The following is a 57,671-nucleotide window of genomic DNA, read 5'->3' as shown; positions in this document are numbered from 1 at the left end:
TTAATTTTTTTGTGTCCACAATGAGTTCTGTTTTGTAGTTTGTCGGAATAATTCTAGAAGTATCAGGATATGTCCCGTCCAAAATTCGGGAGTAGAAGAGAACGCGGTCTATTTTGAATAGAACCTGATTATCCGCTACGACGATTTCAACACGTGAATTTTGGTCAGGAATAATTTTGCTAAGCTCGTTGAGGGTCTTACCAGAGATAACGACATTGCTGAACCGAATTCCATCAGCATTGTCTAACTGAGCAATCCGGCTTGCGAGACGATGGCGGTCAGTAGCTACAAATTTGAACTCATTATCTGTTAAATTCCAAAGAACACCTGTCAAAATTGGAGTCGTTTCCTGTGTAGAAATGGAGAAAACAGTTTGTTTTATCATTGTTTTCAGCAAATCACCAGGTATGGAGATGACTTGGTCTTCCTCAATGCTAGGAAGTACAGGATATTCCTCTGGATCGAGCCCTACCATCTGAATATCTGTGGAGCCTGAACGAATAAAGGTCTGAAACCCTTCCTTCACTTCCATCTCAATTTCGTCAGATGGCAATTTTTTAATAATTTCAACGAAAAATTTCGCCGGCAGCACAACACTTCCTGGTTGTTCGATCTGTACGACAGTTCTATCGCTATCTTCCGCAGGAATAAAAGATTGAATCGATATGTCGGTATCGCTCGCTGTTAGAGTTACGCCTTGAAACGAAACGTCCAGTTTAATACCTGTCAAAATGGGAATCGTTGTTCGGCTGGATATTGCCTTGGATACATGTTGAATCGATTCATTAAGATAGCTTTTTAAAATGCTGATTTTCATAATTTCACTCCTAGCACAGATTTTGCGGCACAACGTCAGGAATGCTATTCGAGATTCGGCCGTTTATATGATGAAGTATTAATATATAAGTTAAAGTAGTAGTAGGGGCACTGAATATGTGGATAACCCCTATTAAACGACATAAAATTAAGCCTATCCACATGTGTATAGATTGTGCATAGGCTTTTAACTTGTTCAGGATGGATTTTTAATTTTCTCCGTAATGCTGTTAATAATTTTAAATAGTTCTTGATCCGATTTCATTTGCTCGGAAATTTTCTCGTGCGCATGGATTACCGTGGTATGGTCACGGCCCCCGAATGCCTCACCAATTTTGGGAAGGGAGAAATCGGTTAGCTCACGCGATAAATACATCGCGATTTGCCTTGGAAAAGCTACAGCTTTCGTTCGCTTGCGCGCTTTGAAATCTTCTAGCTTCAAATTGTAGTATTCCCCTACTTTTTGCTGGATATCTTGAATCGTAATCATTCGCGGACGACTGGATGGAATAATATCTTTAAGCGCTTCGGCAGCCAAATGAGTTGTAACATCTTGATTGATGAGCGAGGAGTATGCTACTACGCGGATCAGCGCCCCTTCGAGCTCGCGGATATTCGTATCAATTTGATTCGCAATATATACCATCGCTTCATTCGGAATATCTAAATTTTCTGCCTTCGCCTTCTTGCGTAAAATCGCAATCCGCGTCTCTAGATCAGGCGGCTGAATATCGGTAATAAGTCCCCATTCAAAGCGCGATCTGAGCCGTTCCTCCAGCGTTGGAATTTCTTTTGGCGGACGGTCACTTGAGATAATAATTTGCTTTCGCTCTTCATGCAGTGCATTAAAAGTATGGAAAAATTCCTCTTGGGTTGATTCTTTCCCAGCCAAAAATTGAATATCGTCAATAAGCAAAATATCAATGTTTCGGTATTTGTTACGGAAGCTTTCCCCGCGATTATCACGAATCGCATTAATAAATTCGTTCGTAAATTTCTCGGAGGAAATATAGGCCACTTTACTGTTCGGATTATGTTCCAAAATATAATGACCAATCGCATGCATCAAGTGCGTCTTGCCAAGTCCTACTCCTCCATACAAAAAGAGCGGATTATATGCCCTTGCAGGTGCTTCTGCGACAGCGAGTGAAGCAGCGTGGGCGAAACGATTTCCGGATCCGATCACGAATGTATCAAACGTATATTTCGGATTCAGCATATTAGAGACAGGTTCCTCAAGCTGTACCGGCGGAGCGGCCTGCGGCTGAGTGGGTGCCTGTTCTGCTTGCTTAGACTCTTCAATAATAAATTTTACATCTACTTGTTTATTTAAAAATTCGTAAATGGTAGAAGAAACAAGCTTCGTGTATCGGCTTTCGAGCCATTCCACAGCAAACGTAGTCGGCGCAGAAATCGTAATTGTATTGTCTGTTAACGATACGGCCTTCGTTGCTTTAAACCAAGTGTCGAAACTCGGCTTACTCAGCTTGGTCTGAATTATAGATAAAATTTGCTGCCATATTTCAGAAGTATGGCTGTCCACAGACTTTCACTCCTTTAAAATGTTCCAAGTGTGGCTTGAGCCATGCGCGGAAATGTCGAGAAAAACAGAATAGTGTAGAAATTTATCCACAAAAACCCCAAGTTGGTGAAAAGAAAAAAAGATGGATAAATTGAATTGTTCACAACTTTATCCACAGGCTGTTGATAATTTCGAGGGTTTTAATATATATTCACATCCAAAAACAATATAATAATAGCAAAAGAAACCCTTTATTTCAATGTAAAACTGCTAATTATCCACAAATTCAATAAGTTGTGTATAATTTTTATTCACACCACTACATATTGTTAATAATTTGTTTAAGTTCGACAGGATTCCTCTCATTTGTTCCCAAAAATATTCACAGGTTATGAAGAATGGTTGTTTATTGTCTCGTTTTTTGTAAACATGTGTATAAATGAAGGCATTTTAGGTGAAGTAAAATAGATTCGAATGAATGGGGTGGCATATATAATAAGAAGTGACTTGTGTGAATTGGAGAAAAGAGGGACATGATTGACTTTTAAGTAGGTTCATGATTAAATGTAAAAAGGCATTTTCTGTGGAAAATGAAACAGATGAGAGAATATGATAGTAATCCTTCAAGGGGGTGCAAATAAATGAGACCAACGTTCAAACCGAATGTGAGCAAACGTAAAAAAGTTCATGGTTTCCGTAAAAGAATGAGCACGAAAAACGGCCGTAAGGTGCTAGCTGCTCGTCGTCAAAAAGGCAGAAAAGTTCTAAGTGCGTAATGTGCGTGCATAAAGACCACTACGGTGGTCTTTTTTTCTTGGAGCGATGATTATAGATCTATGATGAAGCAAGCCGCGCCAAGAGCGGCTTTTTCATTAGTTGTTATGTTTATCCTGATGCCAGGATGTTCATAATACAATAAAGAAGCTAAATCTCAGGTTCTCTATTTATATGAGTATGAGGTTTACAAGCAAGGGGATTATCGTGCAAAAAAAGCTGCGTTTACGAAATCGGGCCGATTTTACTCGTGTGTATCGCCACGGAAAATCTTTTGCCAACCATCAGTTCGTTGTTTATTGGTTTCATAAGAGAGATATTGAACGTTTTCGGCTTGGCGTTTCCGCTAGCAAAAAGATAGGCAATGCCGTAGTTCGCAACCGAATGCGTCGTTTGGTAAAAGAAATCGTGCGCCATCATGGAGATGAGCTCATCGATCACGTGGATATCATTTTTATTGTAAGAAAAGGTGCAGTTTCTATGAGTTATAAGGAGCTTGAGAAAAGTGTGCTTCATGTGCTGCGTAAAGCGTCACTGACAAAGCGTTCAGGGCGCTAACGGAGCTATTTTCTTTGTCCATCAAAATATGGTATGATCATCGTGGAATGGAATGGTTAAGAGAGGGGTTATGAAGTGTCGCAAAAGAAGACTCGAGGAAAGTGGATCCTCCTCATCGCAGTAATGGCACTGGTCATGATTTTGGCCGGATGTACAAATGCAAATTCGCATGCAATGATGTCAACAGAAGACCTCAGAAATAGCGGGAGCTTCTGGAAGAGCAATGTTGTATACTGGTTCTCAGTAGCACTGGACACATTCGCTCAATGGTTTAATGGTGAATATGGACTAGCCGTACTCGTGATGGTTATTATTGTACGTACACTTATTTTGCCGTTAACATTAAAACAAGTAAAAAGTTCAAGAGAAATGCAAGCGATTCAACCAGAATTGCAAAAAATTCGTGAGAAATATAAAGATAATCCTGAGAAGCAACAGCAGGAGACGATGAAGCTGTTTCAAGAGCATCAAATCAATCCGATGGCTGGATGTTTCCCGCTTATTATTCAGATGCCGATTTATATCGCGCTGTATAACTCGATTTATTATAATCCTGATATTAGAACGCACTCTTTCTTATGGATGGAGCTTGGACAACCGGATAAATTATTTATTTTACCGATCCTCGCTGCGCTGACTACATTCTTGCAAACAAGAATGATGATGAACATGAATCCAAGTCAGCAAATTGGACCGATGAAGTTCATGATGTTCGTATATCCGGTACTGATCTTTGTGATGTCTTACCAGTTCCCAGCTGCATTGCCGCTGTACTGGGTATATAGTAATATCTATACGATTGTTCAGAACTATTTCCTTTACCGGAACAAAGACCAAGCTGCGGTTGCTAATGTGAGTGGTGATAAAGGCAAAAGCAAGCAAGGTAAAGGAGGCAAGCAAGGTAAGGGCGCGAAGGAGGCTAAAAAGTCGAGATGAGTAAAGTCGTTGCGTCAGGAAAAACCATTGAACAAGCTGTAAAACAAGGACTTGCCCAACTGGGTACAACTGAGGACCGGGTTACGGTTAAAGTGTTAGAACAGCCATCAAAAGGATTCCTGGGACTCATCGGTGCCAAGGATGCCAAAGTGGAAATTGCTCTGCTTCCGGATCCTGCACCTGAACTTCTAAGTACAGACGACGATCAAGTTGTTGCTCGTTCACATGAACATGAGCGCGATCCATATGAAGAAGCGGCTTCATTTATTAAAGAAGTAGCTGCTTCGATGGGACTTACCGTCGATGTAGAAGTGGTTCAAGGCAAAGACAGCACGAATCTTAACATTTCAGGGCCTGATTTGGGACTCATTATTGGTAGAAGAGGACAGACGCTAGATGCGCTGCAGTATTTAGTGAACATTGTCGCCAATCGTTACTCAGACGGATATCTCCGAATTACTTTAGATGCTGAACAATTCCGAGAGCGGCGTAAGAAGACGCTTGAGGATTTGGCAGATCGGCTCGCTGGACGTGTCATACGGACACATAAGGAAGTCGTTCTAGAGCCGATGGCTCCGCAGGAGCGCAAAGTAATACACGCTAGACTGCAGAATCATTCGAAAGTAAAGACATATAGTAAAGGTGAGGAACCGAACCGGCGTGTAGTCATTACGCTGAAGTAGGATGCGAGACGCAATGACTTTGCCCATGGCAATTGTCATTGCTTTTTTCTTTAATTATGTATAGATCTTAATACGGTAATGATAGGTGTAAAGAGGTGAAAACAGTGATTAGTGATACAATTGCCGCTATTTCCACTTCCGTAGGTGAAGCGGGGATTGCTGTTATTAGGGTAAGCGGACCTGAAGCGATATCGGAAGTTGAGCGGATATTTAAGAGTAAAACCAAGTTGTCGGAGGCTTCAAGCCATACGATTCACTATGGCCATATATATAATCCAGAGAGCGGAGAAAAGATCGAAGAGGTGCTCGTGTCAGTCATGCGTGCGCCGCGTTCTTTTACGACAGAAGATGTTGTAGAAATTAATACTCATGGCGGGGTTATTTCGGTTAAACGCGTCATGGACTTATTGCTATTGCAAAATATTAGGCTGGCTGAGCCCGGGGAATTTACGAAGCGCGCATTTCTTAATGGGCGTATTGACTTGTCGCAGGCCGAAGCGGTTATCGATCTTATTCGGTCGAAGTCGGACCGTGCTTTCTCACTTGCTTTGAAGCAGGTAGATGGGGCACTGTCTCGTAAAATTGCGGAACTTCGTCAAATATTGCTTGAGACACTTGCTCATATTGAAGTGAACATCGACTATCCAGAGCATGATGTTGAAACGTTGACGGCTGAATTTATTAAGCAGAAGAGCAGTTTCGTCATGGAAGAGATCACAAAGCTGTTAAAAACAGCAAACGAAGGCAAAATATTAAGAGAAGGGATTACGACAGCCATTGTTGGTCGGCCGAATGTAGGTAAATCGTCTCTTCTGAATACCCTCGCACGTGAGAATAAGGCGATTGTAACGGACATTCCTGGAACAACGCGTGATGTCATCGAAGAGTACGTTACGATTAACAATATTCCGCTTAAACTTCTTGATACTGCAGGCATAAGAGAGACGATGGATGTCGTTGAACGGATCGGCGTTGAGCGTTCTAAAACTGCCGTGGATGAAGCTGATTTGCTGCTGCTTGTCTTGAACGCAAGCGAGCCTCTTCACGATGATGAGATTAAGCTGCTTGAACAAATCCGTGGTAGACAAGCGATTATTATTATGAATAAAATGGACTTACCTCGAAAATTGGATATGGATGTGCTTCGTCAGTACGTCGATGAACAATCGATTGTACCGATGTCCGTGAAGGAACAGTCCGGTATCGACCTGTTGGAAGAACGCATTTCAAATTTATTTTTCGGCGGGAAATTAGAAACACAGGATTTGACTTACGTCACAAATGTGCGGCATATTGCACTCCTTAATAAGGCTAAAAAATCTTTGCAAGATGCATATAATGCTGCAGATCAGCTTATTCCGATTGATATGATCCAAATCGATGTTCGGCTTGCTTGGGAACAGCTTGGTGAAATTGTGGGGGATACCGCTCCTGATTCACTGCTTGATCAAATCTTTTCGCAATTCTGCTTAGGAAAATAAGCTATATATATGAATATAATCGATTCATTTCATGAGAAATGGACGATGAAAGGGGAGATACTCACGAAATGAGTTATGTTGCTGGAAATTATGACGTCATCGTCGTCGGCGCGGGACATGCGGGTGTTGAAGCTGCGCTTGCAGCTGCACGTATGGGTTCAAATACGCTCATGATCACGATTAACTTGGATATGGTTGCGTTCATGCCTTGCAACCCATCAATTGGTGGTCCAGCTAAGGGACACGTTGTACGGGAAATTGACGCTCTTGGCGGTGAAATGGGACGCAATATCGACAAGACGTTTATTCAAATGCGTATGCTGAATACAGGTAAAGGACCGGCGGTGCATGCACTTCGTGCTCAAGCGGATAAATTTTTGTATCAACATACGATGAAAGAAACGATGGAGAAGGAACCAAACCTAACGATGCGTCAAGGTATGGTTGAAGAATTGATCGTTGAAGATGGCAAGTGCGTTGGTGTCGTTACGAAGACAGGCGCTGCTTATCGTGCTAAAGCGGTTGTACTGACAACAGGTACTTATTTGCGCGGGAAAGTGATCATGGGTGAGCTTACTTATGAGAGCGGCCCGAACAATCAACAGCCTTCCGTCAACTTAGCTAAAAACTTAAAAGATCTTGGATTTGAGCTTGTTCGTTTCAAAACAGGTACGCCGCCGCGTGTACACAAGGATACCATTGATTTCTCGAAGACTGAAATTCAACCAGGGGATGAGAATCCGAAGTTCTTCTCTTATGAGACGGAATCTTCTGATAATGAACAATTGCCTTGCTGGTTAACTTATACTTCCGAGACAACCCACGAAATTATTAACAGCAACCTGCACCGCGCACCGATGTTCTCCGGCATTATTGAAGGAACAGGTCCGCGCTATTGTCCTTCGATTGAAGATAAAATTGTTCGTTTTGCAGATAAACCGAAGCATCAAATTTTCTTGGAACCAGAAGGAAAGAATACTTCCGAATATTACGTACAAGGCTTGTCCACGAGCTTGCCTGAAGATGTTCAGCTTGAAGTATTGCGTTCTATTCCAGGACTCGAGAAAGTAGAAATGATGCGTACAGGTTACGCTATTGAATATGATGCCATTGTGCCAACGCAGCTGTGGCCTTCACTCGAAACGAAGAAACTGCCTGGTCTGTTTACAGCAGGTCAAATCAATGGTACTTCCGGCTATGAAGAAGCAGCGGGTCAAGGAATTATGGCTGGTATTAACGCAGCTCGCAAAGTACAAGGGAAAGAACCCGTTATTCTTGATCGCTCTCAAGGCTATATCGGCGTATTGATCGATGACCTTGTTACGAAAGGAACGAATGAACCTTATCGCCTGCTAACTTCGCGTGCTGAATATCGTTTGCTGCTTCGTCATGATAATGCGGATTTACGACTTACTCCAATCGGTTACGAAATTGGACTGATTTCAGAAGAAAGATATGCTAAATTTTTAAAGAAAAAAGCATTGGTTGAACAAGAAATTGAACGTCTCAGCACGACAAAAGTGAAACCAAGCGATGTTAATCCAATCTTCGAAGAAATTGGTTCAACACCAATTCAAGACGGAACCAACTTGCTTGCAATTTTGCGTCGTCCTGAAATTACGTATGCTCATTTGGAGAAAATCTCTCCTTCGCCGCTCGAGCTAAATGACGAAATGAAAGAGCAAGTGGAAATCCAAGTGAAATATGCGGGTTACATCGAGAAGCAGCTCGTTCATGTAGAACGTCTGCAAAAGATGGAGAAGAAGAAAATTCCTGAAGATATCGTGTACGAAGATATTCAAGGTCTCGCTATTGAAGCGCGGCAGAAGTTGTCCAAAATTCGTCCGCTGTCTATCGGTCAAGCATCTCGGATTTCTGGTGTTACACCTGCCGATATTTCAATCTTACTCGTATATCTCGAACATTATAACCGAATAACAGCGGCGAGAGGTTAACAATGGATGAAGTACAGTTGCAGTTAGTAAATCTTTTGAAAGCTCGCGGCATTACAATCGGCGAGAAGCAGCTTGAGCAGTTTGAAATTTATTATCACGAGCTTGTGTCATGGAATGAGAAGATGAACCTGACGGGCATTACAGAGAGAGAACAGGTTTACATCAAACATTTCTATGATTCGATATCACTATCTTTTTACTTGGATATGAACAAAATAACGTCTATTGCGGATATCGGGTCCGGCGCCGGCTTCCCTGGCATTCCGCTTAAAATTTGTTTTCCGCATCTGAAGCTAACGATTATTGACTCGCTGAACAAACGAATTACGTTTTTGAAGCATCTGACGCAGCAGATGGGAATAACGGATACCCAGCTCATTCATGGACGTGCGGAAGAAGTAGGGCGGAAGGAAGGGTACCGCGATCATTTCGATCTAGTTACCGCAAGAGCGGTCGCAAGAATGAATGTGCTTAATGAGTTCTGTCTTCCTTTTGTACGTAAAAACGGTGTTTTTGCCGCAATGAAAGGGAGCGACCCTTCAGAGGAATTGAAGGAAGCTGCTCGCAGCTTGAAAGAATTAAAAGCTTCTTTACGTGAAGTACACCATTTCACTTTACCTGTTGAAGATTCAGATCGGCACATTATTATTGTTGATAAAACTGCGCCTACGCCAGGGAAATACCCTCGCAAACCAGGTACGCCATTGAAAGAACCGATTATGTAAAAAATTGTTTCACGTGGAACAAGGAGAGGAAAAATCTTCTCCTTGTTTTTTTGTGTTTAGTTGTTGCGGATGATCTTAAGTTATTGGTTTTATCCAATTTGCAAATAGAGAACATTTACTAGTGAGTGGAGAGAGATGAATCTGCACTCTCTATTTTATTACAGAAAGTGATATGCGAGTGTGTTTAGGCTAAGGCAAGCGACAAACTCTGTATGTTTATGATTTGTATGATTAATTGATATTAAGCTCGGTTATTGATCATGAACTATTATTGGCCTTGGGTATTGGTTGACCGCCCTCATGCAGCGCCGAACCGCGTGCTGGGAACTGCGCGGGGTAAGAAATAGTTTTTTAAGTTACAGACAGCTAAATCGAAAAAAAGGGGATGAGTATGGGGTGAAAAGTTTACGTGTCGCCTTTGAAATCGTGTATTAACTTAATATTATTCCAATTCAAAATACACGATTTAGGGCAGCGACTGGAACCCTATACACATCCCCTAAACAAGCGCAAAAGTAGAAGTCAGTACCAATAATTTTAATTCTTCTGGTTGATATTGCAATTTCACAATTGCAGGAAAAAACATTCAATAAGAGAATAGGATTATTAACCAAAAAGTGATAGAATAGAATATACAGAATATTCATATCAATAATGAATAATTCTCTTGTATTTATCACTTTATTTTTGAATAATAAGTAATAGATTCACTCTGCTTATTATTCATTTGAAAGAAGCGGATAAGCTCCTGCCTACAGAAGACAGAGCCGCTTCTACTTACATAGTTTGTTTATCTAATGGAAGCACAAGGAATTTATTGTGCTATTATGAAATTAGGTGGTAATCTACGGAATGAAAGAACAATTTTCTAGGTTGTTTGGTTTGACTGAAAAAAGCAGCGGGGACGAAGTCAAGCAAATTCCAGTTGACGAAATAGTAACGAGTCCATATCAACCCCGTACCATCTTCGATGATGAGAAGCTCGAAGAGCTATGTCAGACCATTAAAACGCACGGCGTAATTCAGCCGATTGTCGTTCGTTTTCGCAACAACAAGTATGAGATCATTGCTGGTGAGCGTCGCTGGCGCGCAGTTAATAAGCTCGGACTTGAGACGATTCCAGCCATCATCAGGGAGTTTAACGATTCACAAGCAGCATCGATCGCCTTGATTGAAAATTTGCAGCGTGAAGGGCTTACACCAATCGAAGAAGCGATTGCGTACCAGAAGCTGATTGAACTTCATCAATTAACGCAAGAAAGCTTGGCGCAGCGCCTTGGCAAGAGTCAATCAACGATTGCTAATAAGATTCGCCTTCTTCATCTGCCTGAACCAATCAAAGAAGCGCTTATCAACCGCAAAATTACAGAAAGACATGCTAGAGCACTGCTATCTTTGGATAACGAAGAATTACAGTTGAAGCTTTTGCAAGATATCATTTCCAAAGAACTTAACGTAAAACAAACAGAAGCAAGAATAGCATTTTATAAAGAAGCAGCAAAACAGAAAAAATCGAAGCGCATTTCGTTTACGAAAGATGTACGTCTTGCCTTAAATACGATTCGGCAATCCATCGATATGGTATCTGGTTCGGGAATGGCTATTAAAACGACCGAACAAGATCACGAAGATCACTATGAGATTGTTATCAAGATTCCGAAACGATAGTCAGATGAGCAGCGCTGTTAGGGCGGCATTATAGCCGCTTTTTGTTTCTTTTTGTAGCTCACTTCTTGTTTAATCTGTCATGCTTACAACCCTACAAAAAGATCTCCATATATTGAGGTGAAATGGATTGTCTAAAATCATTGCAATAGCGAATCAGAAGGGTGGGGTCGGTAAAACGACTACATCAGTCAATTTAGGTGCTGCGTTAGCATCACTAGGCAAGCGTGTGTTATTAGTTGATATCGATCCACAAGGGAACACCACAAGCGGAGTGGGGATTAATAAAGCGGATGTTGCCAATTGTATTTATGACATCCTCATCAATGATATCGAGCCGAAGGAAGCCATTGCGGAGACAGGAATTGATGGTCTGCGGATTATTCCGGCTACAATTCAGCTTGCGGGTGCAGAGATTGAGCTTGTGCCGACGATTTCTCGTGAGGTTCGTTTGAAAAAGGCGCTTCATCAAGTGAAAAATCAATATGATTACATTCTTATTGATTGCCCGCCATCACTCGGCATTCTTACGATCAACTCTTTAACAGCTGCCGACTCGGTCATCATTCCAATTCAGTGTGAATATTATGCTTTGGAAGGACTTAGTCAATTGCTGAATACCATTAGACTTGTTCAGAAACAACTTAACACCTCTTTGCAAATTGAAGGTGTTCTGCTTACGATGTTCGATGCTCGGACAAATCTTGGTATTCAGGTAATAGAAGAAGTTAAAAAGTATTTCCAGCAGAAAGTGTACCAAACAATCATTCCCCGTAATGTTCGCTTAAGTGAAGCACCTTCTCATGGACAGTCAATTATTACATATGACCCTCGTTCTAAGGGAGCAGAAGTGTATTTAGAGTTGGCAAAGGAAGTGGTTTCTTATGAGTAAACGACTGGGCAAAGGGCTCGACGCCCTAATTCCTTCGCTATCAATCAATGATGATGACAAGGTCGTAGAAATCCCTCTGAGTCAGCTGCGTCCTAATCCATATCAGCCGCGTAAGACGTTCGACGAGAACTCTATTCAAGAACTTGCCGAGTCGATTCGCCAGCATGGCGTTATTCAGCCCATCATTGTTCGCAGTGTATTGAAAGGTTATGAAATTATTGCGGGTGAGCGGAGATTTAGAGCTTCTCAATATTGCGGGAATGCTACGATTCCGGCAGTTGTTCGTAATTTTACGGATCAGCAGGTAACGGAAATTGCGTTGATTGAAAATTTGCAACGGGAAAATTTGAATGCCATTGAAATTGCTTCGGCATATCAAGGATTAATGGATCAATTTTCTTTAACCCAAGAAGAGCTATCACTGAAAGTAGGCAAATCTCGTTCTCACATTGCTAATTTTCTGAGATTATTATCACTCCCAGAAGAAGTGAAAGAATTTGTTTCACGTGGAACATTATCGATGGGTCATGCGAGAGCCATTGTCGGCATAAAAGATATTGTGCTTGTCAAACAGCTTGCAAAACAAACCATTGAGAATGAATGGAGCGTTCGTGAGCTTGAAGAAGCTGTCAAGAACCTGGAGAATAAAACGAGCGATAAACCAAAAGCGAAAACGAAGAAAAAAGACCCTTATATTGAACAGTTAGAAGAATCGCTACGCGAACGTTTTAAAACGACAGTGAAAATTAAACATAACAAAGATAAGGGTAAAATAGAGCTTAACTACTATAATAAACAGGACTTGGAACGGCTTTTGGAACTGCTTCAGTAATGAAAAAAGTGGCATATCTAACGCTCCCAGTTGGAGAAATTAAGATATGTCACTCTTCTGTCTAAGGGGGTAAACGTGCTTGCTGAATAATGATCATCCAGTTATTTATTTAGATCATGCTGCGACGTCTTGGCCCAAACCGCCAGAAGTGTTCAAGGCGATGCAAGAGGCTTTAATTAAAGCTGGGGCCAACCCCGGAAGAGGAAGTCATGCTATGGCTGTCCAAGCAAGCAGAGTGCTGTTTCGAACAAGACAAATACTATCCGAATTATTTCACATTAAAAATGCTAATGATATTGTGTTTACTTCCAATACAACCATGGCACTTAACTTCGCAATTAAAGGATGGATTAAGCCAGGTGACCATGTTATTGCAACGATGATTGAACACAATTCTGTGAGACGGCCATTGGAATATTTGAAAAGAACTAAGGGTGTAACAGTGGATTATATTCCGGTAAATGAGGAAGGGTCGATCGACCTTAAAAAAGTTGAACAGGCTTTTCGTCCGAATACGTCGTTGGTCGTATGTAATCACAGCTCCAATTTGCTTGGAAGCATTTTACCTGTTGGAGAACTAGGGGATATGGCTCATCGGCATGGCGCTGTATTTGCTGTTGACGCTGCACAAACCGCAGGAACTGTTAACATTGATGTGAATGATATGGATATTGATTTACTCGCTTTTCCTGGGCATAAAGGACTTTTAGGACCTCAAGGGACAGGCGGGTTATATATTGCACCACATATCGATCTAACACCGCTCTTGCATGGAGGGACGGGCAGTCAATCCATCGATACAGATCAACCAAGTGTACGTCCAGATCGATATGAGGCAGGTACGCCAAATACGGTTGGAATTGCTGGACTACATGCGGGCGTACAAACGGTTTTGAATTATACGACTTCACGCTTGTATGAACAAGAGTGGAGGCTGACTCAAAGGCTAATGGATGGTTTGGGGCATATTACTGATATCAAGGTTTTCGGTCCCCAAATGGGGGAAGAGCGAACAGGGATTGTTTCTTTTATAATGGAGGGTAAGGACTCTTCAGAAATTGCTTTTCGTTTGGACCAAGAATTTGGTATCGCGGTAAGAGCTGGATTTCACTGTACTCCATTAGCACATAGTGTAGTAGATACACTGAAAACCGGTGCGGTAAGAGCTAGTGTTGGATATGATACGACAAATGATGATATTGATGTATTGCTTGAGGCGCTGCGACATATCAGCAAGATTTAGAAACGAGTAAGAGGAGAAGGAAGAGGAATGGCAGAATTAAACGCACTCATCATGGGGCAAATATTTTCGATTGTAAGTGTCTTGATTTTTATCGTTTTTGTCATGTTCATTGTGATGATTGCTCAAGGAAGTAAACTTAGAAAAATGCGCCGTAAATATGAGCTCATGATGTCAGGCAGCGGTGTTGAAAACTTGGAGTCCTATTTGATTGATTTAAAATTGCAGCTTGATCGTATTGAAGAGGGGCAAGAAGCTCAGCAGAAACAAATTCGAGCACTTCAAGAGAAGGCGCGTAAAATGAAAGCAAAAGTTGGAATGAAACGCTACAATGCTTTTGCTGAGCACGGCAGTGAACTTAGCTTTTCCCTTGCTATTCTAAATGAACAACAAGATGGAGTCGTCATTACAAGCATATATAACCGTGATGGTTCACTCATGTATTCCAAACAGATTAAAGGCGGAGAATCGATGTTCTCGCTTTCCCCTGAAGAGAAAGAGGCAATTACTCTAGCCCTGCAAGAGGAATAGCACGGTAATGCCATTCTTTAATTGCAGAATAGAGACTGCTGGCAATAATATCAGATAAACGCATCACAAGACTAAGACGTGTGTTTTGCAATACGAAGTATTCCATAAAGCCGCCGACATTGACGATCCCAGTTAAATGGATATCGCCGACCGGCGGTAATTCTTTATGTACGCCTGCTCCGGGCTTGAGAGGGCCTTGTGCTACTTGTATGCAGCCAACACTGGAAGTCTGACCTAAGCATGCATCAATGCCAATAATATATGGATTTGAAAACTGTTCATGAATCGTGTTTAATGTTTCTTGTAAATTCATTGCATGCACAGGCTCGTCCAAAGTACCATAGAGGTGGAATAAAGGGCTGTTGAATTTAGCAAGCGCAGTACCAACTAGAGGTCCTAGACAATCGCCAGTGGAACGATCCGTACCAATACAAACAACGACAATGTGCTGCTTTGAAGCCGTTTCAGATAAATGAAATAACAGCCGGTGTATAATAGCAGTATGTACACTTGGATCTGTGTGGGAAATTTTTAGTGAAGGATAGATTTCTGTATTAGGGGATTGGCCAATATGGGACATATAATCTTCCTTTCGTATGCAGATGGTAGTAACTAGTATATGGATGGAAGCCCCTTTTTATACTTCGCCTTACTATACTTCAATAGAGAAATTCATAGACACTAAAATATACAGACTTCTCACGAAAATGGTTAGGGGGAAATGATATGGATTCGTGGTTCTTGATGGCCTTTGATTCCACTCAGCAGGCGCTTAGGGCGGAAATGTTGTTAGAATATGCAGAAATTGAAATCGATTTATTTCCTACACCCAAAGAAATTACGGCAGGATGCGCACTATCCATTCAATTTCCACCGGAACATCTGCAGTCGGTAAAGATGATTATTCGTGATGAGCAGGTCGAGATCAGAGGTATTTATTTTAAAAATGGAAATGGGTATGATAACATCGACTTATAGAGGGGAGACGAGCAAATGATAATACCCTTAAAAGTTGAAAATACGGAACAAGCTATTCAAGAAGCTATAACGTTTAAGGAACAAATGTGGAAATTGTTTACCGATTCGGCCATGTGGCAAAGTGTCTTTTTTTCTGGGATACGCATTGTTTTTATCTTTATTATGACAAGACTCGCTATTGTCATTGTAGATCGAATTATTGATCGGTCCATGCAGCGTCAAGAAAAGAGTCGTTTGAATATGAACCCGAGACGGTTTGTAACCGTCGGTGAACTGCTCAAAAATGTGACGTCGTTTGTATGTAACTTTTTCATGATTATGCTCATTCTGACCGAATTCGGTGTAAAAATCGGACCGCTGATGGCTGGAGCAGGTGTCATTGGACTTGCAGTCGGTTTTGGCGCACAGAGCTTAGTGAAGGATGTTATAACGGGTTTCTTTATTATTTTAGAAGACCAGTTTGCTGTAGGGGATGTCATTCAGACAGGCTCTTACAAAGGAACGGTAGAAATGATTGGTCTACGTACTACCCGAATTGTAAGCTGGACAGGAGAAGTTCATATTATTCCGAACGGTCTGATTACGAGCGTAACCAATTATTCATTGTCGAATGCACTAGCAGTTGTAGATATTCCTTGGAAAACGGAAAGTAATTTAGAAGAAGCGATCAGCATTATTAAGCAAGCGGTTAGCGGGCTGACAGAACGAAATGAATATGTATTAAGTATGCCAGATGTACTTGGGGTACAGTCGTTAAGCACTTCAGAATTCGTTATTAGAGTTGCAGCAGAATGTATGCCGAATACGAAAGAGAAGGTAGAGAGACAAATTCAATTGGAAGTAAGAAAAGCTTTAGAGCAGACAGAGGAAATTAGACAAGCACTGCAGTAACCTTTCACTCATGAGACAAAAGTAGAGGAGGAGAGCCCAGAATGGAACGGAAAACATTTGGACTTGGCGACATTGTGCAGATGAAGAAGCCCCACCCATGCGGCACCAATGAAATGGAAATTATCCGGATGGGTATGGATATTCGAATCAAGTGTGTGGGATGTAAACATAGCGTGTTGATTCCGCGTGCAAAATTCGAAAAGAACTTAAAAAAAGTGTTGCGATCTTCAGCCTCAGACACGGATCAGAGTGGGAGTATAGTGTAACGTAATACATTGGAGTTGCGAGACCATTGACATCATTTCTCTTGCAATTTGATCCGAGCTTTGGTATAATCACTTTTGCTGCGGAAAGGTACCCAAGAGGTCCAAGGGGGCTGACTCGAAATCAGCTAGGCGTCATCAGGCGTGCGTGGGTTCGAATCCCACCCTTTCCGCCACAATGAACAACTCCTATAATAAAATGAACCCTTCACATAAATGTGAAGGGTATTTTATTTATTTGAATAAATAACCAAAGAAGGACCTTTTCAGGCCCTCCATTTGGGACGGTGATCATTTTTGAAACGGAACTCATCATCATACAACATATCATTGAAACATTAGGTGTATTGTTTAGGCAATACTTGTGCTAATGACTATAGTGTCTTTGGCACGTCCCCTCGCTTCCTATGCGTATTAGACTAGATCTCCTATGCGTTGTTCAGTGTTCAACGGAACCACACCTCGCTAATTCCACCGTCAGAGTTTATTATGACCTGAACTAAAAAGTTTATACGCGGGTTCTTAGTGAAATTAATGGACGCGCGCTTTGGTCATCTTTTTCCACTTACGATTTTTGTTTGTCGTCTCAGGAAATGTTTCACCGGCCTGCAGCTTTATGCGCTTAGGATTTTGAATTTCCGTATGGAAACTTTTTTCACCGACCTCCATATATACACCATCATTCGGTGCTTTATCACCTGGTTCAAATTCAGTTTGTTCACCCATGAGATCAACCTCCTTTATGGATTATTGCTGCAACATTATTGTGTACACGTTCCTATATATTCATGTGTCACAGACGAATGAAGGACTTGCAAGCATCCCCGCTTTTTGTTATATTTATTTGGTGCGAGTTTGTGCTCGTTCCTTGCTCTCAACTTAGATTGAGGGCCTTAGTCCAAAAGGAGGTGAAAGATATGCGCAAATACGAAGTGATGTACATTATTCGTCCTGACCTTGAACAAGAAGCTGTTCAAGCAACCGTCGAAAAATTCCAAGGCATCATCTCCAACGGTGGCGAAATTACTAAACACGAAGTGATGGGTAAACGCCGTCTTGCGTATGAGATTAAAAAATTCCGTGATGGAGTTTATGTTCTAGTTAACTTCAACGCTGAACCAGCGGTAGTTACTGAACTTGAACGTCTCATGAAAATTTCTGACGAAGTCATTCGTTATCTCATTACGAACGACGTAGCTTAATGGAACATCTCGTGATTAGTGAAATGAATCGCTCAAAGGAGGGGGATTGGATTGTTAAACCGTGTCATTCTAATCGGCCGGCTGACTCGTGATCCGGAATTGCGGTACACACCATCTGGTGTTGCTGTAACGCAGTTTACGCTTGCCGTTGATCGTCCTTTTACAGGACAAGGCGGAGAACGAGAAGCAGATTTTATCCCGGTCGTAACCTGGAGACAATTGGCGGAGACGTGCGCTAACTATTTACGTAAAGGCCGTTTGACGGCTGTAGAAGGGCGCATTCAAGTGCGGAATTATGAGAATAACGAAGGTAAACGTGTATACGTGACTGAAGTTATTGCTGATAATGTTCGTTTCTTAGAATCGTCAAATCGTGAAGGTAGCAGCGGTGGAATGCGAGAGGAATCTCCATTTGGAGGGGGCGGCGAAAGTCGCAACAACAACTTCTCACGCAGCAATCAGGATCCTTTTTCCGATGACGGAAAACCGATTGATATTTCGGATGATGATTTGCCATTTTAATAACGGAAAGGACTGAATAGAATGAGCTTTAAACAAAAAGAAGGCGGAGACGACAAAAGACCAGCGCGCCGCGGTGGCCGTAACAAACGTCGTAAAGTATGCTACTTCACTGTGAATAAAATTACTCACATTGACTATAAAGATACTGATTTGCTGAAGAAATTCATCAGCGAACGCGGTAAAATTTTGCCACGCCGTGTAACTGGCACTAGTGCAAAATATCAACGTATGTTGACGATCGCGATCAAACGCGCTCGCCAAATCGCATTGCTTCCTTACACAACTGAGTAAGGTTGAAATAGAAGAGAGGCAGCTGGGAAACCAGCTGTCTTTTTGTTTTTCCTATGTACACATGTGCATAAAAATCACTAGACTCTATATCACTTGGTGTTGCAGATTTTGTATTGTGATTCTATGAGTGACCTGCGCAACATAAAATATGAAAAAAAGATATTTACAATATTAGGATATAAATACATAATATATGTAAGCGTTTTGAATTTAAATGCTTTTTATCTGCACTGAGCTCCTATTAAAAAGTTAATTTCCTTCATGAATTCTCTCCATAAAAGTTAATTTATATCGTTTATTCTTACACTAATTCATCATTTTTGAACGAAGCATTATTTTTGTTATAAATTTCAAAATTTGTATTGACCTGTGTTAAATTATCGCCTATTATTTACATTAATTTACTCAACATTAACATTTTTGAATATTATTTTTTTTTAATAAGAATGAACTACATAATTTCTCAGTCATTAAGACGCGGTATCCGCGGCAACTTCCTACCAGATTTGAAAGCTGCTAATAAGATAATTATTTATGGATAATTTTTTTATTATCCTAATAATTTATAAGCTTTATCAAAAATTCTAAGGAGGGTTTGCATGAGAAAGAGAATGTCGTTATTGCTAGTCATGATGTTGCTGTCCTTCAGCGTGCTCGCAGCTTGCGGCGGTTCAAAGACAGCCGAACCAGCGACTACAGGGGAGACGGTGACAGAACCTGCTAAACCAGCAGATGAGACTACACCACAACCAGAACCTGCTAAGGAAGCAACTCCAGCAGGAAGTGAAGGATTGTATGAGGCAGCTGATATGTCTTTGAATCCAGCGCCTGCTGCAAACCGCAAGGATACTTTAATTGTAGGTATGACATCGCCTAAAGGGGTATTTAATCCACTTTATGGCGAGACAACGTATGACAAATATGTTTTTGACGTTATATTTGACTACTTCTTACAAGTCAAAGGTGACGGTACTTATGAGAACAGCCTTGCTGACAGCATAGATGTATCCCCAGATGGACTGAAATATACATTCCATCTGAAACCAGGCGTGAAATATACAGATGGCTCGCCAGTCACTGTTAAGGACTACGCCTTTGCGTTGAAAGTATTGCATGACGCAAGCTACGATGGACCAATTGATATACTCTCTTTCAAAGTCAAAGGGGGACAAGATTATCACGATGGCAAAGCTAAAGATATTTCAGGCATTAAAATTATCGATGATAACACGATAGAAATCGAAGTGACTGAACCTACTGCATACACGAGGGACACACTTGGAACGGTTCCGTTTATTCCGGAAGCTTACTATGGTAAAGGTTATAAACAAGGCGATCTTGAGTATATCAAAGCATTGCACGACAAGCCGCTTGGAAGCGGACCATACATCTTAAAGAGCTTTACTCCAGGGCAAGAAGCTGATTTGGAAGCAAATCCGAACTATTTTAAAGGAGCGCCTAAGATCAAAAATCTGATCTATAAAGCGACGACCGACGAAACGAAACTTGCCATGCTGCAGTCCGGTGAAATTGATATGGACCATGTTACGGTTAACCAGGACAACGTAGATGAATTACAAGGAATGGGTTTCCTTGACGTTAACATCTTCCCAACAAACGGGTATGGATATGTTGCATTCAACTTTAAAGAGAAGAAATTCCAAGATCAAAAAGTTCGTCAAGCCTTGGTATATGGTTTGAACCGTAAAGAAATTGTGGAAGGCGTATACGGTAAATTTGCCGACGTCATTAACATTCCTCAGTCTAAAGTGTCATGGGCATATACAAATGAAGGAATTGAACCATATGATTTCAATATGGACACTGCGAAGAAACTTCTGGATGATGCTGGCTGGAAAGTGGGTGCTGACGGCATTCGCGAGAAAGATGGAGAGAAGTTCAAAATCAATTTCTCAGCTACAGCGGATAACCCGGTCGTAGATGCGCTGTTGCCAATCATGACGAAGAACTATAAAGAACTTGGTATCGATATTGCTGCTGAAACGCTCGATTTCAACGCCATCATGGATAAGAAGGACAAAGGCGATTTTGATATGTTCTTCGCGGCATGGGGATTAACCCCAGATCCGGACAGCACAGTATATATTACAAAAGGCGCACAAAATGACGTGGGCTACTCCAACAAAACAGTTGATGAGTGGTCTGACAAAGGTAAGAAGGAACTCAACTTCGATAAACGTAAAGAAGACTACAAAGCATTGTATCAAGAATTGAACAAAGATTTGCCAGCCATCTTCATGTACCAAAGAAGAGATATGTGGGCAATTAACGGTAGAGTTAACGGCCTAGAAATTACTCCATACAAAGACTTCATTTATTCGCTTTACACAGCTGAACTTGAATAAATCAGCATGAACTATATGCTCAGCCCGGAAGGGCTGAGCATATCAACTATAAGGCGGGAGGAATAGTATGAGGCAGTACATGATTAGAAGGCTACTGCAAATCATTCCGACATTGATCGGAATATCCATTATTGTGTTTGCAATTTCCGCCATGGTTCCAGGCGACTATATAACAGCCCAGAATAATCCGAATATGTCTAAAGAGAAGGCTGCTCAGCTTCGGCAAATTTACGGTTTGGATAAGCCGGTAGTAGAAAGATACTTTGTTTGGGCGGGCAACATGTTAAAGGGCAATCTCGGAGATTCTCTATCACATAAGCAGCCCGTTACGAAAGTGATGAATAACTATGTATGGAATTCATTTATTATCGCTTTCTGTACTTTGGTTCTAAGCTGGCTTATTGCGGTGTTTGCCGGAGTTTTCTCAGCTAAGTTCCAGTACTCCTTATTTGATAAAATAGTAACCTTACTCATCTTTATTTGTATGTCTCTTCCTTCTTTTTTCATTGGTCTTCTGCTTATTAAACTGTTTGCCCTTGAATTTAAAATGTTCCCTGTTGGGGGAATGACGACGGCTGGGATTAATGCTCACGGTTGGGCTCACATCGTTGATGTGGCTAAACATATGTTCCTTCCAACGTTAGTATTGACGATGCTTAGTACAGGTAGCTTGACACGCTATTTCCGTACGAGCATGCTCGAAGTGATCCGTCAAGACTATATCCGTACTGCACGTGCCAAAGGACTTAAGGAACGAACTGTTATATTCAAGCATGCGCTTCGCAATGCGCTGCTCCCAGCGATTACACTCTTGGGATTTGAATTACCGGCGTTGTTTGGCGGAGCGATCATATTGGAGAGAGTTTTCGTGTGGCCAGGTATCGGACAGGTGTATCTTGAATCGATTAATATGCGCGATTATCCTTTTATGCTTGGATTCACAATCTTCATTGCCGTTCTAACACTACTCGGTAATCTGCTCTCCGACGTGCTTTATGGAGTGGCCGATCCAAGAATTCGCTTAAAGTAGGAGGAGATTCAATTGTCCCTAGCATCTGCACCTTTAAACACGAATGTCGAAGTTCCAAAGCAGAAGCCAGATTCTCCTTGGAGAATTGCTTATCGTAGGTTTACACGTAATAGGCTCGCTTTAATTGGGCTTTTTGTTTTAATAATGATGTTCCTCATTTGTTTTATCGGACCATTATTTTCACCGTATAACTTGTACGATTATAATTTGGCGGATAAAAATCAATCACCGAATGCTAGGTACTGGCTTGGTACTGACAAGTTTGGAAGGGATATTCTGCTACGCATGATGCTGGCGGGACGAATATCATTATTGGTTGGTGTCGTTGCTACAACGATTGCGGTCGTTATCGGAGCTACCTTAGGCGCTCTCTCCGGGTTTTATAAGAAGAGTGTCGACACGATTACCATGAGGATTACAGATATCATTATGGCATTACCAACGCTCCCTATTTTAATTATATTGGGTGCGGTCCTATCCGATTTAAAGGTTGATCCATCTCATCGCATTTATTTCTTGATGCTCATCATCGGATTACTCCAATGGCCCTATCTCTCTCGGCTTATAAGAGGCCAAATTCTTACGCTTCGAGAGCAGGAGTTCATGCAGGCAACGGAAGCACTCGGGCTTAGTGACCATCGTAAAATATTCCGTCACCTGCTGCCAAACACCATTCCGATCATTATTGTATGGGCTACGCTTTCCGTCGCAGGCGCTATTATAACGGAATCGGCTTTGAGTTTTCTTGGCCTTGGTGTAGTTCAACCGACTCCATCCTGGGGTAATATGATTTCGGCTGCCAACAGTCTAATCGATTTTCGGAAAAGACCGTGGATTTGGATCCCACCAGGAATATGCATTCTCATTACTGTTGTAGCGATCAACTTGATCGGTGACGCTCTTCGTGACGCGCTGGATCCCAAAATGAAGAAGTAGGAGATGCGATATGGCAAAAGATCTAGTGGAATTTCATAATTTAAAAACGTATTTTCATACATCTGCTGGTACCGTAAAAGCCGTTGATGATGTGACCTTTAGCATACGGGAGGGTGAGACGCTGTGTGTCGTTGGTGAATCTGGGTGCGGAAAGAGCGTTACCGCGATGTCGCTGATGCGCTTAATTGATACACCTCTAGTTGAAGGTAAAATTCTATTTGAAGGAAAAGATGTACTTCAGCTTTCGAAACGAGAAATGAGCCAAATTCGGGGCAATGACATCTCTATTATTTTTCAGGAGCCGATGTCCTCATTAAATCCCGTGCTGACGATTGGTGAGCAGATTGTAGAGCCGCTTATGCTCCATATGCTTCTTGACCGGAAGGAAGCGAAGAAGCGGGCTATTGAATTAATTAGTCTGGTTGGCATTCCAAGACCTGAGAAAATTTTTGATTCCTACCCGCATGAACTGAGCGGCGGGATGCGCCAGCGCATTATGATTGCGATTGCACTTAGCTGCAATCCGAAGCTGTTAATTGCTGATGAACCTACAACCGCGCTCGATGTAACGATCCAAGCCCAAATCTTAGACTTAATGCGCGATATTAAAGATAAGTTCAAAACATCAATTATGCTCATTACACATGACCTTGGAGTTGTCGCGGAGATGGCGGATTACGTTATTGTCATGTATGCAGGCAAGGTTATTGAAGAAGCTCACGTTCTCGATTTATATAAAAACCCGAAACATCCATATACACAAGGTTTGTTAAAGGCTAAACCTATTATCAATCAAGAGCAGGAACGATTATATTCTATACCAGGTCAGGTACCTAACCCTATTGAACTTGGCGATAACTGTCACTTTCATGAACGGTGCGCTTTTTGTATGAATATTTGCCGTGAGAAGCAGCCTCCGCTAAGGAAAGACGTGAACGGTCATAAAGTAGCTTGCTGGCTGTATGAAGAGGAGGGGAAGGCACAATGAGTCAAGCTCTATTAGAAATCGATCATTTAAAAAAATACTTTCCCATTACTGGCGGAGTTCTTCAGAGAACGGTCGGCAACGTGAAGGCAGTTGATGATATATCATTTAAGATCCACCGGGGTGAATCTTTTGGTTTAGTAGGTGAATCTGGTTGCGGAAAAAGCACCGTTGGACGAACGATTTTGCGTCTGCTTGAGAAAACATCGGGTACTGTTCTTTATAAGGGACAGGATATTCACGGCTTATCGAGAAACAGTATGCGTTCACTTCGTCCTAAAATGCAAATTGTATTTCAGGACCCATACAGCTCACTTAATCCGCGAATTAAAGTAGGGGAAGCGATAGGAGAAGCGTTATTAGATCATGGATTGGTCGACCGGAAGGATCTCAAAGATAAAGTCATTGAAACACTTAAAATTTGCGGACTCGCACATTATCATTACGACCGTTATCCTCATGAATTTTCAGGAGGACAGCGGCAACGGATCGGTATAGCACGCGCACTCATTTTAAATCCGGAATTTGTCGTTGCGGATGAACCCGTTTCTGCGCTGGATGTGTCTATCCAAGCACAAATTATTAACCTGCTTAGTGATTTGCAGCAGGATAAGCACCTTACATATATGTTCATCTCGCACGATCTGAGCGTTGTGAAGCATCTCTGCACCCGCATTGGCGTTATGTATTTAGGGTCAATGGTCGAAATGGGAAGTAAGGACGAGCTTTTCCGAAATCCGCTCCATCCTTACACAAAAGCACTTTTATCGGCTATTCCGATTCCTGATCCGACACTGAAACGTGAGCGGATTGTTCTCAAAGGCGATATTCCAAGTCCCGCTAATCCGCCTTCGGGCTGCAAGTTCCATACTCGGTGCCCGGTAGCGACAGATCTTTGTAAAGAACAAGTGCCGGAATATAGAGATATGGGTGGAAATCACTTTGTAGCATGCCATCTTGTATAAAAGAGCTGAGCAATATCTCTTATGGCCTTAGGTTGTTTCTTGAACAGTCATGCCATACATGTGTACAATGAAATCAGTAGCCATCCTATATTCGGCTGCTGATTTTTGCGTTATTTTATGGAACATGAATGGGTATGAATACGTATGATTTAGGGGAACCTTGCCAAAGGACGAGGAGGATTTTTATGAATATTGCTTTTTTTCTGCTGCCTAAACAGGAAGTAGCCTATTTGACTTTGGATTCTACGCTCAGGCAGACACTGGAGCGGATGGAGCACCATCGTTACACTGCAGTACCTATTTTGGATAAAGAAGGACAATACGCTGGTACGGTCACGGAAGGTGATCTATTATGGTATATGAAGAACTCTAATGGTCAGGTCAATTTTGAGAACGCTTCAAAATTTTTGTTAAAAGAGGTGCCGCTCAAAATGGATATAAAGCCAGTGTCGATTGAGGCGAATATGGAGGATCTGATTAATCTGGTGAAAGTTCAGAACTTTGTGCCGGTCGTCGATGATATGAACCGTTTTATCGGTATTGTGAGACGCAGTCAGATTATTGAATATTGTGAGAAGTTTGTATCACGCGAGCAGACAGAATCGGCTAACTCCGCTCATGTATGATTCAAGCCTTATTATTGTGCGGTCCCCGCTTGGTGTGAGGGCCGTTTATTTATGTTATAATGGAGAATAAAGCTTTTTTTAGGGAGAGTGACATTGCCGAAAATGCATAAAGAAATGGATGTAGCCAAACGTGCTAAAGTGATTGAATGGCTCAAAACCGAAGTAGTCGATCATGTATCCCGATTGTTCAAGGCATTGTGGGAAGGCAGCACAGGGCGTGTGGCAGATAGTCTCGCCAGCTTAATCGTAAGTAGTTACATTCTAGGACGCAGACTCGGAGTGTCATACCTCGATTTAGATGATGCCATCATTGATAAACTAAAAAGGCATAAACAAGAAGGGCACCAGCTTGAAGATTGGTACCAAGATATTTCCGCGCTAGAAGAACATATGCGTAAGAGGTGAAAACATTTTGAAATTGCGCTGGACATCGCTCGCATGGAGTGCTGCATATTTGCTCCTCCTGCTCTCTTTAGGAACTCCACTCACCGTAATTACCGGTTTATTCTTGGTGTTACCGGCTGTGGTGCTCTACACGACGCTATCAACGAAGCAATTTATATTGCACCTTGTCGTGATTTGGCTTGCTGCTGCACTTATTGCAGGGCCTGTAATTTTACTATTATCCACTTATTTTTTAATTCCAGCGATTGTGATGGGAAGGCTATATAAGAAACGTGCCCCAGCTCTGCAAACGATTATGGCAGGTATGGTGACTATTTTAGCGGAATCGTTAATTATGCTTCTTATCATTACCACTGTCTATCAAGTCGATTTGTCTGGAACGATTCATGATTTGTTCACAAATGTCGTTGATATGACTTCAGATCCGCTGTCAGGTGTGTCGGGAGGGGGTACACTTGCCGGCGATTTTGGCTGGACTCCCGAAACGACAGAGCAACTATCAGATCTAACCGTACAAATGATTCCTTACGGATTAATCATTAGTTCTTTTTTTATGGCGATTATTACGCACGCGATTGCAAGGCCAGCGATCGAAAGCTTGGGTCATTCTGTGCCTAAACTGAAGCCAGCTAAAGATTGGAGACTTCCAAGAACGATTATTTTGTATTATTTTATTGGATTTATATTTGAACTGATTGCTAAGGATTCAGACAACCATTTTGTGAACATGATTGCAGCAAATCTAACGCCGATCATTAATGTCTGTTTCTCGATCCAAGCGATTGGGTTCTTATTCTTCATCGCTCACGTAAGAAAATGGAATTCGGCCATTCCTGTGCTGTTAGCGATTCCGCTTGCGTTACTGCATCCATTATTACCGGTGTTAAGAATTATTGGTATTTTGGACCTTGCTTTTCCTATGCGTGAGATGATTACAAGACCAAGAAGATAGGGTGAGAAGTCATGCCGAAATTTTTGCAAAAACGCTGGCACGGCTACCAGAGTGTCTGGGCGGTTATGCTTCTGCTGCTGCTTGTCATTTTGATATCTTGGTATAATTGGATACTAGGGGCAGCAAGCCTTTTCTTAGTTGGCATCGTAAGCTTATCGATGGTTCAAGCAGAACGCAGGTTCCGTAAAGAGCTGGAGGAGTACGTTGTCAATTTGTCATTCCGAATTCAGCGGATTGAAGGTGAAGTCGTTAGTACATTACCCTTTGGGATTGTGCTTTACGGCGAAGACAGAACGGTAGAATGGCATAACAACTATGTAAGTCATATGTTCGATTCCGAGTCGCTTATCGGAACGCCGCTCGCAGAATTGTTCCCTAAGCTTCCATCTCCTTCTCGTGATTGGGATGGAAAGATGCTAAGCAAAGAGACAGTTACTGAAATTACACATGGGGATTCTACTTTTGAACTGACGATCCTTCATGATGAACGGCTCATATATATCCGCGATATTACGGAATTTGCCGTTGTTCGTAATAAGTACGAGGACGAGAAGCTCGCGATCGGAATCATTATGATGGATAATATAGACGAAGCGGCACAAGGAATGGATGATCAGCAGCGGACGGCTCTTATTGCCAAAGTAGCTACGCGCATTATCGAGTGGGGTAAACAGTATAATGTCTATTTACGCCGCCTATCATCGGATCGCTATCTCATGCTGTTAAATCAGAAAATGCTTAAAGAGCTCGAACATAGCCGTTTTGTCATACTGGATGAAGTGCGTGAGATGACAGCTGATCTGAAAGTGCCGCTCACGCTAAGTATTGGCCTTGCCTTTGGATCGGACAGTATTACTGAGCTTGGTGAGCTCGCACAATCCAGTTTGGATATGGCGCTTGGCCGCGGCGGTGACCAGGCTGCAGTAAAAGCCGGGCAGCGTCTATCCTTCTACGGAGGAAAATCGAATGCGGTTGAGAAGCGGACCCGTGTTCGGGCCCGGGTCATTGCGCACGCACTGCGCGATTTGATGCAAGAGAGCGACCGGGTTATTGTGATGGGACACCGAATGCCGGATATGGATGTACTGGGAGCTTCCATTGGCGTTGTTAAGGCCGCTCAAATGTATAATGTAGAATCTCATATCGTCCTTGACAGACCGAATCCTTCGATTCAGAACATGCTAGATCTTATTGAGAAGGAAGAACAGATAGCAAGCAGTTTCGTTACACCGGAGCAGGCGTTCCAAATGATGACGGAACATACGCTGCTCGTCGTGGTGGATACACACAAAGCTTCAATGACGATGGAGCCCAAACTTGTGCATGAGGCGTCAAGGGTCGTAGTCGTTGACCATCATCGCCGCGGCGAAGAATTTATTAACGATGCTGTACTTGTCTATATGGAGCCTTATGCTTCATCTGCCAGCGAGCTGGTGACGGAGCTGCTTCAATATATTCATGAAAAAGTGAAAATAAACGCACTTGAAGCGACGACACTATTGGCAGGAATTACAGTTGATACGAAGCATTTTTCGCTTCATACTGGTTCTCGTACGTTTGAAGCAGCCAGCTTTCTTAGAAGAAATGGCGCCGATCCAATTCTGGTGCAGCGTATGCTGAAGGAAGATTTGGAAGAGTACATTGAGAAAGCAGAGATTATTAAACGTACAAAAATGATTTATGGCAATATCGCGCTTGCGGTTGTGGAGCCGGATCATAAAGTGCCGCAACTCACCATTGCACAGGTTGCGGACACGCTTCTTAATATGACGGACGTGTACGCGTCGTTTGTCATAAGCCAGCGCCCGGATGGGCTGATCGGTATTAGCGCTCGTTCCTTAGGGAAAATGAACGTTCAAGTCGTTATGGAACGTCTGGGCGGAGGCGGACATTTAACGAACGCGGCTGCGCAGCTTAATTGTACACTGGCTGAAGCCGAGCAAAAGTTATTGGAAGTGCTAGCTGAAATTGATAAGGAAGAGGGGTTGTTCGAATGAAAGTCATTTTTTTGAAAGACGTTAAAGGACAAGGCAAAAAAGGGGAAGTTAAAGAAGTTTCTGAAGGATATGCAACCAATTTCTTACTGCCAAAAGGTCTAGTTCGTCCTGCGACAGAAGGTAATATGAAGACGCTCGAACATCAAACGGCAGCAGAACAAAAACGCAAACAGCAAGAGAAAGAAGAAGCGCAGGCGCTTGGCAAGAAGCTTGAAGAAATGACTGTTCAGCTCAAAGCAAAAGCGGGTGAAGGCGGACGTCTGTTCGGCGCTATTACAAGTAAACAAATTAGCGAAGCTTTGCAAGGCTTGGGCATAAAAATAGATAAACGTAAAATTGAATTAAACGATCCAATACGAACACTAGGTGTGACACAGGTGCCTGTAAAACTGCATCCTGAAGTGAAAGCAACACTTAAAGTTCAAGTAACGGAGGAATAAAATGGCGGGCGAACTCTTTTTCGATCGAATTCCACCGCAAAATTTAGAAGCAGAACAAGCTGTTCTGGGTGCTATTCTGCTGCAGTCTGAAGCGCTGATCACAGTGATGGAGCGGGTGCAAGCCGAAGATTTCTACGATAAGCCTCATCAGATGATCTTTGAGGCGATGGTGCAGCTCGGAGAAGAGGGGCAGCCCATTGACCTCGTTACACTGACGGCGAGACTGCAGGATAAAGGGCAGCTCGAAGATATTGGCGGTGTCAGCTACCTAGCTAAATTAGCGCATGCTGTTCCGACAGCGGCGAATGTCGATTATTACTCTCAAATTATCGAAGAGAAATCGATGCTGCGCCGTCTCATTCGAACGGCAACGCAAATTGTAAGTGAAGGTTATAATGGCGGCGAAGATGTCGGAGATCTGCTTAGCGATGCGGAAAGACGAATATTAGAAATTTCGAACCGCAGATCAAGCAGCGGCTTTATTCCGATTCGTGATGTGCTGATGGATGTATTTGAACGTGTGGAAACTTTGCATCAGAACCGCGGCGGAACGACCGGTATTTCATCAGGCTTTGTTGATTTGGACAAGATGACATCGGGATTTCAGCGCAGTGATCTCATTATTGTGGCGGCTCGTCCATCTGTGGGTAAAACGGCATTTGCCCTGAACATTGCGCAAAATGCAGCCGTGCGCTCGAAAGAGACGGTAGCGATCTTCAGTCTGGAGATGTCAGCGGCGCAGCTTGTTCAGCGTATGATTTGTGCGGAAGCGAACTTAGATGCGGGAATTATGCGTACCGGGGATTTCAAAACGGATGATGATTGGAACAAGCTGACGATGGGCATTGCAGCGTTGTCAGAAGCTGAAATATATATCGATGATACACCAGGTATTACTGTAGCTGACATTCGTGCCAAATGCAGACGGCTTAAGAAGGAAAAAGGTCTCGGGATGATTGTCATCGATTATTTGCAGCTCATTCAGGGACGCGGCAAACCAGGTGAGAACCGTCAGCAGGAAGTATCTGAAATTTCTCGTACGCTTAAGCAAATTGCCCGTGAGCTTGAAGTACCTGTTATTGCGTTGTCACAGTTAAGCCGGGGCGTTGAACAACGTCAAGATAAACGGCCGATGATGTCCGACCTTCGTGAATCCGGATCTATCGAACAAGATGCTGATATTGTCGCTTTCTTGTACCGTGATGATTACTATAATCAAGAGACGGAGAAGAAGAACATTATCGAAATCATCATCGCTAAACAACGTAACGGTCCTGTTGGAACTGTCGAACTGGTCTTTCTGAAGAACTATAATAAGTTCGCGAACTACGAACGAAATCATGTAGAATCTTTTGCAGGTTAATATAATGTGTAAAATCCGAACAATTGTATGCTAAGGCATATGATTGTTCGTTTTTTTATTTGACTTTAAATTTCCGTGCTGATAAACTGATATTGCTGTTTAGAACGGGAATAATGATTTTTATACGGAAATTTGCTTCATAATACGAGTGCGACTCCGTCCTAAAAACAGCTATGAAGTGAAGATTAAAAATTTGGTGCAAGCAAATGCACCTACGGGGGAATGAACATGTCAACAGTGGTCGTTGTGGGTACACAATGGGGAGACGAAGGCAAAGGCAAAATTACAGACTTTCTTGCAGAGAGCGCCGATGTGGTGGCCCGGTATCAAGGCGGCAACAATGCTGGTCATACCATTCTGATTGACGATAAGAAGTACAAACTGACTCTGATTCCATCCGGAATATTTTATGAGGACAAGACGTGCGTGATCGGTAATGGATTGGTTGTAAATCCGGCTGCATTAATCGAAGAGATCAAGTACATTCATGATAATGGTTTTTCCACGAAAAATTTAAAAATCAGCGATCGAGCTCATGTCATTATGCCGTATCACATGGTGCTTGATGCGCTTGAAGAAGATCGCAAAGGCGAGCACAAGATCGGTACGACGAAGAAAGGTATCGGGCCAGCTTATATGGACAAAGCTGGACGCAGCGGAATCCGAATTGCAGACCTGCTAGATGCCGAAGAGTTCGAAATGAAGCTTCGTCACGCTGTTAAAGAGAAAAACGAAATCATCACCAAAATTTACGGCGGCGAGCCGCTAGATAGCGATCAAATTTTAAAAGAGTATTTGGAATATGCCGAATTCATTCGACCATATGTGACAGATACTTCAGTTGTACTGAATGAAGCGATTGATGAAAATCGCAAAGTGCTCTTTGAAGGAGCACAAGGCGTGATGCTCGATATCGATCAAGGAACATATCCGTTTGTTACATCTTCAAATCCGACGGCAGGCGGTGTATGTAACGGCTCTGGTGTAGGACCTTCGAGAATTCAGCAAGTTATCGGCGTAGCTAAGGCGTATACGACGCGTGTTGGTGACGGGCCGTTCCCAACTGAGCTGAACAATGAAATCGGCGACTACATTCGCGAGCAAGGCCACGAGTATGGAACGGTGACGGGCCGTCCTCGCCGCGTTGGTTGGTTTGACAGCGTTGTTGTACGTCATGCGCGCCGCGTCAGCGGAATTACGGGATTGTCTCTCAATTCATTGGATGTATTGACTGGGCTTGAAACCGTGAAAATTTGTACGGGTTACAAATACCGCGGAGAGTATATCACTCACTACCCAGCAAGTCTGAAAATGCTAGCTGAATGTGAAGCGGTATATGAAGAAATGCCGGGTTGGTCTGAGGATATTTCCGGTGCCAAGACGCTTGAAGATCTGCCGGAAACGACTCGTAACTATGTTCGTCGTGTCTCTGAGCTGACAGGTATTCCTATTGCTATCTTCTCCGTTGGACGCAATCGTTCACAGACAAATCGAGTGCTTCCAATCTACTAATAATAACGTAGAAGCCTCTCAATTTCATTGATCCCTATATCCATCGTGGATATAGGGATTTTTTTATGCCGGGTAAGCATAGAACCTGCATTCGCGGCAATACTGGGAAATATAACAATTTTCTAGGTCTAGATAGGCGTGGAACAAGGGGGAACAAAACTGTGCGATTTATGAAGTGGCTTTCTAAGACGGTATTCATTGTCATCCTGGTCAGCTCGCTGACCATACTAACGACCGCTTTTGTTGTGAATACGTATGTCAAATCGATTCTATCGAGTTTTCATATTACGCTTGAAGGGAACTCTTTCACCTTCGGCAGCATGCTGAATCAAATGTTCACCGGTAAAAGCAATAATTCTTCCATAGCTCCAATGAACACAGAAGCTGATCGCCCAGCTTCGACTGGTGAAGAGAACTCGGCTTCTACTGCGGATGATACTCATTCGGAAGCGGGTACACAGAATCGCAGTAACGATAATGGAGCAACTAATGGGGGGAACAAGCCTGAGGATTCCCTCGAGGTCATGGGCAGAGCTTCAAGCACGGCCGAGCAATCAGCTTCTACGGATCAAGTGGTTGTCTCGCCTGACGAAATGACTCAGAAAAAGGAACAATTATCAACAGAGGACAAAGATCAAATATTTAACATCCTAATGAAGAAGGTGCCCCAGGAGGAAATACAGAACATTTCGGCCGAAATGGAAAGCGGTCTGACGGAGGAAGAACTGCATCAAATGGAGCAGGTGCTCTCTAAATATTTAACCAAAGAAGAATACAACAAACTTATGGATATTATTCAAAAATAGCGGCCGTTTACAATGTTGATACCCTTTTAATGATCAGATAGCAATAAAAAAATACAAACCCGCTTATGATGCGGGTTTTTCCAGTTTATAGATACAGGTTGAACCATAGGTGACGCTATGTTAAAGTATACAATAGCGGAAAAGGTTAAAATTTTGAAACCTTTTTATATACGCAAATGCTGAAAAGGAGAGTACTATGAAAGGTTTCAAATCAAAGCGTACGATTCATCCTAATCGACATGAAGATGTCATTCATATGGATAAAACTTCAAAAGATAAACAGACTGTTCGGGAGAGGCTTCTCCATCTTTTTAAGTCAAAGAAATGGTTAACAATGTCAGCAGCAGGCGCGCTTGTCGCCGGGGTGATCATTTTTGCTGGCATTCAAATTGTGCAAAGTAAGATGGTTTCTTTTTACCACGTATATATAAACGGCGCTGAGGTAGGGACGATCAATGATCAGTCGCAGCTGACAGAACTGTACAAGCTTAAGCAGCAAAGTCTTGCTAAGCAATATCCCAATGCAGAAATGGTACTGCAAACGGACAACATCACAACTTCAGCAGACAGAAAATATAAAGCAGTTGTAGACGCGAAATCGACTTTGAAAAAGGTTGAGGGCGCGCTCACTGGATATGCTAGAGGTGTTGAGCTCAAAGTTAACGGTAAAACGGTTGGCATCGTGAAAAATCAGGAAACAGCTGACTACATACTAAATCAGGTTGAGCAATCCTATGTTCCTGCAGGTAAGATCGCGTCACCGACACTGAAGACCGTTTCAACAAGTGCTGGAGATGGGGGTAAGCGTAAGCAGCCTCCACAGCGCAAGCTGGAATCTGTCACTTTCAGCGAGCAAATTAATGTCGTTCCGGTTGAAACGGATCCACATAACATTATTAATCCTGAAGATGCTGTGAAGATGTTGACGACAGATCAAGCGACTCCGATTATATATGAGGTAAGAGAGGGAGATACCATTAGCTCAATCGCTAAGAAGTATAACCTTTCTGAGAAACAAATTTATAAAAATAATCCTGGAGTGCAAGAACTGTACCTTCAGATCGGCGATGAGCTTAATTTAACGGTTCCCAAACCGCTGCTTACGCTGAAGACTGTGGAAATTGTAACGGAAGAGATTGTGACTGAACCTAAAATTGTAGTTCGCAAGAGCGACTCGCTTCGTTCAGGTCAGTCTAAAGTGATTAGCGAAGGTAACTCTGGGCTTAAACGGATGGAGTATCGTATTACGAAAGAAAACGGCGATGTCGTTAGCGAAGAATGGCTCGGTCACGAAGTATTGAAACAGTCCACCCCGACCGTTGTGATGAAAGGGACGAAAATCGTCGGTGTCGGATCTGGCGACTTCGCTTGGCCTGTAGTCCATGCCATTATGAGCAGCAGCTACGGCACGCGTTGGGGTCGCATGCATAAAGGTGTTGACCTGGTATCATCCAACCGGAGCATTCTAGCCGCTGATGAAGGTGTCGTTACCTTTGCAGGGGTGAAACATGGCTATGGGAATACGATCGTGATTAACCATCGCAACGGATACGAGACGTTATACGGTCACCTAAGCAGTATTCGTGTAAATGTTGGAGATATTGTCGAACAAGGATCGAAAATCGGTATTATGGGCAGTACCGGGCACTCGACTGGTACCCACCTGCATTTTGAAATTCATAAGAACAGTGTCGTGCAAAACCCGATGAAATATTTAGAATAGACTTGGTATGAAGCGTGGCGATCTTTTTTGGCCATGCTTCTTTTTGTCGTTAACATTTTAGAAGGTTTGACAAAGGTGTGGTAAGATAAAGGTAAATGACCAAGGCATAATAAGAGAGGGTGACTTACTCACATGCAGGGAAAAATTTTAGTTGTGGATGATGAACAGCCGATTGCGGATATTTTAAAGTTTAATTTGGAAAAAGAGGGCTATAACGTAATCTGTGCCTTTGACGGAAATACTGCAGTAGACCTTGCACTGTCTGAACGGCCAGACCTCATTCTGCTTGATCTCATGCTGCCTGGTAAGGACGGAATGGACGTGTGCAGGGAGGTTCGCGCACAAATGCAGACGCCCATTATTATGCTGACGGCGAAGGACGGAGAAATTGATAAAGTGCTCGGGCTTGAATTAGGTGCTGACGATTATGTAACGAAGCCATTCAGCACACGCGAGCTTATCGCGAGGGTAAAGGTACAGATGCGGCGCCAGAGCAGTCCCGTGAAGGAAGAGAAAACGGCCCATGATAAGCAGGGCGTTCAATTTTTTGATCTATACGTAGATACAGACATGTATACCGTATATAAAGACGGTGAACCGCTTGATTTAACGCACCGTGAATATGAGCTCTTATATTACTTAGTGAAGAATGCAGGCAAAGTGATGACGCGCGAGCATTTATTGCAGGCAGTATGGGGATTTGAGTATTTCGGGGATGTGCGCACGGTGGATGTAACGATTCGCAGACTGCGGGAGAAAATTGAAGATGATCCGAGCAAACCGGAATATATATTGACTCGCCGCGGACTCGGATATGTGATGCGCAGTCCTAAGTCAGGAGCGCTGTAATGAAGTGGACTACGTTTTTTCGCACCATTCAGGCAAAGCTAATTATCATCTATGTGCTGCTCATCCTTATTGCGATGCAGCTTATTGGTGTTTATTTTGTCAGTGCGATGAAAAATTCATTAACGAGCAACTTTACTCAGGATTTGCAGGAACGTGCTGAGCTGATTTCTGTGCTTGCTGCACAAAATTTTGGCAGCGGGGAATCTGTAGAAGAATCGGTTGATAGTTTACAGACGATGGTCAACAATTTATTCAACATGAGCGGCGCTGAGATTCAGATCCTCGATGCGAGCGGCAAGGTGCTGACGACATCGCTCCCAGCTCATGCGGGTTACGTAGGCCGCAAGAACACGGAGACGGTTGTTAGCCGTGCCTTACAAGGGATTCGTGACAACGAGGAATATATTATAGATGAAGATAACGTGCGCAAGAAGGTTGTCGCGAAGCCCGTTGTGAACAACGGTAAAATTGTAGGAGCCGTCTACATTGTGGCATCGATGAAAGATTTGTATGACACGATGGAGCGGATTAATAATATTTTCATTTCGGGTATTTTACTTGCGCTTGGTTTGACGGCGGTATTAGGCGTAGTTCTGGCGCATACCATCACTCATCCGATCAAAGAAATGACTAAGCATGCGACCGCGGTGGCAGAAGGAGACTTTAATCAAAAAGTACCGCTGTTTGGTAATGACGAGATCGGAAGATTGAGCGAAGCGTTCAACTATATGACGGAACGATTAAGAGAAGCGCTCTCGCAAAATGAAGAAGAGAAGGAGAAGCTTACATCCGTACTTACAAATATGAGTGACGGTGTAATGGCGATGGATGAAGCGGGACAAGTCATCTTAGCGAACCGAAGAGCCAGTGAGCTTCTGCAAATCGACGAAGAAGAGTTGAATGGGCGAGATATCACGATGCTGCTTGAATTAACAGAGGAAGAGAAAGCGGCTTTGTCTTCGGGCACGATGAAAGAGAAAATTCTAAGACTCGATACCCCTGATGAGAGAGGATTCTCCATTATTCGCGTGACGTTCACTCCGATTCATCGGCGTGAATTCAGTATGACGGGGACGATTGCCGTTCTGCAGGATATAACAGAGCAAGAGAAGCTTGAGGCTTCGCGGCGTGAATTTGTAGCGAATGTGTCCCATGAGCTGCGGACACCTCTGACGACGATTAAAAGCTATACGGAGGCGCTCGAAGATGGGGCGCTTGAAGATCCGCAGCTCGGTTCCCGTTTCGTTGATGTCATTAAGAATGAGACGGAACGGATGATTCGGCTTGTCACGGACCTGCTTCATTTGTCGAGACTTGATTCGAAGGAAGCGCGGCTTCGCAAAGCACATATGGATGTGAAAGAAATGCTCGAGGATGTGGTCGATCGCTTCTCCTTCCAGATGCAGCAGAGAAATATTAAGACAACCATATCGATCGGACCAGGAATTACAAAGGCTTGGCTTGACCGAGATCAAATTGATCAGGTGCTCGATAATCTAATTTCTAATGCGATGAAATATACGCCAGATGGCGGAAACATTGCGATTGAGGCTCGTCACGCAGAGGATGGCTCTCTTGCGATCTCTGTACAAGATACTGGCATAGGTATTCCGAAGAAAGATTTAGACCGAATTTTTGAACGTTTTTACAGAGTCGACAAAGCGCGTTCACGGAACATGGGAGGTACGGGACTCGGTCTGTCGATTGCCCGGGAAATTGTCAAAGCACACGGCGGGCATATTACACTGCAATCGGAGCTTGGCAAAGGGACGAAAGTTACCTTTACGCTTCCACTGCATGAAGGGAGTGAAGCATGATGAAGGAACTCTCCAAATCCATATTGCTACTACTACTCGTCATTAGCAGTCTTGTTCAAAGCTTCTTCCTTATTTATCGTCTTCCAGGCTCAGACAGTGTGGTGAAGTCAGCCGATAAATACATTAAGACGGACAATATGGGTGCAGAAGAAAATGTCGAGCATCTTATATTTCCGGAACAGATGATTATCCACTTAGGTGAAAATAAGCACACGATCTTTTATCCAGAGATGACGTTTTACAACTTAATTTACTCAAGACTGCAGAGCCGTACGTTTGAAGGCTTTCAGCGGAAGTCAGTGCATGACATCAACTGGGACCAGCTCTCTAAAGATCATGCAGGCATTGAACTTAAATTCGGAAGCGGCATTCCCGTCACTTTGTTGCAGAAGGTTATGCAAATTGTCCCTGACCCATTATTTCAGGCAGAAAGTATTAACCGCATTTGGATTTACAGCAATCACACCGAGAACAAGGTGCATGCCTACTTCTTCAGCAGTCTTGGTGACGTTGTCTATGAAGCGACGAAGGCTGATTTGACCGTGCAAGACGTGCAGCAGCACGTTGACTTTGGCGCCCAGTGGACGCCGTACACGAAAGTCAGCGATTCCTACTACGTGCCAGAAAAACCGATCCAATTGGTAGAGTCGGACATGAGCATTAAGTCTTACACGACCGAGCAAATGCAGCAAAATCTATTCTTCGACCCGAGCATCACTCGTAATATTCGGGAGAAGGACGGCTCGGAAATTTATACAGATAGCAAGCGCAGCTTGCAAGTAAGGCAAGAGCAGAAGTGGATGAGCTACACAGACCCGGCTGCAGCCCCGACAGGGGAAAGTGATCCAAGCAAAGATGTGCTGGCAGCCATCGATTTCGTGAATCAGCATGGGGGCTGGAGCGGTGTTTACCGTCTTATGCTTACCCAAAGCAGTGAGGATAAGAGCAGCATTACATTCCAGCAGTATTACTTCACATACCCTATTCTAGACACTCCGTCTTTCCGTTATGGGGTAATGAAGCTGGAAATGCAGCAAGGGACCGTATCGTCCTACGAGCGTTCGCTTATCTATGTAGATCATGAAGGCGGAGAGCGCAGACAGGCGATAAAATTGCCGAGCGGCGATTTATTAAGGAAGCTGATATCGCAGAAGGCGAATGATGCTGAAATTGATAATTTGTATCCGGCATATATGCCTTCTCTTGTCAAAGATCGACTGAAGCTGACGCCGGTATGGGCTCTTAAGCTGAAGGATGGTTCAGTTCGAATTATCGCTTACTAAATGAAGTATGAAAGGAGGAAGAGGGATGGATTGGGGACGAGCCAAAAATGTATTAATTTATTCATTTTTGTTATTAAATCTAATCCTGGGATATCAATTGTGGATGGATGTGAAGGAACAAGCGAGCTCCAATCTAGACTTCACCTCGCTTGCTGAAAATACGCAGAAGGCGATGGATCAGAAAGGGATTCAAGTGCTTGCGCAAATTCCGAGAGATACGCCTGAACTGCAAAAAATTACTTATCGCTATTTAAACGGTGATACAGAGAGAGAGCCGGTGAAGCTGGCAGAACCGGTGGACAGCAAACTGATTTTCTCTTCCAAAGAGTTAATCAATGCGCTCAAGAATAGTATTCCGCAAATTGATAATCACAGGTATGATCCTCTTCTCAGTCAAGATGGTGTGTTTGTTCTTCATCCCCTCGTTGAGGGCGAGTGGCCGCTCTTTAATGTGGCTTTGGAGCTTTATTACAGCAATCAGAAAATAACCGGCTACCGTCAGTCTTTAATCGAGGTGACGCCTTCTGGTGAGAAGCAGAAGGTGCTGTCTGCCTCGAAAGCGCTAGGGACACTCATCGAGAACTTTCTGCCAGAACGTTCTGTTGTCAAAGACATTCAGCTCGGGTACTATGGGCAAGTGTTTAATTCAGAGAGCCAGGTAGCTGCTCCGGCATGGCGTTTTATACTAGAGAACGGAGAAATCTATTACGTACAAGGCATCAGCGGGGATGTAATCAGTCCCAAGACAGAGAAATAAAGGAGCAGTAAAACAATGGGGATACGATTTACAGTGCTGTCGAGCGGTTCGACAGGAAATGCAACGGTTGTAGCAAATGAAAGTGCGACTGTACTCATCGATGCGGGGCTTAGCGCACGCAGAATTGATGAATTAATGAAGGAGCGGGATCTGTCCGGAGAGCAGATTGACGCCATATTAGTGACGCATGAACATTCCGATCATATTAAAGGACTAGGAGCAGTTGCGCGTAAATATAATATACCGATTTATGCGAATGAGAAGACGTGGGAGGAGCTTGATAAAAGTATCGGCAAAATTGCAGATGAGAACCGTGTCATCATGGAAACGGGAGAAGCGCTGGATTTCGGTACTTTGCGAGTTGAATCATTTGGCATTTCCCATGATGCAGCTGAGCCGGTAGCTTATTCTTTCTATGATGGAGATGAGAAGCTGAGCGTCGCTACCGACCTTGGTTATATGAGTGACAAGGTGAAAGAAGCGATTGCCGATTCCGATGTGCTCGTGCTTGAATCGAATCATGATATCGAAATGCTTAGAATGGGCAAATATCCGTGGAACATCAAGCGCCGTATATTAAGCGACGTAGGTCACTTGTCCAATGAAGCAGCAGGCGAAGCGATGAGCGAGCTGCTTACAGCGAAGACGAAGCGGACCTATTTAGCCCATTTGAGCCGTGATCACAACATGATGGATTTGGCCAAAATGACGGTACGGGGTACGATGGAGGACCGCGGTTGTTTTTTCAAAGATACGGAATTTAAGCTGTGCGACACGTATTATGATCGTCCTACACCGTGGGATAAGGTGGGTGATTCGTGAACTGGTCCATGAACTGGTCAAGTTCCATGGCTTTACGTTCAAGTTCTTCGCGGGTAATCAGTCCTTTGTCGATTAATAGTTCGATGATGGTGCTAAGCGCCAGTACATTCTGGTAATGCTCTTCTTTCAAATCGGACAGTTTGGCCACAAGATGAACGTAATCCATAGGGGATGAGTGTGACATTTGGGTTGCCTCCTTTTTATGATTTGTATGGGGAAGTAAACGATTGGACGAAAAAAGTCGAAAAATAAAGGTATAAGCGCATTTGCAGGCCTAGAAAGCACTTCGTTCAAATGCGTGTATGTGGTAAAATGAACTCTAGCAATCTAGTCGGTTGCATCTTGCTATTAGTATAGTCGAGATCACCGAAAAACATTCCAATTTCATGTTGAAATTAGGATAAAATCAGCTATAATTTTGGATTCTATCAATAAAAAAATGAAAGTTTGTCAAGGAAGATCAGGTTACACGGTTTTGTTAATGAAATACTTGGTTTTCGGTAGGCCGAGGGGAGAGGGTCACAGTGGGCTTGTTTGATGATGATTTTTATTCGACGAAAGTTTCGAGCCGAAACGGGAAGCATTATTACCGTACAACTCGAAGAAAGTCACAGTTCTGGCCTAGATCACGTAAGCTGCCTGCATCGCCTACGTGGAGAATAACGGTGATCAGCTCGCTCTTTAGCGCCATCGTAGCCGTTCTGCTGTTCAGTTTCATTTCAGGTATGTCCTCCTCTCATTCAGGGGCGGAAGTTCGGAATTTGCATCAGGCTCAGCCTGTTGGCGGAGATCCTTTTGAACGTATTGTTCAGGTGGCTGCTAAAGTCCGTCCGGCGGTTGTCAGCATTGTAAACCATAAGGACAAGAAAGATAAGAACATGGATGATGCGGTGCTTGGATCGGGAGTTATTTTTAAGAAAGAGAATGGCAAAGCCTTTGTCATTACGAATGATCACGTCATCGATGGCGCTCAGGAGCTCGAGGTTGTTACCGTTGATGGGAAATCGATCGTAGCGAATGTCGTGGGTAAGGATCAAGTTACAGATCTTGCTGTGCTCGAAATGGACGGGGATGATATTAAGGCCGTAGCGGATATGGGCGATTCGGATGATCTGAGAGTCGGTGAAACGGTTGTCGCCATTGGTAATCCGTTAGGTCTTGGAGACACGTTAACTTCGGGTATTGTAAGCTACACCAATCGGGTTGTTCCCGTATCGCTTAACCAAGATGGCGTCTATGATTGGGAGCAAGAAGTCATTCAGACAGATGCGGCGATTAATGAAGGAAATAGCGGCGGGGCTCTCGTCGATCTGAACGGGCACGTTATTGGAATCAATACGATGAAAATTGCAGACTCAGGTGTAGAAGGCATCGGGTTCGCCATACCATCGAATCGAGTGATGAAGACGGTTGATGATCTCGTTGCACACGGCAAAGTCTCCAGACCATATCTTGGGGTGTATTCTGTGGATTTGAATAATCCGTATTCACCGCTTGATAAGGATGAGCTTAAAAATTTGAAGCTGCCGGCTCACGTGACGGATGGCGTTATTGTTCTCGAAGTGGTAGGACCTGCAGAAAAGGCTGGGCTTAAGCTGAACGACGTCATTACAGAGTTCGATAAGCAGCCGATCAAATCGACGCTGGAGCTGCGAAAATATTTGTATGATCATAAAAAAATTGGTGATTCGCTGGAAGTGACTTTCTACCGTGACGGTGAGTTAAAGACAACTACCGTTACGCTGGAAGAGAAGCCGGAAGACCCGGAGAAGTAGGCGGATAGAGCTTACATATATAGGGTATATTGCTTATTAGAACGGAAGTTCAGACGAAATCATAATGATGGAATTTATAGAGAGAAGTACAGCAAGAGAGGATGCTTTCGTAGATGTATGTTGTATGCAAAGACCATGTAGAGCTCGCTATTGATAAATTTGTAGACGAATTCGAGGAGGCGCCGGACATTCTCGATTTGAACGAGGCGAAATTTACGGAATGGGAACCTCCAGTGAAATGCATGGAATGCGATCAGGAAGCGAAGTTTCTAGTGGTATAGCTCTTAATGGTGCCTGAGCTAGCAGACAATGATAAGCAACTGGAAGATCATCTGACTGTGATGAAAATAAAGCAGATCATGAAAGAACATAGGCAGATCGATCAACTTAAAGTGATAGAGAATAACAGGAGGGGCGTGATTACGTCCCTTTTTTGTTGGATTCGTAGATACATATTCAGCAGAAAGTAGGAATGATGAATGTTCATTCAGATCATAGCGGTAGGCAAGCTGAAGGAGAAATATTTAGTGCAGGGCATCGCTGAATATGCGAAGCGGCTTGCGCCATACGTGAAGTTTCAAGTCATTGAGGTGCCGGACGAGAAGGCGCCGGAGACGATGAGCGAGGCGGAGATACAACAAGTCAAAGAGCGCGAGGGCGAACGCATCCTCGCGCATATTAAGAGCGACGCGCATGTCATTGCGCTCGCCATTGACGGCCAGCTCTGGAGCTCCGAGGAGCTGGCCGCCCAGCTCGACCGGCTCGGTACCTATGGTACGAGCCATGTCGCCTTCGTCATCGGCGGATCCAACGGGCTCGCCGATGACGTGTTGCGCCGCGCGCAGCAGCGCCTGAGCTTCGGCCGCATGACGCTGCCCCACCAGCTCATGCGGCTCGTGCTCACCGAGCAGATTTATCGCGCGGTGAAGATAAATCGCGGGGAACCGTATCACAAATAGTGGTAAACCAGAAAGTAGAAGTAGAGGTAGACAGAACATTCCTTAACAGACTATTAGCTGGTTAATGAAGTAACAAAATATATAGCGTTGATCATTTTTAACGCTCCAGATTTCCTATAAGGCTTTCTGGGGCGTTTTTGTTGCTTACAATAATGGTGAAGCTGTAAGTTTGATCTAAACGCCAAATTTGACAAGCTAAAATAGCAATATATAATGTCCGTACCGCTGATAAAAAATAGACTATCCCCAACTTCAGAAAGGAGTTTTATTGAAATGATTATCAATCACTTATAGATGCAAAACAATTTATTGATGAATTCAAAAAATACGCTTGTATAGACCCTAATGACGGAAAATACAAATTCGATTTTAATGATTTAAACATTTATGCTGGCGGAACGACTGAATTAATATTTGGTTCAGATAAGGAATTTTACAACTATTCATATGGACAGAATTGGGAAGATCAATCGGAAAGTCATATTGACGACCCTGTAAGGTATGTTTGGGAAAACAGAAAATCAATTAATGCGAAGTTAAAACAGAAATGATTAGGTAATAGCCAATAACGAACAGAAACAATTGAATTACCCCTTCCAAGCCTTTTAAGAATTGGGAGGGGTATAACCCTTATCTTGATAAGAAAAAAGCACCACGGTGGCACCAAGCTCGCCAAATTATTCTGTGGAGATTCAATTTAAGGTACTATTATTGATATGCTTCATTTATAACAATAATAATCCAGTTATTAAGACAACGATAAAATTCATCGTTGTCTTTTTTATGGGAATAGTGCTTGTCTGATTCTTGTCATTGAGGGGAGTACGATAAAATATACTACTTAGAAAGAAGCCTATGGAGAAGGGAGAATTATTGAAATGAAGAAACTTATAAAGGATGAATATTATGATTTTTACCTTTATGGAGAAAAAGAGAAGCATATTGTGGAAATAAAAAATATTAAAGTAGGTTCGTTCGATGATCTTAGTAAACTGCTAAGTCAAAATTTTTGTTCTATATTTAATAAGGGTCAAAGATTGATTTTTCCAATTGGGAGGGTTTATCAAATTAATCAGACAATTATTAAAGTCTGCGAGGCGTGTAAGGAAGAATTAAATGAGAAAGATCTGTGCGAAAAATGTCTTATTAACGGAGGAGAATGAAGGACAAAAGGAAGGAAATGTCGAATTCTAACATTATAGTACTAAGTGAAAAAGGAGATTAGCGGAGTGCGATATATTTATCTTCAACAAGAAAAAAGCATTGAATTTGACATGGATGACTTAACGTCAGTTCTAATTGAAAAGGATACTGATTTGATTACCCCAGAATTTCTTAACGATTTCAATGAGAACTTGTCATATATACTTACTCGAACATTAAAAAATGAATTTTATGCTCAGAATCGTGAAAAAATTGATGTTGATATCGCTCTACAGAAACTTCAAGTTAAAACTGCTGATATAAGGAATAATATTTTGAGTAAGTTTTTATTAGGAACTAATTTACATTTCTTGATTAGCAATGGATGTTCATTGTATGCAGGTTCAAAAGCTATAAATGTTCATGAAAAATCAGAACATGATAAATTACTTGCCAATTTTAAACTGCCAAAAAATCGTAGAATAGAGAAGACAATAAATGAGCTTGTAACTAAGCGTCCTGAAGTCGCGTTAGATAATTTATTTGAAATTTTATCATATTCAAAAAATGTACTTAAAGACCAAGCTATTACCTCGAAGTTAGAACAACTAATAATAAATTATAAATCTGCTTTTGTAAATAATTTTGTTCTAACAGTTGATTATTCCAATAACCTATTTCATAAAATTTTCTTAAAACGCATTGTTTCAAGAGATCCGAAATTAAATAAAGTCAACATTTTTACTTTGAATTATGACTTACTAATCGAAAAATCAGCAGAAGAATTAGGAATAAATGTAAACAATGGATTCTTGGGTTTCCATTACCGTGCATTTATGCCTTCATCTTTTCACTTAGATGTTCATATTAATTTGAAGGATAATAGTCAAGCATACTCAAGATCTATAAATCTATTTAAGTTACACGGATCTCTTTCCTGGAAGTTTGATAGTAACAAACCACCTTATGGGATAACGGAAGTACAGCACGATTATGAGAATGTAAAAACAATCAGTCAATTACCAGATTGTATTATATATCCTGTACAATCAAAAAAGAAATACTCTTTAGACCTTCCCTACAGTGAAATGTTTAGACAGTTTATTGAATTTATAAACAAGCCAAATTCAACCCTTTTGGTAATGGGATATAGTTTCTTAGATGAGCATGTAAATGATATTATAACGAACGCGCTATCTAAGCCAGATTTCAACTTAGTTGTATTTTCTTATCAGGATATATATGATCATAATACATCAGACTATTTTAAAGATTTGATTAATAGAAGTAAAGAAGATTCTAGAATAACAATTTTTTCGGGTTCTGTTCTGGGTAACTTTGAATATATAGTTAAATACTTAATCCCTTATCCGTACGAGGATGAATCCGATAAGGTGATTTATGAAACATTTATAAAGCTGAAAAATGGAGCGGACATGTAGATGTTTGGTAGCACATTGAAAATAGGAAAGCTCGTGAAAATTGAGAATCTGACAATATTAGTAGAAATTACAGAGAGAGATACTGTGAGTAGTATATCGTTAAAGTCTGGAATTAACGATTTTTTAGTATCAATAAATAAATTTGTTTATGCAGTCTTACCAAACAATAAAAAGATAATTGGTCGTATTTCAAAAATCTATGACAGAAACCTTTTTACAAATGACAATATTTTCAATGAAACCGCAGGAAAGTTTTTAGTTGAGGCTGAACTAGTAGGAATCTACGATGATTATTTAAAGAAATTTGATACTGGGATAAATACATTTCCGATAATTGGAAGTGAAATATACTCCATAAATCAGGAAATATACAGTTCCGTACTTAGTATAGACTCGGATTATTTACTTGAATTAGGAAAGAGTTACAATGATTCTAACTTAGGCTTATATGCAAATCCAGACATCCTTCTTGGAAAACATTTGGGGGTGTTTGGGAATACTGGAACGGGCAAGTCCTGTACTGTCGCCTCAATCTTACAAGGAATAAAGAGACGATTAAAAGACTATTCTGGAAATAAAATAGAAGTTAAACCTAAAATAATTATTTTTGATTCAAATAATGAGTATGAACGAGCTTTTCCCTCAAACGAATTTCAAGTAAAAGTTATTCAAAAAGATGAATTAAAACTACCTCATTACTATTTAAGCTTTACAGAATACTATAAGTTTTTAGGAGCTAGTCAAGGTGTACAAGCTCCAGTATTAAAAGCTGTCATCGAAAAATTACGGCTAGATAACGGAAATATAGAGTCCTTCTGTTTTGCTGATCTACATGAGGGCATTATAAAACACATTGAAAGAATGACTAATAACAATGCATTTAATTTCAATCAATGGTTTGGTTGGAATGCTACGTTAATTAACAGAATAGACAGGATTGTGGAGGATGAAAGGATTTTTCCTTTAATTGAAACTGACCATAATACTGTTGAAGAAATTCTAACATGTGAAGAAGAGATCATAATAATACAGGCTGATTTTGACAAGGATGAATTTGACATCGTTATGTTTTTATTTAGTAAACTTCTTTACAAATGGTCGTTAAACAATAGAGTTTCTTCCAACCAAAAGAATATTCTAGTGTTATTCGAAGAGGCTCACAGGTATATTAATGAGGAAGAAAACACCGATTATAAATTAGGAAATTACTATATAGAAAGACTCGCAAGAGAGGGTAGGAAATTCGGGATCAGTCTAATTGTTTCAAGTCAACGTCCTTCCGAATTGAGTAAAACAGTTTTGTCTCAGTGCAATTCTTATATTGTCCACAGAATTTCAAACAAAAATGATCTTGAATTTATAAATAAGTTGCTAAGCAATAATAATACTAATTTATTGAAATTAATACCTGGATTAGAGAGGCAATATGCAGTTGTAATTGGAGAAGCGTTTGGTTATTCAGATATTATAAAAATAGAAACAGCGTCTCCAACCCCATTAAGTGACGATCCTAAAGTTATCAACAATTGGAAAACGAAATAATATTCATACTATCTTAAGTGAGGTATTATCTATGAAATTAACTGAGATGAAAATTGTTACATTGGAGTATTCCGAAACCGAAGAGACGTGGCTTTTAGAAATTGAGTTTAACCTTCAGCATTTGGAACAAACTTATGTCGCTGAATTTATTTTAAGCCGAGATAATCCGCAGAGCTATTTATGGAAGGGATTTAGGTTTAAAGACAAGACCTTAGAACACGATCATAAAGCAAAAGAACATCTGAAACAATTAACTGATTACGATTTCGATTCAGTATTAGAACAAATGATGAGCTATCCCAAAATAAATTTGGATAAGCTATATTGGCAGTTAGTAACGGCGAGAGAATCTGAGGTAAAGTGGACTTTAGCGGAAGATTTAGAGACAGTTTAGAGGGTAGGTAAACCTATCCTCTTATTGTGTGAGTACGAAATATTTATCAAATGGGTGACCTAAAATTACCTATACAAGGCAGCTAGGACTTTCCAGATCACTATGAAGCGACTATAATTAAAATATAAACGGAATACAAACTAGCAATGAGAGGTGAGTACTTCTCCTAATGGACATTAAAATGTTCTATAAAAGCCAAGACGAGGTTGCAAAAGCAATAAATCAAATTATCGATGCTTATTGGCTAAATGAACTAAGCGAAGATAATATGATTGAAACAATAAAAGCACTTCTTCAAAACAATCACTCTAAGATTTTCAAGGATAATGATTACACCTCTGTAATAAAGCAGAAATGCGGAAAGCGGAGACTTGAAGTTGTAACACGTTTGCGTGAGTTAGCTTAACTAGATACATATAGAGGAGGAACTGGCTTGAAAACATTGTTTGAACTCTGCAAACCTAGGGATAGTGTATTCAGCGATACGAAAAGAGAAGATGTACTGAACCTATCTGACCTAGTTGAAAATAGGATTAACCCTCAAGAATTCTTTCAGGAGAATTATCTTACTCAAGGGATGAATATCCTTTTTGAAACTGCGTTTAAGAGATTTACACGGCAGAGCAATACAGGGCTGATTAAGTTAACTCAAGCAATGGGTGGGGGTAAAACCCATAATATGCTCGCTCTTGGATTGCTGGCGATGCATCCAGAGTATAGAGAGAAAGTACTTGGAAAGCAATTTAAAAGTGATTATCTTGGAAAAGTTAAGGTCGTTGCATTTACTGGGCGGGAAAGTGATGCTCCTTTTGGTATTTGGGGGGCAATAGCAGAGCAACTTGGAAAAAAAGAAATGTTCAAAGACTACTATGCACCACTTAAAGCACCAGGTGAAAATGCTTGGATCAACCTATTACAGGGTGAACCGCTCTTAATCATGCTGGATGAGCTTCCACCATACTTAGAGAATGCAAAATCCGTAATGATTGGGAATACAGATCTTGCCGTTGTGACGAGAACCGCGCTGTCCAACTTGTTTTCGGCTCTGGGAAAAGAACAACTTTCTAATGTATGCCTAGTAATTTCTGATTTAAAGGCTACATATGAGAGTGGAAGCGAACTGTTACAGTCGACTTTTAAAGAATTGGAAAACGAGATTAACCGTTCTGCTCTTAACATTGAACCTGTAGGTAGTACTTCGGATGAAATATACCATATTCTCAAGAAAAGATTATTTGAAGAGTTGCCAGATTCCAACGAGATAAATGATGTAGCGTTAGGTTATAAAAATGCTGTTCACGAAGCAAAGCAAATGGGATTAACGAACTATTCAAATGATCAGCTTTATGTGGGGATTAAGGATTCTTATCCATTCCATCCATCTATTCGAGATCTTTATGCAAGATTTAAAGAGAATCCTGGGTTTCAACAAACAAGAGGTTTAATCCGATTAATGCGTAACATCATCCGACAAGTCTATACGGGTGAACAATGTAAAGCCAAAGGCAAGTACCTAGTAAATGTTTATGACTTTGACTTGAATGACCGCAATATGCTGACAACGGTATCCCAGATTAAGCAATCACTTTCTAATGCGATAAGTCATGATATTGCTTCCAATGGAAAGTCTATTGCCGAAGAGTTAGACAATATATATGGTGGTACTCTTGTACAAGACTTGAGCAAATTGATTCTTGTTGCGTCATTAGCCGATGTTCCACATGCATTACTGGGACTGTCTATTTCGGATACCATTGGTTATTTGTGTGAGCCGAAAAAAGATATTACAGGAATTAAAAAAGCCTTAGATGATTTCAAGATGAGGGCTTGGTATCTCGACCAAGACAAAGAAGGCAGACTTTTCTTTAAGAATACAAAAAACATGATTGCGGAAATGCATTCGTTAGTCGAATCTTATGATAATGAACAGGCAAAGAAGGAGCTTCGGACATTCCTTGAGCAACGATTCAAACCTTCAGTACAAGATTGCTATCAAGTCGTTCAAGTGTTCCCAGCTGTTGATGATATTCAGCTTACTTCGGATAAGATAACATTGGTTCTTTTTGAACCGTTTGTAGGAACTGGTTTACATCCAGAACTACAAAAATTTTATGATAAATCTACTTACAAGAATCGGGTCATGTTTCTCTCTGGACAACGTGATATAATGAACCGTCTGTACACCGCGGCGAAAGAATTGAAAGCAATTGAACGTATTATTGGGAATATGATTGATGAAAAAGTTCCCGAGACCAATCAACAGTACCAGATTGCTATCGATACCAGACATAAGAAAATAATGTCGGTTCTTCAAGTTGCAAGAGAGACCTTTGTAACTCTTTATTTCCCGAATAAGAATGGAATCACGTCCGCTGACTTCTTAATGGAATTTAAAGAGAACAACTTTAATGGGGAAGAGCAGATTCGTAAAACCCTCGAAAGTAAGCAAAAATTCTCAACGGATGTAAGCAGTGATACATTTAGACGAAAGTGTGAAGATCGTCTTTTTACACAGAAAGAAATGCGATGGAATGACATCAAAGAACGGGCTGCTATTGAAACAAGCTGGCAATGGCATATACCACGTGCATTAGAAGATTTAAAAAATGACTGCTTGAAAAAGGATATTTGGAGGGAAAACGGCGGTTATCTTGAAAAAGGACCTTTTGCAAAGGAAAAGACATCTGTCTTGATTCAGGTCAAAGATCAAAATATTGAAACGGGAGTAACCACATTAAGGATAATTCCGCAATATGGGGATAAAGTGTATTTCGAAATAGGAAGTGCTGCCACTACAGCATCCCAACTCGTTGATGATCTTAATAACTTTACAACCACTGAATTAAATCTGTCTTTCCTATGTATTGATAGTAGTGGAGAGCATCAGCCAGGAGATCCTGTGTCGTGGCAAAGCGATGTAAAAATCAAGCATAAAATTCAACAGACAGCAAACGGTCCACTGGTACAATTCCAATCACATCCAAGTGTAAAAATACTTTATACCACTGATGGATCTAATCCAAAAACTAATGGTGGGGTATATAATGGAGAATTTATTGTCCCAGCCAACGCTTCATTTATTCAAGTGGTAGCTGAACACGGTGGAGAGTACTTTGACCCTCAAACTATAAAAGTAGAAAAAGGTAAAACCGCTGGATTAGATATTAAAAAAGAGGCAAAACTGGATTTGTTTAAGACTTACCGTACTAGTGACACCAATGAAACGTATAAAGACATCCAGTTATTGAAAAAACATCAGGCTGTTATTTCTGACGTACAAGTAGCCCTCTTTAATACGAACGAGCAGGCAAATAGCAAAGGTTGGATTGAATTAACAATTGATTCTTCCACACGTGTTGAACTTGATCAGTTAGAAAAAACAATTGATACAATTAGAAATTCATTTATGAATGACGGAAAGGTCAATATTACGTTGGAGTACACTATTCTCAGATTTAAAACAGGTCAGAATTTCTTGGATTGGGCAATGGAAAAGGGAGTGAGTCTAACTGAATTTAGAGGATCGGAGATTACACAATAATGAGTGGTAAAAAATCTGCGTTGGGATTCGGATTTCAACCTGATCAAAGTCAGCATCATTTTCTTGTCACGATTCCCAGACCTGCAGATGGTACGGTGTTCTTCTATGAAAGGTTTAAGTGGCAAGAAGATACAGATCATCAAATATTGGATGAACTTCTGGATAAAGCCAAAGCAATGATATCTAAGCATAAGTGGAAACTCATTGAAGAGGCTGTAAAAACAGAGTTCAATCGAAGGTTGAAAAAAGAAGGTATAGCTGCTGGAAAATGGAAAACAGGGCAAGTTCCAGTTGAAAGACTGCTGGGAAAGGAATTATTGCTTCTTGTTTGGGCAATTGAAGATTCTGACCCATCAGTTATACCTACAGCAATTCGAAATTGGTTAGGGTTAAGCCCTGAGGAACGTTGGTGGCTTTTTACAATGACCAATGCTTCTACAGGAAACCTTCACGATAAAAGAGGTTGGCGGAAAGCGATTCGTTACGCCCTCACTGAAAATCCTGTTGAAGAGAATAGAAAACAAATGGATTTGTTCGAGTTCCTATTTGAACAACAAAAAGAAGAATGAGACCACATTAAAAGGACGATAAATGCCCACAAAGAGAAAATAATCTCTAATCTTTTTGTGGGCGACTTGCTTAGAGAAGGGGAAAATCTCAAATGAGTTATGACAAATCATTTATTGAAGTTCAATTTCCAGTTTCCAAAGTATCAAAGGAATGTTACAAGGAGAGAAAAGCAGGTTCTAGTCAATTACTAACTGGTTTCGGAAAATGGTGGGGAAGGAAACCTCTCTTTATTGTTAGAGCGTCACTATTGGGACTTCTTTTTCCCTCAACCCAAGATCCGAAAAAAGATAGGGAAATATTCCTAAAAATACTAACGATGGATGAAGAGGGTCTTTGGAATAGGAAAAATAAGTCGATTAGTTCAAAAGACATATTCAATTTACTTACCCCCGAAGAAAGAAACCTGTATTTTGAGACTATTAGTGCAGATAAGCCAACATTTAAAAAAGGATTAAAGAAAGAAGAAAAGGCTAACTTACAAAAAATCGCCTTTAACAGGTTATCATATGACGAAAAACTAAAATATTGTTTGAGACCTGAACAAGTTGAAAATCTTGACCAACAGTCGTGGTCTCAAGTTAATGCATATTTAGGCACAACTGCAAATAGTTTTCAAGAATTAATAAAACAGCTTGGTGAACGAAAGTTTGGACACACCCCTTCTGTTGGAGATTGTTTTAGTGGGGGAGGAAGTATTCCATTTGAAGCTGCTAGACTTGGCAGCAACGTAAATGCATCGGACTTAAACCCGATAGCAACACTATTAACTTGGTCAGTTCTAAACTTAACTGAAGGAAATAAAGAAGAAATACAAAATTTAAAAAAGTTCCAACAGACTGTTTATGAAAATGTTGATAAACAAATAACTAGGTGGGGTATAGAGCATAACGAACAAGGGTGGAGAGCAGTTGCATATTTGTATTGTACCGAATCAAACTGTCCAGAATGTGGATATCGTGTGCCTTTTTTACCATCTACAATCATTGGAACAAGAACTAGAACAGTTGTAAAATTAATTAAAAATGATGAGCTAAAGGCATTTGACTTTGAAGTAATAGAAAATGCTTCAGATGATTTATACGAGGAAGCTTCAGAATGGTCGACAGTGGCAGATTATAGCGTAAAATGCCCTAATTGCCACACAACAACACCGATACCAAGTATTAGAAGGGATATGGATGATGGTGTTGAAAGACCATACAGATACAATACTCCAAATAGTTTAAGAAAATGGGAGCAACTAGATTTTGTTAATAGAGAATCTGATATTCTATCGGAGAGACTTTACTGTATTAAATATGAAGAAACTACCTACGATAATGATGGTAATCCTAGAACTATCATGCACTATGTTGCCCCATCTGAAAAAGACGTTGAGAGAGAAAATAAAGTAATAGCGCTATTAGCAGAAAGAATTGAGGAGTGGCAAAAACAGGGATATATCCCAAGTGATTTAATAGAAGCAGGCTGGAATACAAATCAGCCAATTTATGAAAAAGGTTGGACATATTGGCACCATTTGTTTAATCCGAGACAGCTTCTTATTAAAGGTCTCTTAATGGAGAATTCGGTCAAGTATGCAAAGACAGATAAGGAGTTAATTGTAACATTACTTGGAATAAATAAATGTGCAAATTGGAATTCAAAGTTAAGTATGTGGAGTAATGATGATACACATAACAGTCGGATGACTTTTTCAAATCAAGCCTTAAATACTTTAGCCCATTATTGCTGTAGAGCATATAAACCTCTTTATGAAATCTGGAATATCTCTATAGAGGGTGTTCCTGCTTATAGTCAAAGAAAAGTACAGTTAGAAGATGCAAGAAAAATATCTTGGAACTCAGACATCTGGATCACTGACCCTCCATATGCAGATGCAGTTAACTATCATGAATTGAGTGAGTTTTTCTTAGCTTGGAATCGCAAACTTATTAATAAAGTATTCCCTCATTGGTACGTAGACAGCAAAAGGATACTTGCCGTTCAGGGAACTGGTAGTCAATTTAATGAAAGTATGGTTGAAGTCTATACAAAGCTAAGAAATAATATGCCTGATAATGGATTACAGCTAGTAATGTTTACTCATCAGGATGTAACTGTATGGGCAGAGTTATCTATGATCCTTTGGTCTGCAGGATTACAAGTAACAGCCGCTTGGAATATTGCGACAGAAACGGAATCAGGAGGATTAAAAGAAGGGAACTATGTAAAAGGAACAGTTCTTTTAGTTTTACGAAAACAAACTTCTGAGGAAACGGCATATTTAGATGAATTATATCCAGATATTGAAGCAGAAGTTAAATATCAAATAGATAGTATGAGAGAGATTGATGATCAAGATGATCCAAACTTTAGTGATCCTGATTATCTTCTAGCTGCATACGCTGCATCATTAAAAATACTTACTTCTTATAAACGTATTGAAGGAATCGATGTACAATATGAATTGTCAAAAGCTCGAAATGCTAATGAAGACTCTCCAATTGTAAAAATAATTAATGAAGCAGTTAAAATTGCATATGATTATCTAATTCCTTCGGGTTTTGATAAATATATTTGGAAAACATTAACCCCAGAAGAACGCTTCTACTTGAAGGGACTTGAATTAGAGAAGCATAACATTTATCAGATATCAGGCTATCAGGAGTTGGCACGTGGTTTTGGCGTACATGAGTACAAAGATTTCCTGGCTAGCACTAAAGCAAACTCTGCTCGCTTAAAGACAGCTAGTGAGTTTGGTACACGTGGCCTTGGTGACAGTTCTAAGTTCGGGTCCACATTATTACGGAACATATTGGTCGCCATCCATATTGCCCAAAAAGAAGAAGATTCCGTTAAAGGTCGAAATTGGTTAAAAACGGAATTGGTGAATTACTGGAATATGAGAAGTAGTATAGTTGAAATTCTAAAATACATTGCACCAATTGGTTTTATTGAGAATATGGGGCATTGGCAAAAGGATGCTCATATGGCATCAATCTTAAAAGAATTAGTTGAAAATGATGGTGTGTAATGAACGGAGGGAAAGAGAATGATACAACGACTTTCCTCCCGAAGGCAGCGTCTTAGTGAAGCTTTCTTGAATGCAAAGTTAAAAGGGGCGCAATCCTACGATCGTATTGCAGGATATTTTAGTTCTTCAATCCTTGAAATCGCTGGAGAAGCGATTGAAAACATTGCTGGCGAAGTTCGCATGATTTGTAACTCAGAGTTATCAAGAGAAGATGTAGTTACTGCTACAGCCGCGCAAAATGCATTAAGAAGAGAGTGGTGCAGTTCAACTCCTGAAGAGCTGCCCCCTTCTTCTTCACCTCGCCTTAAGAAGTTATACCACTTATTGCGAAGTGAAAAGTTAAAAGTGAAAGTCATTCCTAACGACGTTTTTGGCTTGATACATGGAAAGGCAGGTGTTATCACACTTGCTGATGGTTCAAAAACTGCCTTTTTAGGAAGTGTAAATGAAACCTACTCTGCGTGGAAACTCAATTATGAAATGTTATGGGAAGACGATTCTGAGGAAGCAGTTAATTGGGTTCAGGAAGAGTTTGATTTTTTCTGGAGTCATCCATCAGCTGTTCCGCTTAGTGATTTTATCATTGAGGATATTCAACGTATTGCAGGAAGAGAAGTTATTTATAAGGTAGATGATTGGAAAGAAGAAGCAGAACCTGCCGCGGCGGTTATTGAAGCTCCCGTTTATCGTAAGGAATACGGTCTTTGGGAACACCAAAAGTTTTTCGTTAATCTTGCTTTTGAAGCACATAAGAAATCGTATGGAGCAAGGTATGTTTTAGCCGACCAAGTGGGTCTGGGAAAAACCGTACAATTAGCTTTATCAGCCCAATTAATGGCTCTATATGGCGATAAACCAGTCTTGATTATTGCCCCCAAGACCCTTCTTTGGCAGTGGCAGGATGAGATCAATACACTTCTCGATATGCCTTCTGCTGTATGGACAGGAAGGGAATGGGTCGATGAAAATGGAGTTAAATATCCCTCCATTGGAAGTGCTGGTATAAAAAAGTGTCCCCGCAGGGTAGGTATTATATCTCAAGGATTAATTACTGCAAACTCTGATTCTGTACAGCACTTATTAAGTATGGAATATGAATGTGTAGTGGTGGACGAAGCACATAGAGCGAGAAGAAAAAATCTCGGTGAAGACAAAGAAAACGATAAAGCCCAACCTAATAACCTTTTGGAATTCTTATTAAAGATTTCAAAGAAGACAAAAAGTATGCTCCTAGCTACGGCTACCCCAGTGCAGCTATATCCTATTGAAGCGTGGGATTTGTTGAATGTATTATCGCAAAATAGTGATCAAGTATTAGGGAATTCAGAGAGCAAGTGGCGAAAGGAACCAGGTAAATCACTCGATTTAATAATGGGAAAGGTATCATTGAGTAACCTTGATCCTGAAAATTGGTATTGGATTAACAATCCTTTTCCTCCAGCATCAGAAGATGAGATTAACTTTGGCATACTACGAAGAAACCTAGGGTTATCTGATGAACAATTTGTTGTTGATGCAGGTGCTTATTTTCAAATGCGCCAATCAGAACAAAGAAGAATTGGCAGGATAATTGATAATGGCTTTATGCAAAACCACAATCCATTTATCCGTCATATCGTTCGTAGAACAAGGGATTTCCTTGAGTCAACAATAAATCCTGAAACGGGAGAACCATACCTGAAGAAAGTTGAAGTAGAATTATTTGGGGAAAAAGACAATGAGGCAATCGATTTACCTCCCTATTTACAGGAAGCGTATGGTTACGCCAAAGAATTTTCATCGTTACTCAGTAAAAGAGTGAAAGGCGGAGGCTTTATTACCACGCTCCTACTTAGAAGAGTCGGAAGCACAATGGTTGCTGGCGAAAACACTGCGTTGAAAATGTTGAATTGGGGACTTAACACGGACGAAGAACAAGAAGACAACTTTAGTGATGAAGTTATTGATGACAATAGTGTTAAAAACTTGACTGAAGAAGAACGAAGTTGTTTAGAAAGGTTTTTGCAAACCATTCGATTGAATAAGGATAAGGATCCGAAATACAACTTAGTATTTGATCTGTTATTAAATCAGGGTTGGATGGACAAAGGGTGTATCATCTTTTCCCAATATTATGATTCCGCCCTATGGGTTGCGGAAAACTTATCCAAAGACTTGAAGAATGTTTCAATCGGTATCTATGCTGGTGGAGACAAATCGGGGATTTTAATTGACGGGGTTTATTATAAGAAGACTAAGGAAGAGATTAAGTCAATGGTAAAGAGGAGAGAATTAAAAATTCTTCTCGGAACGGATGCTGCTTCTGAAGGATTAAACCTACAGACCTTAGGAACTTTAATCAACCTCGACTTACCTTGGAATCCTACAAGGTTAGAACAGCGGAAAGGGCGTATTCAGCGAATAGGTCAAGTAAATGACAAGGTCTTTATCTACAATATGAGATACAAAGGATCTGTCGAGGATAAGGTTCACGAAATTCTCTCAAAGAGACTAGAAAATATTCACTCTATGTTTGGGCAACTTCCAGATGTCTTGGAGGATGTATGGATTGAGGTCGCTTTAAATGATCTCGAAAATGCCCAGAGAATCATAGATGAAGTTCCAAAGTACCATCCTTTTGAACTCCGTTATGAACGAGGTGTCGGCAAAGTAGATTGGGAAAGTTGTATTCAGGTTCTTGATACAACAGAAAAGAGAAAATATTTGATGAAAAAATGGAATGAATAAATTCTTGGCCGTGGACATTGAACTGCACCCTATAAAGTAGACAGTTTAATAAAAAGAGATGCTGCTATCTACGCAGCGATGAGATGACTTCGGTAAGCTGCCGGAGTCATCTTTTTTAAGTTCCATTGCTTTCTGGTCGTGTTATAGTGCTCCATATATTCATCAATCATG

Annotated in this window: 55 protein-coding genes and 1 tRNA gene (1 of these 56 running past the window's edge); 50 read left to right on the top strand and 6 right to left on the bottom strand. The window is 41.4% G+C overall.

The annotated features are described in order from the left end of the window. Both dnaN and dnaA read right to left on the bottom strand, forming a co-directional pair. Positions 1-817, bottom strand: the 5' portion of a protein-coding gene (gene dnaN / locus J2Z20_RS15630) for a DNA polymerase III subunit beta (protein ID WP_209852452.1). It extends 326 nt beyond the left edge of the window; the window shows 817 of its 1,143 coding nt (coding positions 1-817); it begins with the start codon at positions 815-817; its stop codon lies off the left edge, out of view. A gap of 195 nt (positions 818-1,012) precedes the next feature. Then, the gene (gene dnaA, locus J2Z20_RS15625) at positions 1,013-2,359 is read right to left on the bottom strand and encodes a chromosomal replication initiator protein DnaA (protein WP_209852450.1); all 1,347 of its coding nucleotides are present in this window, start codon (positions 2,357-2,359) and stop codon (positions 1,013-1,015) included. A 620-nt stretch (positions 2,360-2,979) separates the two neighbouring features. Between dnaA and rpmH the strand changes: the two genes are divergently transcribed. From rpmH to J2Z20_RS15565, 12 genes are all read left to right on the top strand, one after another. After that, entirely contained in the window at positions 2,980-3,114 is a 135-nt protein-coding gene (gene rpmH, locus J2Z20_RS15620; protein ID WP_068778604.1) for a 50S ribosomal protein L34, read from the top strand. Between the two features lie 205 nt (positions 3,115-3,319). After that, positions 3,320-3,670: a ribonuclease P protein component gene (gene rnpA / locus J2Z20_RS15615; protein WP_209852448.1), complete on the top strand. Its 351-nt coding sequence runs from the start codon at positions 3,320-3,322 to the stop codon at positions 3,668-3,670. Between the two features lie 75 nt (positions 3,671-3,745). Further along, positions 3,746-4,606 (top strand): YidC/Oxa1 family membrane protein insertase, encoded by an 861-nt coding sequence (locus J2Z20_RS15610; RefSeq protein WP_209852444.1) that lies wholly within the window; start codon positions 3,746-3,748, stop codon positions 4,604-4,606. After that, positions 4,603-5,289 carry an RNA-binding cell elongation regulator Jag/EloR gene (gene jag / locus J2Z20_RS15605; protein WP_209852441.1) on the top strand — a complete coding sequence of 229 codons (687 nt, stop codon included), beginning with the start codon at positions 4,603-4,605 and terminating at the stop codon, positions 5,287-5,289. The genes J2Z20_RS15610 and jag overlap by 4 nt, the downstream gene beginning before the upstream one ends. 104 nt (positions 5,290-5,393) lie before the next feature. Next, on the top strand, positions 5,394-6,770 hold the full coding sequence (gene mnmE, locus J2Z20_RS15600; protein WP_209852429.1) for a tRNA uridine-5-carboxymethylaminomethyl(34) synthesis GTPase MnmE: 1,377 nt from the start codon (positions 5,394-5,396) through the stop codon (positions 6,768-6,770). Between the two features lie 68 nt (positions 6,771-6,838). Beyond that, entirely contained in the window at positions 6,839-8,725 is a 1,887-nt protein-coding gene (gene mnmG, locus J2Z20_RS15595; RefSeq protein WP_209852425.1) for a tRNA uridine-5-carboxymethylaminomethyl(34) synthesis enzyme MnmG, read from the top strand. A 2-nt stretch (positions 8,726-8,727) separates the two neighbouring features. Next, positions 8,728-9,450 (top strand): 16S rRNA (guanine(527)-N(7))-methyltransferase RsmG, encoded by a 723-nt coding sequence (rsmG, locus tag J2Z20_RS15590; protein WP_209852422.1) that lies wholly within the window; start codon positions 8,728-8,730, stop codon positions 9,448-9,450. 852 nt (positions 9,451-10,302) lie between these two features. Then, a complete protein-coding gene (gene noc, locus J2Z20_RS15585) occupies positions 10,303-11,118 on the top strand; it encodes a nucleoid occlusion protein (RefSeq protein WP_209852419.1) in 816 nt (271 codons plus the stop codon). Positions 11,119-11,245: 127 nt separating this feature from the next. Further along, a complete protein-coding gene (locus tag J2Z20_RS15580) occupies positions 11,246-12,007 on the top strand; it encodes a ParA family protein (protein ID WP_209852416.1) in 762 nt (253 codons plus the stop codon). Beyond that, complete coding sequence (locus J2Z20_RS15575; RefSeq protein ID WP_209852413.1) at positions 12,000-12,839, top strand: ParB/RepB/Spo0J family partition protein; 840 nt, start codon at positions 12,000-12,002, stop codon at positions 12,837-12,839. The genes J2Z20_RS15580 and J2Z20_RS15575 overlap by 8 nt, the downstream gene beginning before the upstream one ends. A gap of 79 nt (positions 12,840-12,918) precedes the next feature. After that, positions 12,919-14,082: an aminotransferase class V-fold PLP-dependent enzyme gene (locus J2Z20_RS15570; protein ID WP_415640037.1), complete on the top strand. Its 1,164-nt coding sequence runs from the start codon at positions 12,919-12,921 to the stop codon at positions 14,080-14,082. Positions 14,083-14,109: 27 nt separating this feature from the next. Beyond that, on the top strand, positions 14,110-14,610 hold the full coding sequence (locus J2Z20_RS15565) for a DUF4446 family protein (RefSeq protein WP_209852410.1): 501 nt from the start codon (positions 14,110-14,112) through the stop codon (positions 14,608-14,610). On the opposite strand, the gene yyaC is transcribed toward J2Z20_RS15565, so the two are convergent. After that, a complete protein-coding gene (gene yyaC, locus J2Z20_RS15560) occupies positions 14,585-15,190 on the bottom strand; it encodes a spore protease YyaC (RefSeq protein WP_209852407.1) in 606 nt (201 codons plus the stop codon). The two genes, J2Z20_RS15565 and yyaC, sit on opposite strands and share 26 nt — an antisense overlap. A 146-nt stretch (positions 15,191-15,336) precedes the next feature. Between yyaC and J2Z20_RS15555 the strand changes: the two genes are divergently transcribed. The 4 genes from J2Z20_RS15555 (at position 15,337) to J2Z20_RS15540 (ending at position 16,918) form a co-directional block, all read left to right on the top strand. After that, complete coding sequence (locus tag J2Z20_RS15555; RefSeq protein ID WP_209852403.1) at positions 15,337-15,588, top strand: putative Se/S carrier protein; 252 nt, start codon at positions 15,337-15,339, stop codon at positions 15,586-15,588. 15 nt (positions 15,589-15,603) lie between these two features. After that, on the top strand, positions 15,604-16,479 hold the full coding sequence (locus J2Z20_RS15550; RefSeq protein WP_209852400.1) for a mechanosensitive ion channel family protein: 876 nt from the start codon (positions 15,604-15,606) through the stop codon (positions 16,477-16,479). Between the two features lie 41 nt (positions 16,480-16,520). After that, positions 16,521-16,745 carry a DUF951 domain-containing protein gene (locus J2Z20_RS15545; protein WP_209852397.1) on the top strand — a complete coding sequence of 75 codons (225 nt, stop codon included), beginning with the start codon at positions 16,521-16,523 and terminating at the stop codon, positions 16,743-16,745. Positions 16,746-16,827: 82 nt separating this feature from the next. Further along, positions 16,828-16,918, top strand: a tRNA-Ser gene (locus J2Z20_RS15540). 355 nt (positions 16,919-17,273) lie between these two features. On the opposite strand, the gene J2Z20_RS15535 is transcribed toward J2Z20_RS15540, so the two are convergent. Then, positions 17,274-17,468, bottom strand: coding sequence for a YjzC family protein (locus J2Z20_RS15535; RefSeq protein ID WP_209852394.1), 195 nt, complete (start codon positions 17,466-17,468; stop codon positions 17,274-17,276). A 191-nt stretch (positions 17,469-17,659) separates the two neighbouring features. Here J2Z20_RS15535 and rpsF point away from each other — a divergent pair, with 191 nt between their 5' ends. The 22 genes from rpsF (at position 17,660) to J2Z20_RS15425 (ending at position 40,391) form a co-directional block, all read left to right on the top strand. Continuing rightward, a complete protein-coding gene (rpsF, locus tag J2Z20_RS15530; RefSeq protein WP_209852392.1) occupies positions 17,660-17,944 on the top strand; it encodes a 30S ribosomal protein S6 in 285 nt (94 codons plus the stop codon). Between the two features lie 51 nt (positions 17,945-17,995). Further along, positions 17,996-18,466, top strand: a complete 471-nt coding sequence (ssb, locus tag J2Z20_RS15525; RefSeq protein WP_209852389.1) for a single-stranded DNA-binding protein — start codon at positions 17,996-17,998, stop codon at positions 18,464-18,466. A 21-nt stretch (positions 18,467-18,487) separates the two neighbouring features. Beyond that, positions 18,488-18,757: a 30S ribosomal protein S18 gene (rpsR, locus tag J2Z20_RS15520; protein WP_209852386.1), complete on the top strand. Its 270-nt coding sequence runs from the start codon at positions 18,488-18,490 to the stop codon at positions 18,755-18,757. Between the two features lie 599 nt (positions 18,758-19,356). Further along, positions 19,357-21,123: an ABC transporter substrate-binding protein gene (locus J2Z20_RS15515; RefSeq protein WP_209852383.1), complete on the top strand. Its 1,767-nt coding sequence runs from the start codon at positions 19,357-19,359 to the stop codon at positions 21,121-21,123. Positions 21,124-21,190: 67 nt separating this feature from the next. After that, complete coding sequence (locus J2Z20_RS15510) at positions 21,191-22,153, top strand: ABC transporter permease (protein WP_209852381.1); 963 nt, start codon at positions 21,191-21,193, stop codon at positions 22,151-22,153. A gap of 12 nt (positions 22,154-22,165) precedes the next feature. Next, a complete protein-coding gene (gene opp4C, locus J2Z20_RS15505) occupies positions 22,166-23,089 on the top strand; it encodes an oligopeptide ABC transporter permease (protein ID WP_209852378.1) in 924 nt (307 codons plus the stop codon). Positions 23,090-23,099: 10 nt separating this feature from the next. Then, on the top strand, positions 23,100-24,077 hold the full coding sequence (locus tag J2Z20_RS15500; RefSeq protein WP_209852375.1) for an ABC transporter ATP-binding protein: 978 nt from the start codon (positions 23,100-23,102) through the stop codon (positions 24,075-24,077). Continuing rightward, positions 24,074-25,039 (top strand): ABC transporter ATP-binding protein, encoded by a 966-nt coding sequence (locus J2Z20_RS15495; RefSeq protein ID WP_209852372.1) that lies wholly within the window; start codon positions 24,074-24,076, stop codon positions 25,037-25,039. Before J2Z20_RS15500 ends, J2Z20_RS15495 begins: the two co-directional genes overlap by 4 nt. Before the next feature lie 185 nt (positions 25,040-25,224). Next, positions 25,225-25,665 carry a CBS domain-containing protein gene (locus J2Z20_RS15490; protein ID WP_209852370.1) on the top strand — a complete coding sequence of 147 codons (441 nt, stop codon included), beginning with the start codon at positions 25,225-25,227 and terminating at the stop codon, positions 25,663-25,665. Between the two features lie 102 nt (positions 25,666-25,767). After that, a complete protein-coding gene (locus tag J2Z20_RS15485; RefSeq protein WP_209852473.1) occupies positions 25,768-26,070 on the top strand; it encodes a MazG-like family protein in 303 nt (100 codons plus the stop codon). Positions 26,071-26,077: 7 nt separating this feature from the next. Beyond that, a complete protein-coding gene (locus J2Z20_RS15480) occupies positions 26,078-27,022 on the top strand; it encodes a DUF2232 domain-containing protein (RefSeq protein ID WP_209852367.1) in 945 nt (314 codons plus the stop codon). 11 nt (positions 27,023-27,033) lie between these two features. Then, positions 27,034-29,019, top strand: a complete 1,986-nt coding sequence (locus tag J2Z20_RS15475; protein ID WP_209852364.1) for a DHH family phosphoesterase — start codon at positions 27,034-27,036, stop codon at positions 29,017-29,019. Beyond that, positions 29,016-29,459, top strand: coding sequence for a 50S ribosomal protein L9 (gene rplI, locus J2Z20_RS15470; RefSeq protein WP_209852361.1), 444 nt, complete (start codon positions 29,016-29,018; stop codon positions 29,457-29,459). The genes J2Z20_RS15475 and rplI overlap by 4 nt, the downstream gene beginning before the upstream one ends. 1 nt (position 29,460) lies before the next feature. Beyond that, positions 29,461-30,822 (top strand): replicative DNA helicase, encoded by a 1,362-nt coding sequence (gene dnaB, locus J2Z20_RS15465; RefSeq protein WP_209852359.1) that lies wholly within the window; start codon positions 29,461-29,463, stop codon positions 30,820-30,822. A 228-nt stretch (positions 30,823-31,050) separates the two neighbouring features. Then, on the top strand, positions 31,051-32,334 hold the full coding sequence (locus J2Z20_RS15460) for an adenylosuccinate synthase (protein ID WP_209852354.1): 1,284 nt from the start codon (positions 31,051-31,053) through the stop codon (positions 32,332-32,334). Between the two features lie 161 nt (positions 32,335-32,495). Further along, the gene (locus tag J2Z20_RS15455) at positions 32,496-33,140 is read left to right on the top strand and encodes a hypothetical protein (RefSeq protein ID WP_209852350.1); all 645 of its coding nucleotides are present in this window, start codon (positions 32,496-32,498) and stop codon (positions 33,138-33,140) included. A gap of 196 nt (positions 33,141-33,336) precedes the next feature. Continuing rightward, positions 33,337-34,863, top strand: a complete 1,527-nt coding sequence (locus J2Z20_RS15450) for a M23 family metallopeptidase (protein WP_209852348.1) — start codon at positions 33,337-33,339, stop codon at positions 34,861-34,863. Between the two features lie 132 nt (positions 34,864-34,995). Continuing rightward, on the top strand, positions 34,996-35,712 hold the full coding sequence (gene yycF / locus J2Z20_RS15445) for a response regulator YycF (protein ID WP_209852345.1): 717 nt from the start codon (positions 34,996-34,998) through the stop codon (positions 35,710-35,712). Further along, a complete protein-coding gene (gene walK, locus J2Z20_RS15440; protein WP_209852342.1) occupies positions 35,712-37,529 on the top strand; it encodes a cell wall metabolism sensor histidine kinase WalK in 1,818 nt (605 codons plus the stop codon). Before yycF ends, walK begins: the two co-directional genes overlap by 1 nt. Next, on the top strand, positions 37,529-38,812 hold the full coding sequence (locus J2Z20_RS15435) for a YycH family regulatory protein (protein ID WP_209852339.1): 1,284 nt from the start codon (positions 37,529-37,531) through the stop codon (positions 38,810-38,812). The genes walK and J2Z20_RS15435 overlap by 1 nt, the downstream gene beginning before the upstream one ends. Before the next feature lie 25 nt (positions 38,813-38,837). Further along, complete coding sequence (yycI, locus tag J2Z20_RS15430; protein WP_209852336.1) at positions 38,838-39,569, top strand: two-component system regulatory protein YycI; 732 nt, start codon at positions 38,838-38,840, stop codon at positions 39,567-39,569. A gap of 15 nt (positions 39,570-39,584) precedes the next feature. Beyond that, positions 39,585-40,391 carry an MBL fold metallo-hydrolase gene (locus J2Z20_RS15425; protein ID WP_209852333.1) on the top strand — a complete coding sequence of 269 codons (807 nt, stop codon included), beginning with the start codon at positions 39,585-39,587 and terminating at the stop codon, positions 40,389-40,391. Here the strand turns inward: J2Z20_RS15425 and J2Z20_RS15420 are convergent. Continuing rightward, positions 40,360-40,575, bottom strand: a complete 216-nt coding sequence (locus J2Z20_RS15420) for a hypothetical protein (protein WP_209852330.1) — start codon at positions 40,573-40,575, stop codon at positions 40,360-40,362. The genes J2Z20_RS15425 and J2Z20_RS15420 overlap by 32 nt on opposite strands. Positions 40,576-40,915: 340 nt before the next feature. Between J2Z20_RS15420 and J2Z20_RS15415 the strand changes: the two genes are divergently transcribed. The 12 genes from J2Z20_RS15415 to J2Z20_RS15360 all read left to right on the top strand — a co-directional run bounded on the left by J2Z20_RS15415 (position 40,916) and on the right by J2Z20_RS15360 (position 57,500). Next, a complete protein-coding gene (locus J2Z20_RS15415) occupies positions 40,916-42,166 on the top strand; it encodes a S1C family serine protease (RefSeq protein WP_209852327.1) in 1,251 nt (416 codons plus the stop codon). Positions 42,167-42,279: 113 nt separating this feature from the next. Continuing rightward, complete coding sequence (locus J2Z20_RS15410; protein WP_209852325.1) at positions 42,280-42,447, top strand: CxxH/CxxC protein; 168 nt, start codon at positions 42,280-42,282, stop codon at positions 42,445-42,447. Positions 42,448-42,645: 198 nt separating this feature from the next. Further along, positions 42,646-43,125 carry a 23S rRNA (pseudouridine(1915)-N(3))-methyltransferase RlmH gene (gene rlmH / locus J2Z20_RS15405; protein WP_209852322.1) on the top strand — a complete coding sequence of 160 codons (480 nt, stop codon included), beginning with the start codon at positions 42,646-42,648 and terminating at the stop codon, positions 43,123-43,125. A gap of 878 nt (positions 43,126-44,003) precedes the next feature. Next, positions 44,004-44,288, top strand: coding sequence for a hypothetical protein (locus J2Z20_RS15400; protein ID WP_209852319.1), 285 nt, complete (start codon positions 44,004-44,006; stop codon positions 44,286-44,288). Positions 44,289-44,354: 66 nt separating this feature from the next. Beyond that, on the top strand, positions 44,355-45,710 hold the full coding sequence (locus tag J2Z20_RS15395) for an SIR2 family protein (protein ID WP_209852316.1): 1,356 nt from the start codon (positions 44,355-44,357) through the stop codon (positions 45,708-45,710). Then, positions 45,711-47,252, top strand: a complete 1,542-nt coding sequence (locus J2Z20_RS15390) for an ATP-binding protein (RefSeq protein WP_209852313.1) — start codon at positions 45,711-45,713, stop codon at positions 47,250-47,252. 31 nt (positions 47,253-47,283) lie between these two features. Continuing rightward, positions 47,284-47,646 (top strand): hypothetical protein, encoded by a 363-nt coding sequence (locus J2Z20_RS15385; RefSeq protein WP_209852310.1) that lies wholly within the window; start codon positions 47,284-47,286, stop codon positions 47,644-47,646. A 169-nt stretch (positions 47,647-47,815) separates the two neighbouring features. Then, positions 47,816-48,052: a TIGR04540 family protein gene (locus J2Z20_RS15380; RefSeq protein ID WP_209852306.1), complete on the top strand. Its 237-nt coding sequence runs from the start codon at positions 47,816-47,818 to the stop codon at positions 48,050-48,052. Positions 48,053-48,079: 27 nt separating this feature from the next. Next, the gene (locus tag J2Z20_RS15375; RefSeq protein ID WP_209852303.1) at positions 48,080-51,187 is read left to right on the top strand and encodes a DUF499 domain-containing protein; all 3,108 of its coding nucleotides are present in this window, start codon (positions 48,080-48,082) and stop codon (positions 51,185-51,187) included. After that, a complete protein-coding gene (locus tag J2Z20_RS15370) occupies positions 51,187-51,756 on the top strand; it encodes a DUF3780 domain-containing protein (protein WP_209852300.1) in 570 nt (189 codons plus the stop codon). Before J2Z20_RS15375 ends, J2Z20_RS15370 begins: the two co-directional genes overlap by 1 nt. Before the next feature lie 92 nt (positions 51,757-51,848). Next, a complete protein-coding gene (locus tag J2Z20_RS15365; protein WP_209852297.1) occupies positions 51,849-54,773 on the top strand; it encodes an anti-phage-associated DUF1156 domain-containing protein in 2,925 nt (974 codons plus the stop codon). Between the two features lie 18 nt (positions 54,774-54,791). Then, positions 54,792-57,500 (top strand): phospholipase D-like domain-containing anti-phage protein, encoded by a 2,709-nt coding sequence (locus J2Z20_RS15360; protein ID WP_209852294.1) that lies wholly within the window; start codon positions 54,792-54,794, stop codon positions 57,498-57,500. A gap of 68 nt (positions 57,501-57,568) precedes the next feature. Here the strand turns inward: J2Z20_RS15360 and J2Z20_RS15355 are convergent. After that, on the bottom strand, positions 57,569-57,671 hold a 103-nt coding region (locus J2Z20_RS15355; RefSeq protein ID WP_209852470.1), incomplete at its 5' end, for an IS3 family transposase.

This window comes from Paenibacillus sediminis, assembly GCF_017873765.1.
GTDB lineage: Bacteria > Bacillota > Bacilli > Paenibacillales > Paenibacillaceae > Paenibacillus_AG > Paenibacillus_AG sediminis.
This window is presented reverse-complemented; position numbering and strand designations above follow the sequence as displayed.

What these genes read in the sequence shown, in the direction of transcription:
- J2Z20_RS15485 (WP_209852473.1), top strand. Translation starts at nt 25,768, where the DNA reads ATGCATAAAGAAATGGATGTAGCCAAACGTGCTAAAGTGATTGAATGG.
- J2Z20_RS15370 (WP_209852300.1), top strand. Translation starts at nt 51,187, where the DNA reads ATGAGTGGTAAAAAATCTGCGTTGGGATTCGGATTTCAACCTGATCAA.
- rlmH (WP_209852322.1), top strand. Translation starts at nt 42,646, where the DNA reads ATGTTCATTCAGATCATAGCGGTAGGCAAGCTGAAGGAGAAATATTTA.
- rplI (WP_209852361.1), top strand. Translation starts at nt 29,016, where the DNA reads ATGAAAGTCATTTTTTTGAAAGACGTTAAAGGACAAGGCAAAAAAGGG.
- J2Z20_RS15435 (WP_209852339.1), top strand. Translation starts at nt 37,529, where the DNA reads ATGAAGGAACTCTCCAAATCCATATTGCTACTACTACTCGTCATTAGC.
- J2Z20_RS15510 (WP_209852381.1), top strand. Translation starts at nt 21,191, where the DNA reads ATGAGGCAGTACATGATTAGAAGGCTACTGCAAATCATTCCGACATTG.
- rpsF (WP_209852392.1), top strand. Translation starts at nt 17,660, where the DNA reads ATGCGCAAATACGAAGTGATGTACATTATTCGTCCTGACCTTGAACAA.
- rsmG (WP_209852422.1), top strand. Translation starts at nt 8,728, where the DNA reads ATGGATGAAGTACAGTTGCAGTTAGTAAATCTTTTGAAAGCTCGCGGC.
- J2Z20_RS15490 (WP_209852370.1), top strand. Translation starts at nt 25,225, where the DNA reads ATGAATATTGCTTTTTTTCTGCTGCCTAAACAGGAAGTAGCCTATTTG.
- rpmH (WP_068778604.1), top strand. Translation starts at nt 2,980, where the DNA reads ATGAGACCAACGTTCAAACCGAATGTGAGCAAACGTAAAAAAGTTCAT.
- J2Z20_RS15500 (WP_209852375.1), top strand. Translation starts at nt 23,100, where the DNA reads ATGGCAAAAGATCTAGTGGAATTTCATAATTTAAAAACGTATTTTCAT.
- J2Z20_RS15495 (WP_209852372.1), top strand. Translation starts at nt 24,074, where the DNA reads ATGAGTCAAGCTCTATTAGAAATCGATCATTTAAAAAAATACTTTCCC.
- yycF (WP_209852345.1), top strand. Translation starts at nt 34,996, where the DNA reads ATGCAGGGAAAAATTTTAGTTGTGGATGATGAACAGCCGATTGCGGAT.
- J2Z20_RS15545 (WP_209852397.1), top strand. Translation starts at nt 16,521, where the DNA reads ATGGAACGGAAAACATTTGGACTTGGCGACATTGTGCAGATGAAGAAG.
- J2Z20_RS15420 (WP_209852330.1), bottom strand. Translation starts at nt 40,575, where the DNA reads ATGTCACACTCATCCCCTATGGATTACGTTCATCTTGTGGCCAAACTG.
- J2Z20_RS15450 (WP_209852348.1), top strand. Translation starts at nt 33,337, where the DNA reads ATGAAAGGTTTCAAATCAAAGCGTACGATTCATCCTAATCGACATGAA.
- jag (WP_209852441.1), top strand. Translation starts at nt 4,603, where the DNA reads ATGAGTAAAGTCGTTGCGTCAGGAAAAACCATTGAACAAGCTGTAAAA.
- J2Z20_RS15515 (WP_209852383.1), top strand. Translation starts at nt 19,357, where the DNA reads ATGAGAAAGAGAATGTCGTTATTGCTAGTCATGATGTTGCTGTCCTTC.
- mnmG (WP_209852425.1), top strand. Translation starts at nt 6,839, where the DNA reads ATGAGTTATGTTGCTGGAAATTATGACGTCATCGTCGTCGGCGCGGGA.
- yyaC (WP_209852407.1), bottom strand. Translation starts at nt 15,190, where the DNA reads ATGTCCCATATTGGCCAATCCCCTAATACAGAAATCTATCCTTCACTA.
- J2Z20_RS15460 (WP_209852354.1), top strand. Translation starts at nt 31,051, where the DNA reads ATGTCAACAGTGGTCGTTGTGGGTACACAATGGGGAGACGAAGGCAAA.
- J2Z20_RS15380 (WP_209852306.1), top strand. Translation starts at nt 47,816, where the DNA reads ATGGACATTAAAATGTTCTATAAAAGCCAAGACGAGGTTGCAAAAGCA.
- J2Z20_RS15390 (WP_209852313.1), top strand. Translation starts at nt 45,711, where the DNA reads ATGTTTGGTAGCACATTGAAAATAGGAAAGCTCGTGAAAATTGAGAAT.
- J2Z20_RS15575 (WP_209852413.1), top strand. Translation starts at nt 12,000, where the DNA reads ATGAGTAAACGACTGGGCAAAGGGCTCGACGCCCTAATTCCTTCGCTA.
- J2Z20_RS15360 (WP_209852294.1), top strand. Translation starts at nt 54,792, where the DNA reads ATGATACAACGACTTTCCTCCCGAAGGCAGCGTCTTAGTGAAGCTTTC.
- walK (WP_209852342.1), top strand. Translation starts at nt 35,712, where the DNA reads ATGAAGTGGACTACGTTTTTTCGCACCATTCAGGCAAAGCTAATTATC.
- J2Z20_RS15550 (WP_209852400.1), top strand. Translation starts at nt 15,604, where the DNA reads ATGATAATACCCTTAAAAGTTGAAAATACGGAACAAGCTATTCAAGAA.
- J2Z20_RS15410 (WP_209852325.1), top strand. Translation starts at nt 42,280, where the DNA reads ATGTATGTTGTATGCAAAGACCATGTAGAGCTCGCTATTGATAAATTT.
- J2Z20_RS15535 (WP_209852394.1), bottom strand. Translation starts at nt 17,468, where the DNA reads ATGGGTGAACAAACTGAATTTGAACCAGGTGATAAAGCACCGAATGAT.
- J2Z20_RS15475 (WP_209852364.1), top strand. Translation starts at nt 27,034, where the DNA reads ATGCCGAAATTTTTGCAAAAACGCTGGCACGGCTACCAGAGTGTCTGG.
- noc (WP_209852419.1), top strand. Translation starts at nt 10,303, where the DNA reads ATGAAAGAACAATTTTCTAGGTTGTTTGGTTTGACTGAAAAAAGCAGC.
- rpsR (WP_209852386.1), top strand. Translation starts at nt 18,488, where the DNA reads ATGAGCTTTAAACAAAAAGAAGGCGGAGACGACAAAAGACCAGCGCGC.
- J2Z20_RS15365 (WP_209852297.1), top strand. Translation starts at nt 51,849, where the DNA reads ATGAGTTATGACAAATCATTTATTGAAGTTCAATTTCCAGTTTCCAAA.
- J2Z20_RS15400 (WP_209852319.1), top strand. Translation starts at nt 44,004, where the DNA reads ATGAAGAAACTTATAAAGGATGAATATTATGATTTTTACCTTTATGGA.
- J2Z20_RS15555 (WP_209852403.1), top strand. Translation starts at nt 15,337, where the DNA reads ATGGATTCGTGGTTCTTGATGGCCTTTGATTCCACTCAGCAGGCGCTT.
- dnaB (WP_209852359.1), top strand. Translation starts at nt 29,461, where the DNA reads ATGGCGGGCGAACTCTTTTTCGATCGAATTCCACCGCAAAATTTAGAA.
- J2Z20_RS15425 (WP_209852333.1), top strand. Translation starts at nt 39,585, where the DNA reads ATGGGGATACGATTTACAGTGCTGTCGAGCGGTTCGACAGGAAATGCA.
- J2Z20_RS15385 (WP_209852310.1), top strand. Translation starts at nt 47,284, where the DNA reads ATGAAATTAACTGAGATGAAAATTGTTACATTGGAGTATTCCGAAACC.
- yycI (WP_209852336.1), top strand. Translation starts at nt 38,838, where the DNA reads ATGGATTGGGGACGAGCCAAAAATGTATTAATTTATTCATTTTTGTTA.
- J2Z20_RS15565 (WP_209852410.1), top strand. Translation starts at nt 14,110, where the DNA reads ATGGCAGAATTAAACGCACTCATCATGGGGCAAATATTTTCGATTGTA.